Consider the following 45571-nt stretch of genomic DNA (forward strand, 5'->3'; position numbering starts at 1 on the left):
AATAACGAGCCCGGGTTATACCCCGGGCTCAAGGTTGTTCCGGAAGGTTGCCCAACCGGATTAACATTCAGTTTTTTGTTGTGTAGAATATTTTCCGCTTAGCGGACGAATATGTGCTTAGGGGATTGAAAAAATTTGCCCCAGGCCGTGGGTTACACGAACTGGGGCTAGATGCAATAAGCCTGCGGATTTTCACCTTTTGGGTGTCACCTTATTTTGGGTGCGGGCAGGCTCCAGTCAGTTACGCGACAAAAATAGTCCGAATGTTATCCGGAATCAAGAGGGTTCAACCAAATGGAAGATTACAACTTCAAAACCACCTTGGGTTTCGATATCGGAACGAACTCTGTCGGAAGCGCATGGGTAGACGTTTCAGGACGCGACATCACCTTTGGAGTCAGTATATTCCCCAAAGGCGTAGAGGAAAGTGAAAGCAAACGAGGAGCGCCAAAAAACCTGGCTCGCCGATCCAAACGATCTCAACGGCGAATGTTTGATAGGCGAGCAAAAAGGTTACGCCGCTTACGGTCGGTCCTCACAGCGCACGGCCTGCTACCTTCAGACCCCGAAGAATTCCGGCGCCTGTTCTATCCGACGAGAAAAGAAATAAAACAAACCGGAAAAAAGCAAGACAATCCATGGCTGCTCCGCCGAAAAGCATTGTCCGAACCGCTTGAACCATACGAACTTGGTAGAGTGCTTCTGCACCTTTCCCAGCAGCGTGGAGCGTTTGGCGTAGATTTTGAAGAAGGTGATACCGAATCAGAGAACAGGAAAGAACAGCCCCAGAAGAAGGAAGCTTTGGCACGGACCCAATGCGAACTGAACGGCCGCACTTACGGTCAAATGATGGCCGACCTGTTCGATACGGAAAAAGTTCCTCTGAAAGAACAACCACCCGATGGCAAATTCTACCGGAAGCCCATACGCAACAGACGGGGCGCTTACCTGTTTCATGCCGACAGAGAGATGATTCGGGATGAATTCCGGCGGATTTGGACAAAACAGAAGTCATTACCTGGGAAACTCACTGGGCTGCTCACCGACGATTTCAGAACCATACTTGATAACCCCCAAGGCGATGCGACCTGGCGTCACAAAGGCGAGATATTTGGTCAGCGGCGCACTTACTGGGACACCGGTACGCTCAGCCGGTGCATACTGGAACCGACCGATTTATGCTGCCCGCTTGGCGACCGCTATGCACAGGAATTTAGGGTGCTTGAAACCGTCAACAGCATCCGTATTGACGACCGTGCGCCAGGATCACGGCCGTTGACAGACGAAGAACGCGCCGCTCTTATTACCGCATTACGGAAAGAGAGGAATGGCACCGTTGAGCGGGTGAAGAAAGCTCTCGAAATCGACAAGAAAACCCTCAGAAAGAAGGGGGGCGCTGACGTCTATCGCCTTAACCTGGAAAACGATCCCGACCGAGAGATCAATACCGACTGGTTTTACCGGGAAATCGTACACGGGGTATTCGGCCATGATTCGATTGAGAATTTGTCCGATGCCGACCGCGTTCGCCGTCTCGATTCCGTCAATAGCGCACTGCTCAAATACGATCCTGCGTCTGCAGCAGATAGTCATCGCTTATCGGACAAAGCGGAAGCATGGTGGAAGCTGGATTCAAGTCAGATAGAACGGCTGCTCACTGCGTGGAAAGAACGCCCGAATCCACAACAACGAATGAGGCTTTCCCGGCGGGCGATTATCAATCTGTTGCCTTATTTGAGGCAAGGCTATTCAGTCACAGAGGCCAGGCAACATTTTGCGGAAGACGAACAAAGTGGAGCTTCTCCAGAACAACGCATACGATATGCACATACCGTTACTGAAGCAGTAAAAACGATTCTTAAAAACTCCGTACCTCCTCAAGACCTTCCCAGGCTTTTCCAGCTACGAACATCCAATAAAGCAACCCGTCGGTATATTGAGAGACGAAATGGAGTTTTGCCGCCACCACCATTTATCGCCAATCGCGTGGCCCGGAAAGCTGTCTACGAGGTCCGAAGACATCTGATTCATTACTTACGAAAGTTCGGCCAAAAACCCGATAGAGTGATCGTTGAACTAGCCAGGGATGCTACCCAGCCAGCCAAGCGCCGAGACAAACAGCTCGCAGAAAACCGGCAGAGAGAAAAAGACCGAAAAACCATCCTTGAATCATATGGATTATCCGGGAAACAAAAAAATCAGCAAGATAAAGCTGTTGAACGTATTCGCTTGTGGCAGGAACAAAAGGGTATCTGCCCCTATTCCGGAGAGTGCATTCCACCTCAGATTCTGACCGATAGCAATGCCATGCCTGGTAAACGGATAGAAGTCGACCACATCATTCCTCGAAGCCGTTCCGGCGTAGACAACAGCTTCAACAATAAGTTGCTATGTTTTGCGGATTCCAACAGGACCAAGGGAGACCGCACTCCGAAAGAGTGGTTAACGGCGGAGCAGTTCGAACAACTGGAGCAACGACTCCAGCATCTTCCCGGGAAAAATGGTGTTAATCCGGTCAAATGGAAAATCCTGCATAAAGACGCACCAAAATCCGATGAGGATGGATTTACCAACTCTCAGCTATCCGATACCGCTTATGCCTCTGTGCAAATCTGCGACTATTTACGCAACGCCCTTTACGACGGAGAGATGGATGGCAGACGCCGCGTGTTTACAACGAAAGGCCGATTTACCGCCATACTTCGTAAGGAGTGGGGCCTGTTTGAAAGTGCTCTTGATGCCGAATGGCATCCGGAGTTAGCCCAGCCTGCCGCTGAAATAGAGCCCGGAAATGACCGGCCTGTCAGCCGTAAGGATGGAAAGCGCCGATGGGATCACCGCCATCATGCAATAGACGCCGTCGTAATTGCCATGACCGGCCCTGAGCGAATCCAGGAGCTATCCCGGCGTGCTCAGCAACAAGAATTGCAGAAAAAAGAAAGTGGACTCACACCGAAACAGGCGAAACTTGACCCGCCATGGAATAGTTTTAAAGATCAAGTACTTACAAAATTGAAAGGCCACGTAGTTGCGCACCGGCCCACAAAGCGAAAAGTGGTCGGAGCTCTACATGAAGACAACCCTTTCGGACGGGCGAAATCACCGGTGAACCGCGATACATACCTAAAAGGTCTCTACCAGCAGCGCGTCGGGGTATCGAAGATCACGGACAGCAGCTTTGGAGAGATTAGACCGCCTTCCAAGGCAAATGGCGAATGGAGTACAGGAGGCAAACCCGTAATCTTGAATCCCACACTCCGAAAACAACTTAAATTACACGGCGCTATAGACAAAAATACAAGGGTGATTTTACAAACTACCGGAATCCCGGTATTCAAATGGACGAGCGCACGGGCGATCGGAGACCCTGTCGAGATAAAGTCCCGGAAAGATGGCGTTCAGAGATTTTATCGCCCCGATAATAACCATCATATCGAGATATTAGCGCATAAAGAATCCAATGAATGGACTGGAATTTGCTGGAGCATGTTCCATGCTGCGCGCAGAGCAAAACCCCCAAAAATACTTAAACAGTATCGCCTACCATTGGTCATAGGTCGAAGCCTTGGACAATTAATTGAAAATCGAGATCATCTCTCAGCTTCTCTAGCAACATTGTATGGAGATGAATTAGGTCTGAAATTATTTAGAATATATGAATCGCATAATTTTATTTTTTCGGTCAGTTTAGGAGAGATTTTCCGGATGAGGCATAAAAAGACCAATATGCCAGGATTTTTCAAAGTCGTAAAAATCGAGGACAGAAGCATCACTTTCACCGGCCACTGGGATGCTCGAGGAGCCCCCAGCAAAAAACCTAATGATGGCAAGAAAAACAAACAAAAGACTGGGACAGCAGGCACTATCGGCACGTCAGAAATGGTAGCGAACCCGCCTCGAGATGAATTCAGCTGCAGTCCTGCACAAATGAAAGATTTAGGTTCTGAACCCGGTATCGCACCCTACAAGGTAAGAATTAGCCCCCTAGGAGTAATAGAGAAAATCGAACTGGATTGACCTTCCCCCTGAAAACCGATCCAGTTTTTGGGGTGAGGTCACCCATGATTAAACGCTGTATCGAAATCTCGGAGAAGCCCGCCTACCTGTCGCTGCGCGACGGGCAGATGATCATCAAACACGGAGACGAAATCCTCTCAACCGTTCCCATCGAGGATCTGGGCGTCCTCATCGTGGACAACCCCGGCGTCACCTATTCCCACGGCCTGCTCGGTGCCCTGCTGGAGGCGAACGTGGCCGTCGTCGTCTGCGGCCGGAACCGCCACCCGGCGGGGCTGCTGCTGCCGGTGGAGGGCCATACGCTCCAGAACCGGGCGGCAGCAGCGCAGGCGGCGGCCAGCGACAGCCTGCGGAAACGGCTCTGGAGGCAGATCGTGCGGGCCAAGGTGCAGCACCAGGGGCAGGTGGTGGCCGAACAGGGAGCCGAGGCCGGCGCGTTCACGGAACTGGCCCGGCAGGTGAAGAATGGCGACCCAGACAACATCGAGGCGCAGGCGGCGCAGCGGTACTGGCCGCTGCTGTTCACTCCCGCCTTCCGGCGGAGCGACGAATCGCAGTTCATCAACTCGTTTCTCGACTACGGCTACACGGTGCTGCGGGCGGCGGTGGCGCGGGCCATCGCCGGGGCCGGACTGCACCCCTCGCTGGGGCTCCACCACCGGAACCAGTACAACGCCTTCGCGCTGGCCGATGACCTCATCGAGCCGTTCCGCCCGTTCACCGACCGGGCGGTGATCCGGCTGGTGAACGGGCAGGCGGACACCCTGGACAAGCGGGCCAAGGCCGAACTCCTCAGCGTGCTGTCGGTTCCGGCTGCCATCCAGAACCGGCGGGTTCCGCTCATGGTGGCCCTGCATACGACGGCGGCGTCGCTCCGCGAGTGCTACACGGGCGAGCGGGACACCCTGGAGTTTCCGGCGCCATGAGCGTCACGTTCGGGGGGTTCCGGTCCATGTGGCTCGTGTCAATGTTCGATCTGCCCGTGGACACGGCTGAGGCCCGCAAGCAGTACACCCGGTTCCGCAAGGGGCTTCTCAAGGACGGCTTTACGATGATGCAGTTCTCGGTGTACATTCGCCACTGCGCGTCGGACGAAAACGCGCAGGTCCACGCCAGGCGGGTGCAGGCGATGCTCCCCCCGGACGGCGAGGTGAGGCTGCTTCTCATCACCGACAAGCAGTTCGGACGAATGCAGGTTTACTGGGGAAAACGGCGCAGGCCGCCGGAAAACGCCCCGGCCCAGGTGGAGATGTTCTGATGGCTGGCCCGTATCCCGTAAGCCCCCGAAACCGCTTTCACCGGCGATTTCAGGGGCTTACGGGAGGGGTAGTGTAACTGACTGGAGCCTGCCCGCAACTCAAAACCGTATATCCTGTCGATGGTCTGTTCGACCAGTGTAACTGACTGGAGCCTGCCCGCAACTCAAAACCATAGAGCTGGCGGAAAGCGCATTCTACAGAGTGTAACTGACTGGAGCCTGCCCGCAACTCAAAACTCGCGGTTATAGACGTTGAACCGTTCGCCAGTGTAACTGACTGGAGCCTGCCCGCAACTCAAAACTCACCGGAGCCCCCGGAGGCATCGGGGCTTAGTGTAACTGACTGGAGCCTGCCCGCAACTCAAAACATCTCAGGGCACGGTGGCAGCGCCTCGATAAGTGTAACTGACTGGAGCCTGCCCGCAACTCAAAACGGAAACAGAGGCTTCGCCCCCGTTTCCGTTTCGAGTGAGGCAGGAAACACTTTAAAAGGCTCGCCTCCCGACACGCCGTTTCTTTGCGGCCGGAGCTCCGCTTGCCGAACCGGCGTTCAGCCGGTTAGGGACCACCTCCGGCCCGAAGCACCCGCCCCGGCCGGGCGGACGGCGGGACCGGAAAAACACCCTCTTAAAGGAAGCATTATGGAAATCCAGCAGGTCGGAGTCGTGGGTCTCGGAGCGATGGGGAGCGGCATCGTCAATGTCGTCTCCAAGGCGGGTATCAGGGTCGTGGCGGTGAAGGCCACTGGCGGCGATACGAGCAAGGCCCGGAAAGATTTCGAGGCCGGGATCGACAAGGAGGTGAGCCGGGGGAAGCTCGCCATTTACAAGGCCAATGCCGCCAAGAACGGCGTCACCTGGGCGGCCGGGCTGGATGAGCTGAAGGACTGCGACCTGATCATCGAGTCGATCGTCGAGGAACTGGACAAGAAGAACGACCTGTTCAGCAAGCTGGACAGGATCGTCAAGCCCGAGGGCATCTTCACGACCAACACGTCCACCATCGGGATCGACCAGATGGCCTCGGCGGTAAAGCGCGCCGACAAGTTCGCCGGGCTCCACTTCTTCAACCCCGCCCCGGTGATGGGCCTCGTGGAGGTCATCACGGGATCCAGGACGTCCGGCGACACGAAGAACTCCCTCGTCTCCTTCTGCAAGGACGTGAACAAGTCGCCTGTTCCGCTCGCCTCGGCGCCGGGTTTCATCGTCAACCGGCTGCTGGTTCCCTACCTCGTGGATTCGATCCGGCTCATGGAGCAGGGCGTGTCGAACCCCGCCGACATCGACACGGCGATGAAGCTGGGCTGCAACCACCCGATGGGGCCCTTCGAACTGAGCGACTACATCGGCCTGGATATCGTCAAGCACATGGCCGACATCCTCCATTCCGAGCTGAAGGAAGAACGCCTGAAGAGCCCGCCGAGCCTGGTGAAGCTGGTGGCAAAGGGCGACCTCGGCCGCAAGAGCGGCAAGGGCTACTACGACTATTCGGGCGGCGGCCAGAAGGTGAATCCCGACGCCAAGGCGTAAGGGGCCTTTCGCTGACTCCCGCGTCAACCGGAACGGCCGGCCGGTTTATCTGCCGGTTGCCTGACTGCGCCAGACGGATTAACTAGCGCCCGCCCGCGGCCTTCCGGTTTCACGCGGAGCCCTCACACCCCAAGGACACAGCCAAGAGACATGGCCGGATTTCTGAACGAAGAGCACGAATCACTCCGGGACAGCGTACGCAAGTTCGTCGAGAAGGAGATCGTCCCGATCGCCGACGAACTGGACAACCGGGCAGCCGAGATCCCGATGGAGGTCATCCGGAAGATGGCCGAACAGGGCTACTTCGGCCTGATCCTGCCCGACAGCTACGGCGGTGCCGGGATGGACCACCTGTCAATGGCCATCGTGACCGAGGAACTGTCACGCGGCTGGCTGTCGGTGGGTTCGGTAATGACCCGCAATGTGATCGCCGGAACCCTGATCCTGAACGGCGGCACCGAGGAACAGAAAAAGCGCTGGCTCCCGGGGCTTGCCGACGGATCGCTGCTCAGCGCGGCGGCGTTCACCGAGCCCAATCACGGTTCCGACACGGCGAGCTTCGAGCTCAAGGCCGAAAAGAAGGGCGATCACTACGTCCTGAACGGCCCCAAGACCTGGTGCACCTTCGCCAACCGGGCGAATGTCATGACCATCCTCGCCCGGACGAATCCGGACAAGTCGCTCCGGCACAAGGGACTGTCGATGCTCGTGCTCGAAAAGAAGCCGGGCGATGATTTCATGCCGCCCAAGCTCACCGGATCGTACATCCCGGCCATCGGCTACCACGGCCTCAAGTCCTGGTCGCTGAACTTCGAGGATCTGGAGCTTCCGGTCACGAACCTCATAGGCGGCGAGGAAGGCAAGGGCTTCTACCAGCTCATGACGACCTACGAGTCGGCCCGCATCCAGACGGCGGCCCGCGGCCTTGGCGTCGCGCAGGCGGCCTATGACCACGCCCTGCAGTACGCCAGGGAACGCAAGCAGTTCGGAAAATACCTAGCCGAGCACCAGCTCATCCGGCACAAGCTGGCCCACATGGCCACTGATATCGAGGCCCTGCGCCAGCTCCTCTATTACGCCTGCGCCATGAAGGACCAGGGCAAGCGCTGCGACCTCGAAGCCGGCATGGCGAAGGTCAAGGCCGGGGAAGTGGCCGAGCACGTGACGAGCGAGGCGATGCAGATTCACGGCGGGTATGGCTACTCGAAGGAGTACCGGGCCCAGCGGTTCTGGCGCGACGGCCGGATCATCAAGATTTTCGAGGGCACATCGGAAATCCAGGCAGAAGTGATCGCCAAGCGGATCATCGACGGGAAATAGGTACCGTCCCCCCGCGGGACGGTTCATTCACATTACGAGAGAAGGAAACAGGGAAACATGTCTTACCATCTGGACAAGATCAGCGAGAAGAAGGTCCGCCGCTCCGAGCAGACCACGCCGGGCCACTCCGAGAAACTCTGCGCGAAGGCCGCCTCCGGCAATGCCGACATGGTGATGCTGGACCTTGAGGACGCCTGCGCCGTCTCGCAGAAGGTTGATGCCCGCAAGGTGGTCGGAAAGGCGCTGGCCGAGAACGACTGGGGCCAGAAGATCCGGGGCTTCCGTGCCAACAACATCCGCACCATCTGGTGCCTTGACGACATCATCGAGGTGCTCACCATCGCCCGCGATGCCGTGGACGTGATCGTGATTCCCAAGGTGTACGGCCCCGAGGAGATCCACTACTACGACTTCCTGTTCAACCAGCTCGAATACAAGCTCAACATGAAGAAGCAGGTGAAGTTCGAGGTGCTGATCGAAAGCGCGGCGGCGGCCCTCAAGGCCTATGACATCGCCAAGGCATCGCCCCGCATGGACGCCCTCATCTTCGGTATCGCCGACTACGCCGGCGACGTGAATGCCCGCGTCATGAAGGGCGACGAGCAGTTCCAGGTATTCCACTGGGCCAAGAGCCAGGTGGTGACCGCCGCCCGCGCCGCGCTGATCGATTCAATCGACAACGTGACACTGGACTACAAGGATCTGGACCAGGTCCGCAAGGATGCCATCAACGCCCGCAACATGGGGTTTGACGGCAAGTGGTGCATCCACCCGACACACGTCGAGGTGGTGAACGAGGTGTTCACTCCCTCCGACGAGGAGATCAAGCGGGCCACCGAGATCATCGGTGCCTACGACAAGGCCGACAAGGAACAGGGCCTCGGCGCGATCACCTTCGGGACCGAGATGGTGGATGCGGCCACCCTGCGCGTGGAACGCTGGAAGCTTTCCATCGCCAAGCGCGTCGGCAAGATCAGGGCCTGATCCGGTAAAGCGCAAAAACCGCCAAGGCGAGCCAGGCTGCCAGGCTGATGGCGAGCCCTGCCGTCACTGATGCCGGTTCGAAGCTGAACTCCACCCGGCTTTCGCCGGCCGGAACCCACGCCCCGAGCTGGTAGCCGTTCACCGCCAGCACGGGCTGGCGGACGTTGTTTACGTAGGCAACCCACCCCGGATAGTAGTTCTGGCGCAGGACCACCGGCCCCGGTTCCGGCCGTCTTGTGGAAACGACCTTCAGTTCCGGCCTCCAGGCGAGAATGGTCACCTCGCCGCCTACGGTATCACCCGACACGGCGGGCGGCGGTGCCGGACTGGAGCCGGTGAAACGTCCGATGTATCCGGTGAGTTCCGGATTCCATTCCGGAGCCGAAACCGCGGCAACAAGGGATGCGGGATCGCCCGGGGTCTGCCATTGTCTCAACGCACGCGCGGCCGGGAGCGTGTTCTCCAGATAGCACGCACGCGCCGGGAACCGGCTGAACGGCGCCGAGCATACCCATTCTTCGCCCTCCCCGGCCGCAACCGACCGGTCTACAGGCACGATGACCGCCCGCAGGTTCTCGATCCGGTGACGCCTGCCGGGCGAGATGGTCCGGTTGGCCCGTTCGTGATCGGCCAGCCATGACGAATTGATACCGTCCACAACGCTGAACGGCGCCAGCATGACTATGTTTCCGCGCAGGGTGTCCCAGCGGTACCGGGTCTCGGCACGCACCGGGTCCGTATCCAGCGAACCCAGTGGCAGATTGATATAGAGGAGAGGCGGCTCGACGGAAGGATCGGGGAATGCTTCCTGGAGGGCCGGAAGCAGGGCCGGCGCATGGGACACCGATTCGGCGGGAGCCGACGGCAGGCTGGATGGCGAAAGCCACAACAGTTCGGCGGACAACACGGCAAGCAGGCACCACATTCCTGCTTTCGGTGCCCAGCGAAGCATCCACAGGGAAATCAGCGATACCGCCAGCAGCAGCGCCCCCAGCCGGAAACTGCCCATGACATGCAAGTTAAATGCAGGATTGCCGGGAACACCGGTCAGCTTCGCCAGGGATGTGGCCCATCCACCGGAAAGTGCCCCGACTACCGCAAGAACCAGCAGCGCGCCGCTCCAGAGAGCGAAAGCCGTCCGGCCGGGCCGGATATCCGCCCCCGGTTTCAGCTGCTCCAGCGCCAGCGCGCCTGCCAGCCCCCAGGCAACAAACGCATGGAGCAGCAGCCGCTCCGGGAACCGGAACTGCCCCCATCCGGGAAGCAATTGCGCCAGCAGGCTGTAAAGGCCCCCATACGAGCCCAGTGAAAGCCAGATAGCGGTTCCCGCCAGTCCCATCAGCCAGGCGATACGCCTGTCCCGCCGGGCGGCCACCAGTATCCACGGCAGGGCAGCCAGCAATAGCAGCGAGGGGTGGGCCCGGATGAAGTAAACGACGCCCTCATTCGCCGGTGAGCGTGCGATGGCCGAAAAATCGGCCTGTACACCAGCTGAAGATGTATCGAAAAGTCCCGGGGCCAGCCATTCCACAAACCTTACCGGGTGCAGTGACCAGGCATCGGACAGTCCCGACAGGTTCTGTTCGTGCCGGGACGAGTTCCGGGAGTATTCGAACCCGGGGACGATAACCGCCGCAGAGAGGATCGCTCCGGCAGCCATCGCGCTGCCGCCTGCCAGAACAGCTTTTCGTTTCGGCCCCGGCGCGACCGCGCACGAAGCCAGGGTCAGCAGCCCCAGCAGGTAGACAAGCTGAATATCCCCTGTAAAAACGAGGAGCGCAGTCCAGCCCGCCAGTGACGCCGCACGGGACAGCGAAGGAGAACGGCGCAGGGCTATCAGCGATGCGAGCGCCCAGCCCAGCAGGCTGAACCCGTAGAGAAACTGAAGGGCATAGTGGAGGGACAGCGCCACGGGCGAATAGGCGATGAGCGCCGACCCGGCGGCTGCGACCCCGGGACGGCATTCCATCGTCCGAAGAAGCCGGTAGAACCCTGCCTGGGCAAACAGGAAATGCAGGCCAGCGACAAGCCCGTAAATCCAGAACGGATTCAGGTACCCATAGAACAGATAGAACGGGAACTGGCCCGCATGGAGGATCGAGTTGACCGGATCGGCCCAGAACGGAAGGCCGCCATAAATGTGGTCCACCCACAGGGGCAGTTCGCCGTTCCGGATGCGGGAGGCCAGCAACATCCGGTACGGCACGTAGTTTTCCAGAACATCGCGGTAGTAAAACACCCGCGTGCCCAGATAGACATCCCGGAACAGGAACAGGTTCAGCAGGAGCGAAGGAACTGCCGGAATGAGCATCCTCTGCCAGATCCCGCCGCTGGGGGCGTCTTCACCGGAGCAATTCGAGCTGGCTTGCAAAATGGTCGCGCCCGCCTATTTCCCCTTCACTTCCACCCAGAAAAATCCGCGAAAATCCCCTTCGGCAAACCCGGTCGCCCGGTCGTCGGGATAGCGGGCCGCAATCGCCTCCCTCACCGAAACATCCACACTCGCACCATGACAGGTTAGGCAGAATCCCTGCACGCCGATCGGCTTCAGAAGCCCTGCGCCCTTCTCCAGCCGGATGGCAACGGGTTTCACCTGAGCGGCCTTCCTGCCGGCCGCCGCATCCAGATGGGGCTTCACCCAGTCCCGCGGAGCGTTCTTCGGATTGCGGATCTTGTGGCTGGTCCGGCCGATCTCAACGCCGAACTCCAGTGCAACAGTCGAAGCCAGTTCGCCTGCCTCGCGGCTGCACACATCCACCGCCGCCGGGGCCCCGCCCTCCCCGAAGGCCGCCGTCAGGCGCGCCATGAGCCGCTGGGCAAGTGCCTGCGAGGCCTTGTCAGCCTGGGTAACCAGGGGTTTCAGATCGTCCGGCGCATCGGTAGGAAGCCATGCTTCTCCGGCGCTCAACCGGACGGCCGCAGCGGCCAGCAGGCAGACCGACCCCGTCAGCATGAAGCGCAACCGTATTTTCCCGGTCATAGGGAAATCCTCCTCATATCCACGAGATCGCCCTGTTTACTGCCAATCATAACCACACAGGCTGTACCAGGACTACGGCATCATTTTAGACTGGAAAAAATATCTCCTGATTTTCCAAGTAATTTTAAATAGTTATAGATAGATTTTAGACTCAAGTATAAAATTATATTGCAATACATCAATGGTTTCATAATATGGGCCCCGGCAGATCCACATTGTGCTGCCAGAAATACCACAGGGGTTATCATGAAAAACACCTTCAAAGCGCTCCCGAAAGCCGAACGTGAAAAGGTCAGAACGGTTTACATCCAGTACCTGAAGGAACGGAACGGCAAGCCGGATTTCGAGGCCCACACCTCCGCGCTGCGTGACGAGTTTTTCCGGGTTCTGGATTCCAATCCGACCCTGGTTTCCGCCAGGGGCCGGCTCAATCAGGAAGTGTTCACGCGCAACCAGCGGCGCGGAAGCCCGGAACCGGGCCTCGATCGCCGCACCCTGTGGGCCGTATGCGCGGCCAATGCAAACCTGACCGAAGACTACGGCGTCAAATACGGTTTTGAAGTGAAGCCGATGAAGGATCCCGAATACCCCTATTCCTGGGTCCAGATCGAGGAAAACTATCACACGCGGTTGCTCGCCGACTGCGTAAGGACGCTCGGCGTCCAGATGGAAATCATTCCACCCAAGCTCGGAACCCGGATGCTCCTGAACGTACTTGTGCAGCTTCCCTACTATTTCTCCAACATCCTGATTCTTTGCGCCGAGGCCATTGGGCTCGTCGTGTTCAAGGGGCTCCAGCTCAAGGCCAGAGAACTGTTCGCCGACGAACCGGAAGCCCTCAAGCGGATCGACTCCCTTTTCGACCAGATCATCATTGATGAAATCGGTCACGTGCGCTGGGTCCACAGCCAGATGGGGCAGTTCCGCCTGAGCTTCACCAGGGCCATCATTCCCTGGATCGCCCGCGCTTTCCTCCGTGACCTTCCCGACGTGGTGGAACTGCTCGGCAAGGACTGGATCATGAGCGAGGTCAGGAAAACCGCCGAAACCGGCATTATCGTCATGGACGACGGCCGGGTGCATCCGCTGGACGTGATGCTCGGAAACGCCAAGGGCGAATCCCGGCAGCTCCAGTCGTTAATGACACTCGCACCGGCCGCCTGATCGCAGAAAGATAACGGACGGAATACCCCGCGCTTTTTCTGTTCCCATCCTGCCGGGCCTGATAGAATGCTGGCCGTATGCAGGCTCCCTCCCACCGGCGCCTTCGGCTTCCCGTGACGGTCCTTGCCTTCATGACGGCCGTCTCGGTGGCTCCCCCGGCGATGACCAGCGAGCGCGCCGCGCCGGACCGTCCGTGGGAAGAACTTGAGCCGGGCCTCCACTACCGGCAGGACCGGCTGCCACCGGCTGCGGAAGGGCTGCCGATTACCCTGTACATGATCCGGGCCGATCTGGGCCGGTTTGCTGCCGCGGTGCGGGCCGCGCCCCCCTCCCGGCTGCGGGTTCCCCTGAAATCCCTCGAACAGGACGGCGACATCGCGATTATCAACGGCGGGTACTTCGAGGCCGATGGCCGCCCATCCGGCCTCGTGCGAAGCGCCGGGCAGACCCACGCAAAGATCTGGGGCGGCGGGAGCGGCGCCCTGCTTCTGTGGGGGCCCAAGGCGTCGATCATCTTCAAACGCGATTACCCGAAGGAAAATGAGCCCCCGCATGCACTTCAGGCCGGACCCGTCATGGTGGAACCGGACGGACTGCCGGGCATCAGGTCAAGATCGGGAAAAAGAGAGCGGCGGACGTTCGTTGCCCTTCTCAATGAAAAGACTGCCGTTTTAGGGGCCTCATCCGGTCCGATTGACCTGTACGATCTCGCCGAGCACCTGAGAACTGCTGTTGGAGTCCGGAGCGCACTTAATCTGGACGGCGGACCGTCTGCGGGTTTTTACCTGCGGCATCCGGTTAAATCAGTAGTTATAGAACCCGATTCCGCCATCCCCAATGCCATCGTCATCACCCGGCAGGATTCGGCTGCACAATCGCAACTGTACGAGCCCGAATCGCTCCGGCCTTGACCGTCCCCGGCACAGGCCATATCATTGCCTTTGATGATGCGTTCTTCCGACATGCTGCTTGCCGGGCTTCTTGGCCTCCTCCTTAGCGGGGCCGGGAACCTGCGCGCATGAAGGGCAAGATCACCAGAACCTAAAGCCCGGAACGCACCAGCAGGAACCCCGGCCTCCCCCAAGGAGACCGGGGATTTTCATTTTCGGGAGCCGTAAACTATCCCCCGCCGCAGACCGGCCGGGGGCGGAAACAGAGAGACAGGAAACACATGAGCGATCCGGCATCCAAAAACCGCGTCTACATTTTCGATACCACCCTGCGGGATGGCGAGCAGTCGCCTGGCTGTTCCATGAACACCCAGGAAAAACTGCTCATGGCGCAGCAGCTCGCGAGACTGAATGTGGACATCATCGAGGCCGGGTTCGCCATCGCCAGCCAGGGAGATTTCGAGGCCGTGCGCGAAGTGGCCCGCACGGTGAAGGGTCCCCGGATCATGAGCCTGGCGAGGACCGACTTCGCCGACATTGACCGGGCGGCCGAGGCGGTCAAGCATTCCGACCGGTGTGGCATCCATACGTTCATCGCCACAAGCGACATCCATCTCAAATACAAGCTCCGCAAGACCCGCGAGGAAGTCATCACCGCCGCCGCCCGGGCGGTAGAACGCGCCCGTTCTCACGTGGAATGGGTGGAGTTTTCCGCCGAGGACTCGACGCGGTCGGACCCCGAGTTCATGTGCAAGGTACTTCAGGCTGCCGTGGAGGCCGGGGCCACCGTCCTGAACATTCCCGACACGGTCGGTTACACGATGCCCCATGAGTATTTCGATCTCATCACCACGATCCGCAAGGAAGTCCGCGGCGTCGACAACTGCATCATCAGCGTCCACTGCCACAACGATCTCGGGCTGGCGGTGGCCAATTCGCTGGCGGCGGTACGCGCCGGCGCCAGGCAGGTGGAATGCACGGTGAATGGCATCGGCGAGCGGGCCGGGAATGCCGCAATGGAGGAGGTCGTCATGGGCCTCCGGGTCCGGCATGACATCATGCCCTATGAAACCGGCATCGTGACCGAGCAGATCTACCCCTCGTCCCGGCTGCTTTCGACCCTGACCGGAACCTACGTCCAGCCGAACAAGGCCGTAGTGGGCGCCAATGCCTTCGCCCATGAGGCCGGCATCCATCAGGATGGCGTCCTCAAGCAGAAGATCACCTACGAGATCATGACCCCAGAGTCGGTGGGCATCCCCACCAACAAGCTGGTGCTCGGCAAGCACTCGGGCCGCCATGCCTTCCGTGACCGGCTGGAGCACCTGGGCTTCCACCTGTCGGATGAGGAGGTCCAGAAAGCCTTCACCCGGTTCAAAAACCTCGCCGACCTGAAGAAGGTCGTCTATGACGAGGACATCGAGGCGATCGTGACCGGCGAACTGATCGGGGCTGACGACCGCATACGGCTCAGGGCCCTGAACGTCTCGTCCGGAACCGAACTCCGGCCGAATGCCACCGTCACGGTGGAGATCGAGGGTCAGGCCCAGACTGCCGCCGCCTTCGGCGACGGACCCGTGGACGCGGCGCTGAATGCCATCCGGCAGATCACCGGAACGACCGCCACGGTAAAATCATACGTCGTGCAGGCCATTACCGGCGGCACTGACGCACAGGGCGACGTGTCGGTTACGCTTGAGGGCGACGGGAAAGTGGTGCGCGGTTCGGGGACCGACCCCGATATCGTCGTCGCCAGCGCCAAGGCCTATATACAGGCGCTGAACCACCTCGCCGTCCGGAGCCAGCGCCGGATTCACGCCCAGGGATAGAGTGGCGGGACAGCAGCCACTATCCCGAACTTCTTTCCGGATTCCGCTGTTGTATCACCGCGATACACCAGCGTTTGCCGCTATTTGCAACTCCGGAGATTCGTTATAAATAGAAGCCGGACAGGGCGCATCGTCCTGCGCACGTCCGGGGTTCAGCAGGCATTGAGAATCATTGACATCTATTCGATCAAGGGCGGAGTCGGAAAGACCGCCTCCTCGATGAATCTGGCGGGAGAACTGGCTGCCCTGGGGAAACGCGTCCTGCTTGCCGACCTCGACCCGCTGGGGGCCTCCATCCTTGGCCTGATGCCAGCCAAGACCCGGGCCTCAAAACCCGAGACGGCGAAGCCAGGAGCCCTTGCCGCCAGTGTGCAGGTTTCCTCGGTCCCCAACCTCTCCACCATCTACCTGGGCGGTATCGCTGCCGAGAAGTTTCCGGACGAATCGACACTGGCTGGCTTGGGACCGGAGTTCCGTGAACTGGCAGGTCATTACGACGTGACGGTTTTGGACTCGCCCCCCGCCGGCGGTCCCTGGGTCAGATGGGGAATGAAGGTATCCCATTCCGTCGCCGCCATCGTGCAGAGTGAGCCGCTCGCCTTCCGCATCCTGCCGCAACTGCTGGAGCAGATCCGCGAAGCCCGTGGCGACAGTGTCACCCCGTATGTCGAAGGACTGCTGCTGACCATGGTCGGGACCAGCAATGATCTCACGGCCCGGATCGCCGCGTACGCACAGAAACGCTATCCCAAGGCAGTATTCCGGACGACCATCCCCCGCGATCCGGTCATTCCGGAAGCCAACTACTACGGCCAGACCGCCTCGGGCCAGAACCCCGACAGCCCGGCCGCCCTCGCCTACAAGGCCTGGGCTGCGGAGGTGATGGAACGCTGGGCCCGCACCGACAAGCTGGTTCTGGAAAACGGCTGATCGTTTCGTTTCTTTACATTCCAGCCCACTTTTCACCTGACAGAAATTGCAGTTGACGCTGGACTCGCTCCCCGGCAGCATCGACAATTGGCCATTCGGGTTCGGGGCGTCGGGAAGGAGAGGACTGTGTCCTTCAAAGAACCGCTGGCATGGCCATTCAGGCAGGAGCAACTCGAGGCCCTGGCCAGCCGTATTTCCACATGGAACCGGTCGATGGTCGCGCCGTCCGCCGCGCAGGTGACGTGGAACACCCAGACCGGCAGCCCGCTACTCCTGCACAGCCACGATGCCCGCCATGAGGAACCGGAACCTGCCCCACAGGCACCAGTGAATACAGAACCGGTGGCATTCGAATCGGCAACATCTTCTGACTTCTGGACCAGCGAGGCAAGCATCTCCGACGATGGCGAACCGCCAGTCGAGGCGGCCAGCATATCGGCGCCTGATACCGCCGGAGAAGAAACGTCTGCCGCCCGTTTTGTGCCCTCATTTGAACTCGACGTGGAAGATGACTCGGAACTGGATATCCAGCGGTCCGGTCCGGGAGAACCTCCATCAGGAGAAGGTGGTGAGAGCGCGTGAAAATCACCGCGATCATGCCCATCTCTCCACGTGCCGGCGCATCCACCCTGGGCGCCAATATCGCCGCCTACTGGGCGCTCGAACACCGGAATGCCGGCTTCCTCGATCTGTCCGATACGGCGGTCAACTGGCAGGGAATTCCCGAGGGGATGGATGTTCTGTCCGCCTACAGCCTGAAGAGCTATATCGATCGTGGCGACGCCGAGGGGCTTGCCGACCAGTTCGCCGGCCAGTTCCATCTGAAGAACGTCATCGTCACCCTGCCCTACGCCAAGCCCGCCTATCTATGGCCGCTGCTGCAACTGGATGCCGATCTCGTTCTGCTGGCACGGCTGGAAACCTCTTTCGCCCATTCGATGGAGGAGTTCCTCGGCATGCTCGAAATCGCCCGGGAGGAACTGGGAGCATGTGGGCGAATCGCGGGACTGCTCCTGAAGCTGGCGACCCAGGGACCCCGGACAGACGAACTGCTGGCCGACTGCGCGAGGATATTCGGCCAGACACTGGTCTACTCACCGGTCCCGCATGTGCCCGAACTGGGCGAATCGGATCCCACGCTTCTTGCCACACGGCCACGGATTGATCCGGTCGCACCCCTGATCCGGGATATCGCACTGAGAATCCTGGCTGTTTCAAGGGAAACCACACCCAGGCCGGACTTTCCTTCCCTCATCCGTCTTGCCAACCGGCTCGGCGGACATCTCCCCGGCTGGATCGGGCGAGCCGATGCCGAAGGACTGGAGGTTACAGAAACCCGCCGCAGCGAAGGCACCCCGAATGAAATCATCGACGAACTGGCCGGGGAGATCGAACTGCTCCAGAAGGAACTGGCCGAGGCCCGGCTGGTCCAGAAATCGCTTCAGGACCAAGTCGATGCGTTCGAGGCATCCCAGAAAACACAACCTGCGTCCGGTCCGGATTCCAGCACCCTTGATTCATTGAAGGCAGAGATCGCCCGGCTTCAGGAAAAGCTGGCCTCTGCGGCCGATGATGCCGAACGGGTAGCCCAGGACCGGAATCTATTGCAGACCGAACTGGAGAGCCTTCAGTCCCGTTCCCTCCAGATCGACGACCTGCGAAGTGCGCTTCAGGCCCAGATCGATGCCCGTGAAGCCCGTGAGGCCGAGCTGGGCGCTCAACTGGAAGCCGCCCGCCAGGATGCCGAAAACCTGCGCGATGTGAATGACCGACTGGCCAGTGAACTCAGGGACACGCAAAACCATCTGCATGGTTTCCAGGCCGAACGGGATCATACCGAACAGCAGATCCAGAAACTCCGCCATGAAATGGGCGAGATGCAGCAGGCAGCAGCCAGTTCACCCCCTTCCGGTGATCTGGAACGCCTCAGCGGAGAGGTGGAAGACCTCCGCACAAAACTGGCGGCCACCGAAAACCACCTGCATGGTTTCCAGGCTGAACGGGATTCCCTGGAAAACCAGCTTGTGGCTGCCCGCCGTCGTGTCAGTGAGCTTGAAAGGCCGCCGGCAATAGAAATGCCCGTCGAAATCGAGATAGAAACGGAAACCACGCCCGCCATTGAACCTGAAGCCATCGAGACCAGAGACCGGCAGATTGAACGTCTTCAGAGGCAGATCGGCGAGCTGGAAGCCCGTCTCGAAAAGGCCGAAAAGGCCCGGTCCGTGTTTGCACGGGAGCGTGCGGAACTTGTCGAGAAGCTGGAACTGTTCCGCGAGCAAAGCGCCGAGGCAGCCGCCAGCATGGACTCCATCGTCGCCAGCCAGTCGGAACTGATCGAAACGATCCAGAGCGACCGCAGCCGGGTGCAGACCGAACTGGACATCCGGGGCCACCTGTATGACAGCCTCCGGATGCAGTTGCTGCCACTTCGGCAGGCACTGGAGGCGGGAATCGCCGAACTACCTGCCGTGCGCCGCCGGGCCGAAGCTGCCGAGCAGCGTGTAACCGATCTGGATGAGCAGTGCAGGGCGCTCCGGGCCGAGCTTGAACAAGCCAGGGGGCAGGCTGACGATTCACAGATCAATGCCCTGCGCCGTGAAATTGATGCCGCCCGGACACAGCTCGGAGAAGCCGAAAGCCGGGCGGCGGAACTCGAAGCCCGGCTTCGAGACGAGTTTGGCCGCCGCGAATCGGACCTGAAGGAGAGCCGCGCCGCCCTGGAGCGTGAGATCGACCGGGTGCGCTCAGAAGGCGAACTCGCGGCAATCCGGGCCAACACGGCGGAGAAGGCGCTGGAAACCAAGTCGAGAGAACTGGCCCATCAGCAGGCACAGGCCTCGGCCGTGCGGGAACAGCTCCAACGGCTGGAACCGGAACTGGCCTCGGCACGGGCCGAACTCGACCGGCTTCAGGTCCAGAGCCGCGAGATGGAAACCGTTCGTAACGATCTCGAACAGGCGAGAATCCAGTTATCCGCAGCGCGGACGATGACCGAGGAAGCAACAACGGCCCGGCACTCGCTCGAAAACCGTATCCGGGAGCTAGAGCGGCAGCTTGGCGACGCGCAGGGTCCGGACGGCCAGCGCACCAGCCGCTATGAGTCCCTGCTCCGGGAACTGGCCGACGCCCGGGAGGAGCTTGCCACGCTGAAATCCCGTCTCTCCCGTGCTTCCATGGCAGAAAAGTTTGCCACTGAACGGGCCGCCCGGATCATCGAACTGGAAGCCGAACTCGAAACGCTCCGGCAGAAACTCGAACCACCGGCCAGTTGATTCCGAAATAACCCTATTCCGCCGCAGCGGCCTGCTCGTATTCGACCATGAATGCCGTGTCGTCGTCGCTCAGCTTGGCGTTCTGGGCCTTGCGGACCTCAAGGTATTTGTACTTGAGGTCGCGGTTATCAGTCTCCATCGTCAATGCCAGCTTGAAGTTCAGCTCCGCCGAAGTGAGGTTTTTCTGCGACAGGGCGGTAAAGGCCAGTTTCGCGTAGCGCTTGGCATTGGGATTCTTGCAGATGTCCTCATCCTTGACGGCCCGCTGCTTCGCCTGTTCCTCCTCATAGGAATAGCGCAGGTATTTCATCCGGTCCGGGCCCTGGATGCGCTTGTCATAAACGGGCTTGACGGCGGGATCGGTCAGCACCTGATGGGCCTCGACCATCCGCTTGTACACCTGCGTGACCATGCGGTAGATGTCATCGGGAACCTGCCGGAAATACCGGTCCGGGTGCCAGTTTTTCGACTCCCGGCGGAATGCCTCCTTTACCTGTGCCGGTTCCGCGCCGAGCGGCAACCGGAGCAACTGGTAGTAGTCTCCCTTGTTGATTCCATTGAAATAGCGCTGAATCAGCTTGATCTGGTTATCATCGACCGGCATAGGCGGACGATCCTGCCTCCCTGCAACATCGTGAACGTGGCGGAACGAAAACTACTGGACGGCCTGACTCGACTGGCGGGCGGCCTCGACCGCTTCCTGTCCCATGGCACCATAGGCCGTAATCGAGATCGACTGTGACTGCCCGGTATCCTTGTCAATGGCCGTCACGTGGACGATTCCGTCAGTATCGATCTCGAAATTCACCGCGATCCTGGGCTCTCCTCGTGGAGCGGCCCGGATGCCCGTCAGGGTGAACTCGCCCAGTATCTCGTTCTCACCCTGCTTCTTGGACTCGCCCTGGAATACCGATATCTTCACCTGCGACTGGTTGTCGGAAGTCGTCGTGAACTCCTTGTTGATCTCAATAGGCAGGGGTGAGTTTTTCTCGATCAGGTGCTGGACCATCCCGCCAATGACTCCGATGCCCAGCGTCATCGGGGTCACATCGATGAGCAGCGCCTTCTGCGTGCCTTCGGCGAGTGCTGCACCCTGAATGGCCGCTCCGAGCGCCACGATTTCGTCGGGATCAATGCTCATCTGCGGCGTCTTGAAGAAGTATTTCTCCACGGACGAACGGATAATCGGCATCCGCGTCGATCCGCCGACCAGGATCACGCTGTCCACGTCATGTATGGTCATCCGGGCGTTCTGGAGCGCCTCGTCACAGACCTTGAATGTCCGTTGCACCAGGTCCATGCACATCTGCTGGAAATGGTTCCGGGTCAGCACCGCATTCAGGTCAAGCGGCCCTTTCGGACCCTGGACGAAGTTGGGGACCGATATCTTCACTTCGGTCTTCTCGGTAAGGGCCCATTTCACCCGCTCGGAGAGGGTCTTCAGCTTCTGAAGAGCGTCGAGATTCTGCTTGCAGTCGTAGCCGGTGGCTTTGAGGAACTCGTCCGAGAGGAAGCTCATGATCCGGTCGTCGAAGTCGTCGCCGCCCAGATAGGTATCTCCGGCCGTAGAAATCACCTCATAGACGTCATTACCGATATCAAGGATCGAGATATCGAATGTGCCGCCACCGAGGTCGTAAATGGCCACCCGCTGGTTGAGCCCCTTGCCGAAACCGTAAGCGAGCGCGGCGGCCGTTGGCTCATTGATGACCCGAAGGACATCGAGACCGGCAACCCGGCCTGCGTCGATGGTTGCCTGCCGCTGGCCGTCGTTGAAAAAGGCCGGGCAGGTGATGACCACCTTGTCAACCTCCTCGCCCAGCGCCTGCTCGGCGATCTGCTTCATCTTCTTGAGCACCAGCGCGCTGATTTCCGGCAGGGCGTAATCCTTGCCGTAGATCTGGATGCGGACCTCGGCGTTGGGGCCTTCGACGATCTTGTAGGCGACGTGATGCTTTGCCTTCTTCACCTCTTCGGAGAAGAACTTCCGGCCGATAAGCCTCTTGGCCGAATAGACCGTGTGACCGGGATCGGTGATGATCCGCTTCTTGGCGTCAGCCCCCACCAGGACCCTGCCATCCGGCAGAAAGGAAACGACCGATGGCTGGGTGTTTGCGCCCTCGCTGTCCCTGAGCACCTCGACGCTGCCGTCGGTAACCGTCGCCACGCAGCTGTATGAGGTTCCGAGATCAATTCCGACAACGCGGCCCATGTTCAGCAACTCCCGTCAGTGGGCGACAGTGTAGCTCGCCAAAAACGAAAATAAACAACCCGGAATTCCGGCTTGAGCCGAACGTGACGCCGGTCACTGGCTCGTGCCGGTTCAATCCTGCTCGAGAATCACGAATTCGACGCGCCGGTTGGTCTCCCGGCCCTCAGGAGTCGAATTGTCCGCGATGGGTATCGCCTCACCGAACCCGACTGCAACCAGACGGGAAGCTTCAACACCAGCCTGGACCAGGAACTTGACAACTTCGTTCGCCCTGCGCTCGGAAATCCGCTGGTTTTCGATCGCCCCGCCCACATCGTCCGTGTGGCCTTCAACCTGGACCTTCCGAATCCTCGGACTGGCCTTTATCGTCTGGGCGACCTGGGTCAGAACGGGGTATGAGGACTGCTCAATCGTCGTCTGGCCCATCCGGAAACGTATCTTTTCATCAATGACAATCTGGTCGTCTTCTATGCGGACAGCCGGTTTATCCACTGCGAGTGGCTGGAGAACGATTTCCACCTGGGATGTCTGGCCTTCGGCCAGCCGGACCGGCAGTTCATGCCGCTGGTAACCTTCCGCCGTGCCGATAACCACGTATGAGCCGGGCGCGAGCTTCCGTTCAAAGCTGCCCGTATTCCGGTCTGCCACGATCGCCCCGGCCGGGTCGGGCGGATCGAATACGATAATGGCGCCGCCGATCGGCCCCCCGTCCGGATTGCGGACCCGTCCACGCAGAACCGTCGGCAGCACCGGCGGCGCATCCTTTTTCAGCGGGTTGAGCCGGATCTCAATCTGCTGCACCCGGTTTGACATGATCTCGATCGTTTCCGACCTGGCCTCATACCCCTCGGCGGAGGCGACCCACTGGGCCTGGCCTGGATCGAGTTCGGGCGAGGCAAAGGTATTCTCGACCGGATCGAACTCGAAGGCCTGATCAACCGGCTTGCGGAGACGGACTTTTGCATCCGCCACCGGCTGGCCGGATTTGGCATCCAGCACCCGGGCAGTGAACGAGCCCCGAAGCGGAGCGATGTGCTGGCCGCAAACGGCATTCGGATTGACCTGCCGCGCCGATATCTTCGCGGCCATCGGTTCGATCATTTCCCGCACCGCCAGTTGTGCCACCCGCGAGAGGGGATCCCGCTGGCTGGTGAAAATGGCAAACGACGTCCGGCTCATGGAGTTCGACCAGACAATCTCCCCGCTGGTCACGTCGAGCATCCGGACGTTCAGCCCGACTGTCGGTTCGTCACCCTGCAGCAGGTGGCCCGAGAAGTCCGTGCCTGTTGTATTCGGATACCAGTATTCCGACACCGAACCGTAGATGACTCCATCCACATTCAGGCGTTCGCCCAGCATCCGGGCGAACTCGGCATTCATCCGTGATGGCAGAGGGAGATTCACCGCATTCGCCTGCCGGATGACTTCCGTCCGCTCCATCACCCTGAACAGCCCCGTCGAATACAGGTCAGTCGCGATGAAATCCGCCACCACCAGACCGGCATTGGGATAAGTCGTCAGGTTGTCCAGCGGGAAAACGGCCACGCACTGCACCGGTTCCAGAGCCGCCGGCGACCGGACCCATTCACGCATGAACCGGTTTCCGCAGGCCGGCAGCAGGATCGCGGCGGCAAGAACGATCGCGACAGGCTGCCAGCGGACAGGAAGAGCGCTCATTGGTGCCCTCCTATCCCCGCAACCAGGCGCCGTGCCATCTGGCTGGCGATCTTCTGCGCGATCCGGTTCACCGGATCGCGCTCGGTCGAGAACATGTCATAGCTCGACATGGACATCGTGGTCGCCCAGATCACCGCCCCCGAGCGGACGTTGACCATCCGGACCGAGACAGCCACCGCAGGCTCTCGCGGCGCCTGCCGGCTCTTGTCCAGGCGGTAGTTGAACTCGTTGATAGACCCGATCACCAGCGCGTCGGCCTGGATTTTCCTGCCCAGTTCGGCCGCAAAACTGCGATCCAGCAGCGGCGGCCACGGGAGCTGAGCCTCAGCCCCCAGCCTTACCGTCGTTTCGCGCTCGATCACCTTGTAACGTCCGAGCGCGATCAGTTCCGCGCCAACGATGTCGGCGACAACCTCGCCCGCGTTGGGGAAGTCCGTCAGGTTCTCAAATGGCGCGATGGCGATGACCGCTATGGGCTCGAACTGGTCGGGACTGGCCACATAGTGGCGGGCAAACTGGTTCCCGCACCCGGCGCAGAGAACGGCCAGCACAAACGCAACCATATTCCGTTTTGAAATTGTCCTGAAAAATACTGGCATCAACGGCGATTCAACTCCCTGAAATCCCCAGCCCCCTGCATCAAAACGAGTCTGTCCACCTCAACATTGCTGCGCTTTTGCACAATTCCTGCCATTACCGCATCTTCCATGGCCCCGGGTCCGCCCCTTACGGACCCCGGCCATCAGTTCTTCTGACTTGGCAGGACGACAATGGCCGAACCCTTTACCGTCACATTCCCCCGCTGAGTCGCGGTTTCAAACTCGCACTCAACCTCGCGGGTCTGTGCATTGACATTTTTCACGGTACCCTTGCAGGTGACCGTATCGCCCAGATCGGTCGGCGAGGTAAACCGCACGTCGATCACCTTGACGTGCGCCCTGGGGCCGGCCCAGTTCCTCACGTAGCGGCCCAGAAAACCCATCGACAGCATGCCGTGCGCGATACACCCTTTCAGGCCCGCCTTATGCGCGAAATCCTCATCGTAGTGAAGAGGATTGAAGTCCAGACTGGACCCGGCGTACTTGACCAGCTGAACACGTGTAATCGGATCGGTTGTGAGCGGCGGCATCGAATCACCAGCCTTGATGTTCTCGATGAAAACCTGTCCCATGAATTTCTACCTGCTTCACGCCAGAGTTTGCTGCAGCAAGACCCCAAGAATGGGTCGCTGCGGCATCAAGCCCATTATTGCCTAATTTCACTCCAACATGGCAAGCGGTTTCTGGATGAATTCTTAAATGATTACCATGTGTTACCCGTGACCCCTCGCACAGTTCTGAACGACACGGCTTATTAAGCGGCCAATCTGTATCCAACTGGCACATATGCGCCAGAAAATCCCGATCCGGCGCACTGGCTAACTCTTCAAAAGATCGGCCACGCGATTAAGCCCGTGCAGGTCGGAGATGTCGGAATCAAGCTCCTCGACCCAGTGAAGGAACCGACCGGAAGGCAGCCGGCGGCGGACCAGATCGACATTGCGGCGGTCGTTGGCAAGCTGAATCTGGTGGAGCGCAAGATTCCGGGCAAGATGCGACATCACCGGGCGCAGGTCGCTCCCCGCCCCCAGCTGTCTCATAAGTTCCGGAACGAGCGTTTCGTCCACCCGGTCCAGTTCAGCCACCCGGCCGGGCAGATATCCTTCGGGAAGTTCTCCAACGAAATCCTTGCGGGTACGGTTGACAATAACACCGCTGGTATCGATTCCCATGCGGCGGAGCGTATCGACAAGGAAAAGAGCCTCCTCCACCGTGATCAGGTTCGTGCTCGTCACCACGAAAAACCCGCACTCGGAGGACCGGAACGCCCGTGACACCTGGTCTGAACGCTCGCCGAAGCCGCCCATCAGGTTGCTGAATGCGAGAAAGAACTCCGCCGCATCGCGGATGGCATGTTCACCTGTGACAAGCGCAGCCGTTCGAAAAAACAACCCCTTGCCCAGCTTGGCAAGCGAGAACCCGCTCCGGCCCGACGCCCGCATGGCTTCCACCATCAGCTTGATCATCGGATTGTCTTCCAGGATGCCGTGCCAGCGTTCCGGAGCGGTCACGAAATCAATGGCGTGCTTGGCCGGCGGCGTGTCAATGATCACGAGATCGTAGTCGCGCTCGTGGTACAGTTCATGGAACTTTTCCATCGCCATGTAGTCTGGCGATCCCGACAGGGCGCTCGAACCGTGCACGTAGGCCGAGTTGGCAAAAATGGTCCGTGCGACGTCCTCGCTAGGAGACCGGCGCCGGATGAGATCGTCAAAGGTTTTCTTCGGGTTCAGCATCATGGCGTAGAGTTCGCCACGCACCTCGCAGCCCAGTATTCCTGCCGCGTCCACACGGCACTCGGCATTGTCATCAAGCACGACACCCAGTGCACTCGCCAGCCGCCGGGCCGGATCGACCGTCATGACAATGACCTTGCGCCCCTCGCGGGCCGCGAGCAGCGCCAGCGCGGCGCTCGTCGTCGTCTTTCCGACGCCGCCGGAACCGCAGACAATAATGGCCTTCTTCGAGCGGACCGCCTCCAGTACCGAACCACTCATGCGATCTGCGTCTCCAGGCAGCGGGCGACTTCGTGAATCGTCGTCTTGTCGAACCTTTCGGCATAAATGAACGGCACCCGCACCACCGGAACTCCCTGTGGCCTGAGCTTTTCCACATGGGACGCCTCAACGGCGTGACGCTGGTTCCAGAGCCGCTCACATTCGGTAAGCGCACGGAGAATCCGGTGTTCGGGCGCATCGCTTTTCGCCGTCCTGAGGGCCAGTTCCCGCACCTGGGCGGCAGCGGCTTCCTGCTCGGCCGGCACAGCCCGGTCGTGGAGCGCATTCAGAAACGTGCAACCGATACTGATCTCCATCGTATCCCGTATCGACTGGATGAACTCCATCGTCTCCACCACCGGCATTTCCTGGGCGATGGTGACGAGATTCAGCTGGGTCCGGCGGGAATCCATCAGGAAACTGTTTACCCCCCGCGCAACCTGGATGAGCGGCCCCACCTTCACGATATCAATCAGCGTTTGGGGCATCTGGAGGAAGAAAAGCCCGTGTCCGGTGGGCGGGGCATCGTAAACAATCAGGTCGAACCGCTTGTGTCCGCGCCGGTCCTTTTCCTCGGAAAACCCATGGATCGCGAGAATGATGAGCAGTTCCTTCACGCCGGGTGCCGCCGCGTAGGCCATCTTCACGAAGTCGGCATTGAATATGGCCCGCACCACGGTTCTGACCCGCACGATCCCGGTGATGTAATCCTCAAGGGCCTGGTCGGCGTTCAGCGAAGCGCCCCAGAGATTAGGAAAGATCTCCCGCGGGGTATGCCCCATCGGCGGCACCTGGAAGATTTCGTGCAGACGGCCGAACGAGTCGGCCTTGGTGTCGCTCTCGACGAGCAGAACCCGCTTGCCCTTCCGGGCGGCAAGCACGGCCAAGGCAGCCGACAATGTGGACTTCCCCACGCCGCCTTTGCCTGAATTGATCAGCAGGGACTTGTCGAGCAGCGGTACCATTCACACCCGGCGCAGAAGAAGGAATGCCGGGAGGCTAACACCAAATCACCCCGCCGCAAAACCGGCAGGGCTTCCATAAATGCCCGCGGGCAGGCGTATCAGCTACTTCTTGAAGAAGTTGATAATGCCCTTCATCACGTTCTTGTCCGAACCGGCGACCAATTCCAGTTCGCCGTTGTCGAACCCGATGTAGCCGCAATCGTCGCACTTGTCGGCGACAACAACCTTGAAGTTGAACTCGCTCATGTGGCCGCCGCACTTGGGGCAGCGCATCCAGTGGGTTTCCTTGCGCTTTTGCAGTTCAAGCTGGGCCTTCTCCCTGTCAAGCTTCTCGCGGAGCTTCGACAACCGTTCGGCGTCCTGCTGCTTGAAATACTCTTCCTCAAGTGAAACGGCTTCCTGGGCGGTCAGTTTTTTCAGGTTGTCAGACATGGCGTTTTGGAGGTGAACCTTTCTTCATCGCGCCCGCCCCGGTGATGCGGACGGTTTGCATTGGCCAATGTGCGCGTCCCGTGGTTTCTTGTCAACGGCTGGACCACGAACCCCGAAACCGGATGACTGTAACTGACTCAGCAGTCAGCGGGCAGACGGTGACTGTTTTTTCTCCTCTGGACGCCCATGCTAGTTTGTCATGGCTGTATGGGGCCCCGGTCAACAGGGCTCCTGGGCTGCAGGTACAGGATCAGATGGCAGAGAAAACCGCTTCCCCGAGCCGCAAGCGTGAAAACCCCTGGGTCATGCGGACCTATTCGGGACATTCATCGGCAAAGGCATCCAACGAACTTTACCGGACCAACCTCGCCAAGGGGCAAACGGGGCTGTCTATCGCCTTCGATCTTCCCACCCAGACGGGATACGACTCGGACGACCCGATGGCGCGGGGCGAGGTGGGCAAGGTCGGCGTTCCTGTGTCGCACCTGGGTGACATGGAGACGCTGCTGGACCAGATACCGCTGGACCGGATGAACACCTCGATGACGATCAACGCAACGGCGGCCTGGCTGCTTGCGCTCTATGCCGCCACGGCAAAAAAACAGGGCGTGGGCCTGAACCTTCTTCAAGGCACCACGCAGAACGACATCATCAAGGAATACCTGTCCCGCGGCACACACATCTATCCGCCGGGCCCATCCATGCGGCTCATCACCGACATGGTTGCCTATACGGTGACCGAGATCCCCAAGTGGAACCCCATCAACATCTGCAGCTACCATCTTCAGGAAGCCGGGGCCACGCCGGTCCAGGAACTTGCCTACGCCCTCTGTACCGCCATCGCCGTACTCGACGCGACCAGGGCATCCAGAAAAGTCCCCGCCAGCCAGTTTCCCGAAGTGGTGGGCCGCATCAGCTTCTTCTGCAACGCCGGTATCCGGTTTGTCGAGGAGTGCTGCAAGATGCGGGCTTTCGTGGAACTGTGGGACCGGATTACCTGGGACCGCTACGGCGTGCAGGACCCGAAGCTCCGCCGGTTCCGCTACGGAGTCCAGGTGAACTCGCTGGGACTCACCGAAAGCCAGCCCGAGAACAACATCCAGCGTATCGTTCTCCAGATGCTCGCTGTGACGCTCTCCAAGGATGCCCGTGCGCGTGCAATCCAGCTTCCGGCGTGGAACGAGGCGCTCGGCCTTCCCCGCAGGTGGGACCAGCAGTGGTCGCTCCGCATCCAGCAGGTACTGGCCCTGGAAACCGATCTCCTCGAGTACGACGACATCCTGAATGGCTCGCATGTGATCGGCGAGAAGGTGACCGGTCTTGTGGCCGAAGCCGAAGCCGAGATCGCCAAGGTGGAAGCCATGGGCGGAACGCTCAAGGCGGTCGAGAACGGCTACATCAAGGAGCAGCTTGTCGCATCCAACGCCCGGCGGGTCCGGGCCATTGAGAGCGGCGAAATCACGGTTGTGGGCGTCAACAAGTTCCGGGAAACGGAACCCTCTCCCCTGCAGACCGGCTCCAGCGACGACATTCTGGTAGTGGACGCATCTGCCGAACGCGAACAGATCGAGCGTCTCAACCGCTGGCGCAGCCAGCGGGATGCCGCGAAGGTCCGTTCCGCCATCGACAAGCTGAAGAGCGCCGCCGCCGGCGACACCAACATCATGCCCGCCTCCATCGAGGCTGCCCTCGCCGGCGTCACCACCGGGGAGTGGGCACAGGCCCTCAGGGATGTTTTCGGGGAGTGGCGGGCCCCGACCGGAGTCTCCGGCGCCCTGCGGGCCATTTCCGGCCAGAAGCGCTCCGACAAGGAGACAGCAGTGCTGGAGCGGCAGCAGGCGGTTGCCAAGCAGATCGGCCACCCGGTCCGGTTCCTGGTGGGCAAGCCGGGACTCGACGGCCACTCCAACGGTGCCGAGCAGGTCGCCGTCGCGGCCCGGAACGCCGGCATGGAGGTGATCTACGAGGGTATCCGCCTGACGCCGGAACAGATTGCCAAGACGGCCGTCGAGGAGAACGTGGACGTGGTGGGCCTTTCGATCCTGTCCGGCTCGCACGCCGAACTGGTCCCGGAAGTGATTTCCCGCCTGAGGGAGCGTGGCGCGGCCGACATACCGGTCATCGTCGGCGGCATCCTGCCGGAGCCCGATCAGAAGCGGCTTCTGGAGGCGGGAGCTGCCCGCTGCTACAGCCCCAAGGATTACGAACTGACGGCCATCATGGGCGATATCATTGAACTGGTGGCCTCACGGAACCGGAAGGCCAGCTAGGCCGCACTCCTATGGCACGTAAACTTGGCGTCATCGTCCTCGCCGCCGGTGAGGGCAAGCGGATGCACTCACCAGTGGCCAAGGTTCTGCATCCCGTCTGCGGACGGCCGATGCTGGACCGCGTGCTGGACGCCGCCGCCGGTCTGACACCGGGAGAAACCGTGGTTGTGGTCTCTCCGCTCCGGCCGGAAGTGAAAACCCATGCCGAAGGCCGGGGATTCCGGACTGAGATCCAGAAAAGGCCTTTGGGTACTGGGGATGCCGTCAGGGCCGGGCTCGCAGGGCTCCGCACGGCGGATGACATCCTTGTGGTCTGCGGAGATACACCACTGCTCGATACCGGTACGCTGAGGGAGTTCGTGAGGTTTCACCACAGCTCGGAAGCCGCCATATCGGTCCTTACTGCCAACGTGGAAAGCCCTACCGGGTATGGACGCGTCATCAGGGGCCCCGGCGGAGACGTCGAACGGATTGCCGAGGAAAAAGATGCCACGCGGGACGAAAAAGCCGTCCGCGAGATCAACTCCGGCGTGTACGTCTTCGGGAGAAAGGATCTCGCCCGCTGGATTGCCGGCCTGCGGCCGGCCAACAGCCAGAACGAATACTATCTCACCGACACCGTGGGCCTTGCCCGCGGCGAGCATTCCAGGATCGCCGCCTGGAAGATCGAGACCGCCGCCCGCGTGAAAGGCGTCAACACCCAGGCCGAGCGCCGCGAGGCGGAAGCCTGGCTCTATGAATGGACGATCGGAAAACTCATGGCTGCCGGAGTCGTGGTGGATGCAGGAGTTTCTCCCCGTGTCGATCCGGAAGCGGCGGTGGCGCCCGGCGCGGAGCTGGGTTCGGGCGTGGAAATCCGTTCCGGTTCAGTCGTCGGAAAAGGCACACGGATAGATACCGGCTCGATCATCGAAAGCAGCTCGGTTGGTGCGGGCACCCACATCAAGCCCTACTCGGTCCTGTCCGGTTCAGAGGTCGGCAAGGAGTGCGAGATCGGCCCCTTCGCCCGGCTCCGGCCCGGCAGCCGGATCGGCGACGGCTGCAAGATCGGCAACTTCGTTGAAACCAAGAAGTCGGTCTTCGGCAAGGGGTCAAAGGCGTCGCATCTGGCCTATATCGGCGACGCGAAGATCGGGAAAAACGTCAACCTGGGCTGCGGTACGATCACCTGCAATTATGACGGCTACCAGAAGCACGAAACGGTCATCGGCGATGACGTGTTCATTGGCTCCGATTCGCAGCTCGTCGCGCCGGTCACGGTGGGCCGTGGGGCATATGTCGCCAGCGGATCAACCATAACGGAAAATGTCCCGGCCGATGCCCTCGCCATCGCCCGGAGCCGCCAGGCGGTAAAGCCTGGCCGCGCAAAAGCCCTTCGCAAGCGGCTCTCCGCCGGAACCCGGCCACGGAAGGCGAAGAAGTAGCATGTGCGGAATCGTCGGATACATGGGGCCGCGCCCCGCCGTGCCGGTCGTGATCGAGGGACTCCGCCGCCTCCAGTACCGCGGCTACGATTCAGCGGGTGTGGCCGTCCATACGGATGGCGGACTCTGCATTGTGCGCGCCACGGGCAAGCTGATCGAACTGGAAAAAAAGCTCGACGCCGAACCTCTGTCGGGACATCTTGCACTGGGTCACACGCGATGGGCCACTCACGGCCGCCCCAGCGAAACCAATGCCCATCCGCACCGGACCGGCGGCGTGGCCGTCATCCACAACGGCATCTTCGAGAATGCCGAGCAGATCAAGGCGCGCCTCACGGGCAACGGCAGCCGGTTTCACAGCGAAACCGACACGGAAGTCCTCGCGCATCTGGTCCATAGCTCCCTGCGCACCGCGAAAAATCTCGCCGAGGCGGTTCGCAAATCGCTCCAGAAGCTCAAGGGAAGCTATGCCGTGGCCGTGATGTCGGAATCCACTCCCGGCACGCTGGTGGGAGCGCGAAGCGGCGCGCCGCTCATCGTCGGGATCGGTGAGGTTCCCGGCGAGTACATTCTCGCCAGCGACCTCCCCGCCCTGCTCCCCTTTACCCGCCGGGTGATCTTCCTGGACGATGGCGACATTGCTGAAATCACACCAAAGGGAATCACCGTCACGACAATGGACGGGAAAAAGGTCCGCCGGGCAGTGACGCAGGTCGAAATGGATCCCGTCTCGGCCGAAAAGGGCGGCTACAAGCATTTCATGCTCAAGGAGATCCATGAGCAGCCGGTGGCCGTGTCCGATGCCCTCACCGGACGGCTCACGGCCAGGGGACTGTCGTTCCCGGCCGGGAAACTCGACCTCCAGAAAATCGACCGGGTCATCATCCTGGGGTGCGGCACATCCTGGCACGCGGCCCAGATTGGCCGCCAGTGGATCGAGCAGCTTGCCCGCCTTCCCGCGAGCGCCGAGGTAGCCAGCGAGTTCCGCTACCGGGATCCCGTGGTCTCGAAGTCCACGCTGGCCATCGCCGTGAGCCAGTCCGGCGAAACCGCCGACACCCTCCAGGCACTCCGGCTCGCCAGCGAGCGCGGAGCGCAAACGCTGGCCATCGTGAATGCGCTCGGCTCCACCATGACCCGCGAGGCGGATGAAACCCTGCTGATGCACGCCGGTCCGGAGATCGGCGTCGCCAGCACCAAGTGCTTTACGAATGCGCTGGTATGCCTGCTGCTGGCCGCCATGGAACTGGCCCGGATCCGCCGCAAGCTGGCGCCTGTCGGCCAGCAGCGTATCTTGCGCGAACTGAAACATCTCCCCGTCTGGCTGGAAAAGGTTCTCCGGCTGGAGTCCGAGATCGAAAAACTCGCCATCCGGCACCGGGAAGCGCGCAACTTCCTGTTTCTGGGCAGAGGCGATCTTGCTCCCGTCGCGCTGGAAGGCGCACTCAAGCTGAAGGAAGTAAGCTACATCCACGCCGAGGGTTACCCTGCCGGCGAAATGAAGCACGGTCCCATCGCCATGCTGGACCGCTCCTTCCCGGTAGTGAGTATCATGCGGAAGGGCGCCCAGCTCGACAAAACCGCTTCCAATCTTGCAGAGGTCCGTGCCAGGGAGGCTCCGGTCATCGTCATTGCAGACCGTGCCGGCGCGAAGCTTGCCGCCAGCGGAGACGACCTCATCACCGTTCCCGACACCGGCGATCTCGTCGCCCCCATCATCCTGTCGGTGCCGCTCCAGCTCTTTGCCTATCATGTGGCGGTCCATAACGGCTGCGATGTGGACCAGCCGAGAAATCTGGCCAAATCGGTCACAGTTGAATGAACCCCGGCCCGTTTGCGGCTACAACACCTCCGGCATGTGGAGTCCCGACGATCTCAACCCCCCGCAGCGGGAAGCAGTCCTTCAGACCGAGGGGCCGATGCTCATTCTGGCGGGTGCCGGGAGTGGCAAGACCCGCGTTATCACCTACCGGATCGCCCACCTGATCCACGAACTGGGAGTGGATCCCTGGGCCATCCTCGCCGTCACGTTCACCAACAAGGCGGCCCGCGAGATGGGCGGCCGTGTGGAAAAGCTGATCGGCCGTCCGCTTCCCGGCCTGTGGATCGGAACCTTTCACGGTGTGGCCGCCCGGATGCTCCGGCATGAAGCGCCGAATATCGGCTTCAAGGTGCCTTTCAGCATCTATGACGATTCGGAAACCCTCTCCCTGCTCAAGCGGGTGATTGCGGACCTCGATTTCGATCCGCGCATCTTCGAGCCCAAGCGGATGGCCTGGGGCATTGACCAGCTCAAGAACCGCGGCCTGCTGCCTGATGACGACTGGGGCGCCGATGAAGATCTTCCCGGCGACAGCCGGTTCCGCCGCATCTATGCCGCCTACCAGGACCGGCTCAGGCAGTCGAACTCGATGGATTTCGGCGACCTGCTGCTCCACGTCACCCGGCTTCTCCAGACCGATCCCGTGGCGCGGGAACGATGGCAGCGGGCATTCAGCTATGTGCTGGTGGATGAATACCAGGACACGAACCTCGTGCAGTACCGGTTCATCCGCCACCTGGCCGAAACACACCGGAACCTTGCCGTCGTGGGCGACGACGACCAGTCCATCTACAGCTGGCGGGGTGCCGACACGCGAAACCTGAGGAGTTTCGAGGATGACTTCGGGCCACTCCGGGTGGTGAAGCTGGAGCAGAACTACCGCTCGACGGCCCCGATTCTCCGGGCCGCCTCGACCCTCATCGCCCGCAACCGCGACCGGAAAGGGAAAACCCTCTGGACCGACCGCAAGGGAGGCGAAAAGGTCAGATTGTTTCTCGCCGAGGACGAGGCGGCCGAGGCCGATTTCGTCATTTCGGAACTGGTCCGGATGCACCGGGAAAGCGACCGGGAGTATCACGAGTTCGCCATCTTCTACCGGACCAACGCCCAAAGCCGCGTGTTCGAAGAACAGCTCCTCAGGCGGCACATTCCCTATGTGATCGTGGGTGGAATGCGGTTCTACGAGCGGGCCGAGATCAAGGACGCCCTCGCCTACGCCCGGCTCGCCGTGAACCCGGCCGACGACGAGGCGTTCCTCCGGGTCATCAACACCCCTGCCCGCGGCATCGGCAAGACATCGGTCGAACATCTCATGGAGCTCGCCCGGAAGCACAGCCTTCCCCTCAGCAATGCGATTGGCCGGGCCAGTGAGGCCCTCAAGCCTGCCGCCGTGAAGAAGTTTGCCGGGTTTGAACGGATCATCGGGCAACTTCAGGCCGAAGTCCCCAGGACCGGCGTGAGGGATTTCATCGAACTGATCTTCCGGACCAGCGGGCTCTGGGAAGCCCTCGAAAGCGAGGACACGCCCGAGGCCGAGGCCCGCCTGCAGAACCTCACCGAACTTCTCAACGCCGCCGAGGAGTTCGAGAAACGCACAGAGGAGCCGTCGCTCTCCCTTTTCCTGGAACGGGTTGGCTTGCTGTCACAGGCCGACACCCTGCCCGAACAGAACGACCGGGTGACGCTGATGACGGTCCACATGGCCAAGGGACTTGAGTTCCCCGTCGTGTTCGTTACCGGGCTTGAAGAAGGCCTCTTCCCGCTGGAACGCGCCGCCATGACGAGGGAAGGACTCGAAGAGGAGCGGCGGCTTGCCTACGTGGGCATGACCCGCGCCGAGAACCTGCTGTATCTTACCTGCGCCGAACTGCGCCGCACCTACGGCCAGATGTTCGTGCGCGATCCTTCACGGTTCCTCAGCGAAATCCCCGAAGACGTGATGGATCTCCTGTCCGAAAGCGGGCGGTCAGTCCGCAAGATGCCGCCACGAAGGGCTGTCGCACTGGCCGAACACGAGGAACCACAACTCCCTGCGACACCACCCATCAAGACAAAAACCATCCGGCGCTCACGCCACGAGACCGGTGAGGACATATCTGCCGGAGCAGCGCCAGGCGGCCCCTCACCCTTCCGGGTCCAGGCGCGGGTGGAACACCCGGTCTTCGGGCAGGGCGTCATCATCGAGCGCGCTCGCGTCAACGGGCAGGAACAGGTGACAGTGAAGTTCGCCCATGCGGGCGAAAAGAAGATGATGGTCCGGTTCGCCAACCTGACCGTGCTGCCGTCCTGACGCCCCTCAGTATTCAAACCCGACGTCGTGCGTGTGGCCGCCGCTTGAGGTCGTCGTCTTTTCCACCGCCCCGCCAGCCAGGATTGCTTCCCGGTCGGCCGCGGACAGCGTGACCCGGTGGGTGTGGCCGGAATTGTTGCTGGAAACATAGTCCACATTGCCGAGATCGGACGTGAAGTGCGATCCCGGAATCGTGAACGTGTGCGTATGGGCAGTGGAGACTGTCGTGGTTTCCTCCAGATCATCGGCGACTTCCAGTTCCACATCATGCGTATGGCTGCCGGATTCGGTGCTTTCGACAAGAACCGCCGTGCCCTCCGCTATGTCCGCCCGCTGTTCGGCCGTCAGCGATATCTGGTGCATATGACCGTCACTGGATGCAGAGGTGTAGGTCTTGCCCCCCGTGGGCTCGATGAAATCCTCCACGGGGAAATCGAACCGATGGGTATGACCGTCTGACGTGCTGGACGTATACCGGAGGTTGAACGCCGTACCGGCGGTGTTGTTGCCGCACCCCTCGGCCTCGGGATCCTGTTCGCATACATTTCCACCCGTTTCCGCCAGCGAACTGCTCCCGCAACCGGCAATCGCGACGATGATTCCGCCCGTGGCCGACCGGCCAATGACTTTCAGAACAGACCTGCGTTCCATGACGAATGCCCCCTGATCCGCTGGCACCTGATACCGGTTGCGGGATATATGCCATCCTATCCAGCAAACCGGCAGCGGCGTCAAAGCCTGCGGGAGCAAAGACCCTTAACACATGGAGCATTTCCGCCATGCCTGAGTTCATCGAACTGAAAAAGGACGGCCGCCTCTTCACGGTAACGTTCAGCCGCCCGGAGGTGATGAACGCCTTACACCCCAAAGCACACGACGAGTGCCAGGCAGCCTTCGACGAGTTCGAAGCCGACCCCGATCTCTGGGTGGCCATCGTCACCGGGGCTGGGGACAGGGCGTTTTGCGCCGGGAACGATCTGAAGGCGGTTGCCAGCGGCGGAAGGCTCCCCTTCCCCCAAAGCGGCTTTGCGGGGCTCACCGCCCGGTTTCGATGCGTGAAACCCGTCATAGCTGCCGTGAACGGCCTTGCCGCCGGGGGCGGTTTCGAGGTGGTGCTCGCCTGCGACATCGCCGTCGCGTCCGATACAGCCTGGTTTGCCCTGCCGGAGGCCCGGCGTGGTGTGGCTGCGGTTTGCGGCGGGCCACACCGGCTTATCCGGCACATCCCCTACAAGACGGCCATGGGAGCGATTCTTACCGGCCGGAGGATCCCGGCCGATGAGGCCCTCCGCTGGGGGCTTGTGAACGAGGTCGTCCCGCAGGGGGAAGTGATGACCGCCGCCCGCCGGTGGGCGGAGCAAATACTGGAGTGCGCGCCCGTATCGGCCCGCGCCATGAAACAGATGGCCGTTGAAGGCCTGGACGAACCCACGATGGAAAAGGCCTACCACAAGGCCTATGACCAGGTGATGCAGATGTTCCGGACCAGGGATTTCATCGAGGGGCCGATGGCTTTCGCCCAGAAGCGAAAGCCCAACTGGACCGGCAAATAGTCAGCTTCCCCAGAGGCGGCTCAGCCACGCGCCGATCTTCGCAACGGCCTCCCGCGATTCGGGCACCAGCGGAACAGCCACCTGCCAGACGTGGATCATCTCGTCCCACACATCGAGTTCGCTTCTCACGCCCGCCTTCTCTGCCTTTTCATGAAGCCGGATGGCGTCATCCAGCAGGATTTCATCACTTCCCACCTGAATATAGAGCGGCGGCAGGCCGGTCAGATCTGCATAAAGGGGCGATGCCAGCGGATTTCTGGGGTCTGCGCCGCCCAGGTAGCACGACGCGAAATGGCTGAGGTCATTTGCCGTCAGCATCGGATCGGCCTTCGCCTTCGACGCGATGGAACCGCCGGTCATGGCGAGGTCGGTCCAGGGTGAGAGACACACGCCACCTGCCGGGAGCGGCCCGCCGGACTGCTTCAATTCCAGCATGGCGGCCAATGTAAGCCCGCCGCCGGCCGAGTCGCCCGCAAACACTGCCTGGTCCGGCTTCAGCCCTTCGGCCAGGAGCGCCTTCCAGACGGCGACGGCATCTTCAACCGCCGCCGGGAAGGGACACTCAGGACCCATCCGGTAGTCGAGCAGCACCACCTCCGCTCCGGTTTCCTTCGACAGCGCCGCCCCGAGCCCCCGGTGCGTGAGCGGCGAGAGATACACATACCCGCCGCCGTGGAAGTAGAGAATCGCCCGGCCCGCCTTTGCCGAGTTGTGCCGCAACCGGAGCGCCGGGACGCCGCCCACCGTGGTGCTGGTGATAGTGGCATCCTTTGGCGCCGGAAGGCGCGCAAAGCGCATGCGATCTTCCTTCTTCCGTTTCTCCGGCGGCTGGAACGGTTCTGCCGCTGACGTCCGGCCCAGCAACCGGTCAATCACGGTCGGCCGGGGCGTGTAGGCCCAGGCCCGGGCCGGAGCCCACCGGAAGAATCCCCGCAGAAGGCGGAACTGGTACGACGGCATGAGTGTGCTGCCTCGGCCTGCTAGCGGAGCCGCTTCAGGCCCCGGCGGATCGTCTGCTCCAGCCCCGTCCGGATCACCGGCCCGACGAGCGGGATCTTCGACTCGAACTGGATGGTGTAGTGAAGCCGGGAACCGCCATTCGCCGTGGATGAAAACTCCATGACCCCCTTGTGGTTCTTGAGCGGGCTTCCGCGGGTGATCCTGTATTCAATCCGCCGGTCCTGCTCGAAGGCGGTCACGGTCTCGTCGAAACCGGGGAGCGGCCCCAGGTTGAGGGTCCGCACCGACCCCAGGCCATTTACTCCGCCCTGCCCGTCCTTCGTCCGCCGGATCTTCGCGCCGAGAATCGGCCCCAGCTTCTCGTGATCGCTCAGGAGCGCGAACAGTTCGCTGACCGGGCGACGAAACTCCATACTGATATCAATGTGTTCCATGGTTTCCTTCCTAAAACCTCCGGCCCAACCGATATCCGGTCCGCAAAGGAAAAGGCAAAGCCGACAGGCCCCATCGAAACGCCCATATCCCCGCACAAAAAAGCTGCGCCCGGGTAACCGGGCGCAGTTTCCGAACTCATTTCCGGCCAGATCCATCCGATCTGGCATGTTTCACTGGATCACGGTTCCATGAACTCCCCGAAACAGGATTCGGTATCTCCGCCGAAGAAGATGAGAATGTCGTCGCCCTCATCCGCGCTTCCACCGTCAATATCCATGTACGTGCCGCCGGGTGTTTCAGAGGCGTAAAGACCCATATCCACGTCCAGCGTGGCAGTGGCCGGAAAGTCTGTTTCGTCAATTTTCGCTTCGATCACCCCTTCGGCCTCGCCGCAACCCGAGACGTCACAGACTTCCACCAGCGAGCCCACATCAGCCGTCAGCAGCCCCTGGAAATTCGTGCCGCCAAACACGCCGAACAGGGTGTCACCATTGAGAAGGTAAATGGCGGAGCCGACGCCACGAGGATCGTCCTGGTCACCCCACATGAACCCGCCGCACGCCACAGCCAGTTCACCCTGCTGGATCACTCCGCCGGTCATGCCGTTGAGTGGGCTTCCCACCGATGCCGAAGGTTCAAAGTCACCGGACAGAGCCCCTTCCGCTGTGATGGTTCCAGTGCTGGTATACTCCCCACCATCAATATCTATCGTCATCTCATATGCGGTGCCGGTTACGGTGCCGGTGATCTCCGCCGGGAACCCTTCTCCATCGGGCAGGGAAACCGGGTCGGGGTCCCCTCCCGCAACGGTAAACTCCGCTGTGCCGGTGATCTCGCCATCCTCGGCAACCGTAATCTCTCCGTATCCAAATCCATACAGATAGTCGCCGATCTCGCTCGGACCTACTGGTTCATCCGACGTGACCACCACGCCAATCACATAGTCGCCCGGCAGGAACACCTCGCCGGGAGCGCCGTCGCTGCCGCAAGCGGCGACAGCGGCTACCAGGATGGCAGCAGCGAAAAGCGGGCGGCTCAGCTTCTGGACGAAGGTCAGGAGATTCATGGGTTATTCACCTTTACTTATTAATGCGGGTTGGGGATCTGGAAATCTGGAGCGGGCTACGGGGCTCGAACCCGTGACCTCGACCTTGGCAAGGTCGCGCTCTACCAACTGAGCTAAGCCCGCCTATATGGAGGCGCGGCGCAATTTCTACTCACGGACCGGGATGTTGTCAACATCTTCGCCGGAAACCCGCACCACCGCACCGGGGCCCGGAAAACCGGCACAAAAAGCGGCCTCCGCGCCCGGACTCAACCCGGTAACGCGGAGGCCATGAAAACGGTAAGCTGTGAAGATTGGCCAAGGGCTGGTGTCGCCCCTGCGATGGCCGGCTTTCAGGCCGGCCCGGTCGAGTCCAGAGGGAGCAGCCTCTAGGCCTCAGCCACCTCACTGTTCAAATGATGTTTAGCCAAGTCGGACCACCTCCTTTCTCAGTGTGCGGGAAGCATAACACACGGGAACGGGGGCCGCCGTTATTTTTCGTTAAGTCTCAGAACCGCTGGACGCGGGTGCCCTCGGCCGGAACGACCGTGAAGATAGCGTCGGGAATGTCGGCATTTTCCCGGATGTCGCTGAACCTGATCGTCGTGCGCGATCCCTGGGCGTCCGACTGGTACAACCCCCGGAGCTTGTACGTCACCGGATCGATGATGAGCGTCAGCGAGAAGTTCTCAAGCTTCGGGTCTTTCGACTCCAGAAGCAGGCGGTAGTTCCCCTCGCCGTCCACGAGCCCCAGGTCCGGCTCGCGCACGTTGAACGCTTCTTTCAGCTCGCCGAGCCCCTTGAGGAAGTTGGACGGCGTGGGGGAATCGAACGCCTCCTCCAGCTTCTTCACCGCGAGGTATTTCTCCTCCTCGTTGTAGTAGAAGAACACCTGCCCGTTGCTCACGTACTGCATCGCGCTTGGGCGCTGGTAGTCCCAGTTCATCTTCCCCGGAAGCTTGAACGACACCATTCCCTCGGCCGTGCGCGGGCGGCGCGCACCGGGGAGCCGTGTCTCCTGGACGAACTTCGCCTGGATGGTTTTTGTCTGGCGATAGTTAGCCTGCACCTTCGCGGCGATCTCGTCCACCGACGGACGTGCGGGAGAGGCCGTTGCTGCCGCAGGCGGCTGCGCCGGAGCCGACTGGCCAAACACCGGGACGGCAGAAACAGCGATCAGGAAAGACATAATGCTTTTGAACTGCATGGAACGGGAGATCATTTTCTTTCCATACGCCGGAAAGGCTCGGCGGGCAAACGGAGATTATTCCGCCTTCACGAGCGCGGCGACCAGTTCGGCCACGTCGCGGCCGTTGGCCTGAACGAATCCCTGCGCGTCGAAATCCTCCATCGCATACTTGATGTAGCTCCGCTGCTCGACGGGCGATATCCGTTCGAGCGCCCGCTGGGCCCGCTGACGCACCGGCTGCGACACGGCCATGAGCACCTCGGTGGCGAGTGCCTTTGCCAGCCAGGTTTTCTCCTCCCCGGTTCCGGCCTTGTCGCGCCGGGCCCGGAATACGAAACGGAATGCTGGATGCAGGAACATTTTCTGCCCCTGAAGACTGGCGGCTGCCCTGCCGGTCGAGCCCCAGAAGAACTCCAGCGTATCCATGATCTCCAGCGCGGCCGGCACGAGGAGTCTCGTCATCTGGTGCGCCATGAGCACCTTGAGCGCCTTCGGCCACAGGGGACTCACCGGCTCCGGCTCAATGGGAGGAAGTTCCCGGTCATTCACGGCATATTCAAGGCCGTTCACCGCCACCATGTAGTGATGCTCGACCGGTTCCCCCAGGATGACGAGCGACGCGCGGAGCCAGCCGTCCGACCCGTCGTGCAGGACACGCGCCCCCTGCCGGACAAATCCCCCCACGACCGGCGTCGTGTAGCTCACGCCGTCGCAGACGAACCGCTCCACCTGGCCGCTGCGGATATGCACGGCGGCACTGTCGCCGAGAAGCCTGCGCTCATGGGGATGGGGGCGGAATGCGACTGGCGAGGTCACCAGTTCCCCCTTGAGCGCCTGCTCCTCGACCCCGCGGGTGAACTGGGCCGCGAACACGGCGAGCCCCGTCCCGCGTTCAAGGCCGGAGCCTTCGGCGGGAAGCGGCTCGAACGATTCGAGGAGGGATTCCAGCAAGGCCTCGGTGGGGTACGGCCCCCGGTAGCGGGCCGCCTCGACTCCCTGATCCTGCATCAGCTCGGCAAAGACGTTCATCAGCGCCGCCCCCGCACCCGGTGGCAGCGCGCCCGGTTCATCCAGCGGAGGGATATGGGTGAGGCGCGCAAAGTCGCTCCGGGCGGCCCGGCACAGCGTCCGGGTCGGCGCGTTGTTCTGGCCGAGCAGCGCCACCGCGTCCGAGACGCCCCACTGCCCGTGCTCCTCCACCCCAGCCACCAGGCCGATCGAGAGCTTGCCCGGCAGTTCGAGACCAAACCGCTTGAGTTCCCCCGCCTCGTTCCACCGGAACCAGCTCAGGAGCCGGCCACCGGCATCGAACGTGGCGAGGCGCCTCGGCCTGCCGCCTCCCCACAACGGGAACCGGGGATCGGCCAGGACCAGCGTGCCGTGGGGTTCAAAACGGGCGATCTCGCGCAGGCTCCCGGCACCGGGAACCAGAAAGCGGCTTTCTTCGCGGACGACGGCTTCGAGCGGCAGTTCCCGCCAGGCCGCCACGGCATCCCGCACGCCGGGGCCGAGCTGCTCCAGAAAAGGCATGAAATCCGGGGATTCGGCGCTCTGGTCGCTCACCCCGCCCGTGTAGCCACTCCGCCCGCACCAATTCCAGAGGCGGGCCCAAACCCTGTTCACTCCGAACGCCGTATGCTACCAGTGGCGGCCTTGCAGAGAGCCGCCCGATCGGCTTATCTGCGGTTTCCCTCCGCCGGACTCCCTCCGGCCGGAAACGGGCGCGTAGCTCAGATGGATAGAGTGACGGTCTCCGAAGCCGTAGGTCGTGGGTTCGAATCCCGCCGCGCCCGCCAAATGAGACGACTGCCGTTTTCAACCCACATCGAGAACGGTTTTCTATAATCCCCACGCAGAGTTATGCCGTCGAGCATCGGGTTCGATAAGACGATGCGGGCAAGTTTTGCCCGCCGCCGTGGTTCCGCCGTTTCATAGAGTGATTTCGCACGCTTGGAGAGTTCTAACGCGGTCCCAAAGGCCTTATAGCCGCTTGCGACCGATGCAGACCCGTGCGCGGCAGCCTGTTCGGCCCCCGTGAGTTCCGCCCGCCAGGCACTCCATTTCTTCTGGAAGAATTCGTCGTCGATCCGGCCTTCGACGTGATCGGTATAAAGCCGGTCCAGTTTCACTTTAAGGTCCGATACACGCTTCCTGGCGTCGTTCTGACGCTGACGGACCACCACTGTCTCCGAACTCGCCAGATGGTCCGCAGTCGCTTTTAGCCACTGGGCAAACTCTTCCCCGATCTCGACCGCCCCGATCTTCTCGAAGAGCTGCCGGGAAAGTTCCTCTTCGCGGACATATTCTAAGCGGCACTTTTGCTGGTTGGCGCACCGGTAGTAGACGTACCGGCCCTTCTTGATCTCGCCCGTGATCGTCGCCCCGCACCGGGCGCAGGTGAGGAGCCCGGAGAAGGCAAAGGAGTGCTTGCGGTGTTGCTCAGGGTGATTCTTCCTGCGGAGCTGCCTGTTCGCCCGGTCCCAGAGTTCCTTGGTGACGATGGGCTCGAATCTCCCCTTATACAGGCGGCCCTTCCATGCGAAATCGCCGTAGTAGATCGGGTTCTTGAGGGCCACTTCCACGCACCTGCGGGAGGCTACTTTCCCTTCCCGGCTCGTGAGTCCCTCCCTTGTCATCAGTTCCGAGAGCGTCGTGATGGAATAAAGGCCGGTCGCGTACCGCTCGAACATCACCCTCACGAGCGGCGCTTTCGCCGGGTCGTGGACGATCGAGCGTTTTTCCCGGTTCCAGAGGTAGCCCACCGGCGGACTGGACGGGTACTGGCCGATTTCGAGTTTCTGGTTGATGCCCTTGCGGACTTCCTCGGAGAGATTATCGACGTAGTTCTTGGCCATCAGCACCTTGATGCCGTGAATGAATTTCGTGTGGCTCGTCGCGTTGCGGCCGATGATCTCGTTTTCCTTGACGAGGTGGATCCGGGCGTCCTTCTCACGGATAAGGTCGTCGAGCGTCGTGTAGTCCTTGAGATTACGATAGGCCCGGTCGGTCTTCTCGACGAGGATAATTACTGGGTGCTTCGCTGACCGGATGAACCCGAGCATTTGGCCGAAATTCGTTCGGCCGGCATTACCGGCCGACTCGACGTCGATGAATTCCGACAGCACTTTCAGGCCGCTACGCTGGGCGTAACCACGAAGCAGCCCAAGCTGCGAATCAATCGAGAATCCCTCCTCCTGATCCTTGGAAGAGACTCGGGCGTAAATCACGGCATAAGGGGTTTCGGGCGACGGCTCGTTCGCCGAGCGGCTTAAAGGGATTCGCATGGTACTGTTACGACCTCCGGTCCGGCTAAAGGCTAACCTTACAAAGTAGCCGAACTTCCGGCCGACGTCACTTCTTCGTCAGCTATCCACTCCATCCAGACCAGCGTGTTTTCCGCGATCTCCCTGGCTTCGTCCATGGTGACGGTACGCCCCATATGGCGCTCAAAGGTCAGAACCGTGAGCCGCAGGTATTCCTCGCGGAGCACGATCCGGCTCCTTGTGGTTCGGCAGACGACGTCACTCATTCGCCTTCCCCATCGAGGGACCGCGAGAAGTGATAATGCTTGGCTCCCGAAACCATCCGGGTTTCGACCTTCCAGCCGGCCCGGTCCAGCACTTCGCGGGAATCCTTCACGCGGGAGCCCATCTGCTGGGCAGTCGAGAAGGGGTTATGGAAGCCTCGCTGCTTGGCGAGATAGGTGAATGCGCCGTGAAAGCTTAAGGCTGTTCCGCGGAATTTCACGAGACGGGGTTTGCCCCTGCCGTCGAGATCCAGATCGAACTTAAGTTTGTAGTTACGTCGGAATTCATCCGGAGACTCTGCATAAAGCAGTTCGCTCTTGAGCTGGTCCAGAAGGAACAGAATCGTGTTCGTGTGGACTTCCGTCTCGCGGGCCTTGCTCTCCTGTGTAGCGAACATCTCCTCGATCAGTTCGCGGGCCATCTTGTCCACCGGGAGCTTGCGGCGGCGCTCGTCGGGGACATACCGCAGGATGGTTTCCAGAATCACAAACAGACCGGCCAGGTATTCGTCCAGCCGGTGCTTGGAGTGGGCGGGGAAAAGCTGGCGGATGTAGCTGAGGTAAAACCGCTTGCGCCCCACCCAGCACGGCAGGATTTCACGTGCGATGACGAGAAAAAAAGCCGACAGGATGGCCGAGCGGCTCTCTTTAAGCTTCTCCATCGCCAGCGACTTCTGAAACCCCGGACTCTTGTGCTTGCCGTCGAAGTCGATGTTCCAGGTCCGGTTGTTGAGTTCAGGAAGTTCAAAGGGTTCGATGGCGGTGATGAGGACCTGGTTGTAGAGGCGCTCGTATACGTTTCCGCTGTCGGTTCCGCGTTCGCGCTTCTGGTTCACCGTCCCGGTGGCGGCCGAGAGCAGGAACTGCTGGACACTTCTGTCCATGTCCCGGTGTTCGAGGTTGTCCTTGATGAGCAGCGGGTTGACCATGCCGTCGGCATAGTCCGACGCCGTCTTGGACTTTCCCACCCAGTCCTCGCCGTAGATCAGCATCGAGCAGAGA

At 60.9% G+C, this 45571-nt stretch carries 36 protein-coding genes, 2 tRNA genes, 2 pseudogenes and 1 CRISPR repeat array; of the genes and pseudogenes, 19 read left to right on the forward strand and 21 right to left on the reverse strand.

What is annotated here, in order from left to right; genetic code table 11:
- Window positions 1-294 precede the first annotated feature (294 nt).
- From cas9 to KIT79_13320, 6 genes are all read left to right on the forward strand, one after another.
- On the forward strand, window positions 295-4017 hold the full coding sequence (cas9, locus tag KIT79_13295; GenBank protein MCW5830279.1) for a type II CRISPR RNA-guided endonuclease Cas9: 3723 nt from the start codon (window positions 295-297) through the stop codon (window positions 4015-4017).
- 44 nt (window positions 4018-4061) lie between these two features.
- On the forward strand, window positions 4062-4943 hold the full coding sequence (gene cas1 / locus KIT79_13300) for a type II CRISPR-associated endonuclease Cas1 (protein MCW5830280.1): 882 nt from the start codon (window positions 4062-4064) through the stop codon (window positions 4941-4943).
- Window positions 4944-4969: 26 nt separating this feature from the next.
- On the forward strand, window positions 4970-5275 hold the full coding sequence (gene cas2, locus KIT79_13305; protein MCW5830281.1) for a CRISPR-associated endonuclease Cas2: 306 nt from the start codon (window positions 4970-4972) through the stop codon (window positions 5273-5275).
- 70 nt (window positions 5276-5345) lie between these two features.
- A CRISPR array of direct repeats spans window positions 5346-5709; the repeat unit is 36 nt; unit sequence AGTGTAACTGACTGGAGCCTGCCCGCAACTCAAAAC.
- Window positions 5710-5916: 207 nt separating this feature from the next.
- A complete protein-coding gene (locus tag KIT79_13310; GenBank protein MCW5830282.1) occupies window positions 5917-6804 on the forward strand; it encodes a 3-hydroxyacyl-CoA dehydrogenase family protein in 888 nt (295 codons plus the stop codon).
- 150 nt (window positions 6805-6954) lie between these two features.
- Entirely contained in the window at window positions 6955-8124 is a 1170-nt protein-coding gene (locus KIT79_13315) for an acyl-CoA dehydrogenase family protein (GenBank protein MCW5830283.1), read from the forward strand.
- Window positions 8125-8181: 57 nt separating this feature from the next.
- Window positions 8182-9108: a CoA ester lyase gene (locus KIT79_13320; GenBank protein ID MCW5830284.1), complete on the forward strand. Its 927-nt coding sequence runs from the start codon at window positions 8182-8184 to the stop codon at window positions 9106-9108.
- Here KIT79_13320 and KIT79_13325 read toward each other — a convergent pair.
- Both KIT79_13325 and KIT79_13330 read right to left on the reverse strand, forming a co-directional pair.
- Window positions 9098-11419, reverse strand: a complete 2322-nt coding sequence (locus KIT79_13325; GenBank protein MCW5830285.1) for a hypothetical protein — start codon at window positions 11417-11419, stop codon at window positions 9098-9100. The genes KIT79_13320 and KIT79_13325 overlap by 11 nt on opposite strands.
- A 75-nt stretch (window positions 11420-11494) precedes the next feature.
- Window positions 11495-12088, reverse strand: coding sequence for a DUF3365 domain-containing protein (locus KIT79_13330; GenBank protein ID MCW5830286.1), 594 nt, complete (start codon window positions 12086-12088; stop codon window positions 11495-11497).
- Between the two features lie 246 nt (window positions 12089-12334).
- On the opposite strand from KIT79_13330, the gene KIT79_13335 reads away from it, so the two are divergent.
- From KIT79_13335 to KIT79_13360, 6 genes are all read left to right on the forward strand, one after another.
- The gene (locus tag KIT79_13335) at window positions 12335-13252 is read left to right on the forward strand and encodes a hypothetical protein (GenBank protein MCW5830287.1); all 918 of its coding nucleotides are present in this window, start codon (window positions 12335-12337) and stop codon (window positions 13250-13252) included.
- Between the two features lie 77 nt (window positions 13253-13329).
- The gene (locus tag KIT79_13340) at window positions 13330-14163 is read left to right on the forward strand and encodes a phosphodiester glycosidase family protein (protein ID MCW5830288.1); all 834 of its coding nucleotides are present in this window, start codon (window positions 13330-13332) and stop codon (window positions 14161-14163) included.
- A 260-nt stretch (window positions 14164-14423) separates the two neighbouring features.
- Complete coding sequence (locus KIT79_13345) at window positions 14424-15971, forward strand: 2-isopropylmalate synthase (GenBank protein ID MCW5830289.1); 1548 nt, start codon at window positions 14424-14426, stop codon at window positions 15969-15971.
- 162 nt (window positions 15972-16133) lie between these two features.
- Window positions 16134-16901: a ParA family protein gene (locus KIT79_13350; protein MCW5830290.1), complete on the forward strand. Its 768-nt coding sequence runs from the start codon at window positions 16134-16136 to the stop codon at window positions 16899-16901.
- A gap of 126 nt (window positions 16902-17027) precedes the next feature.
- The gene (locus tag KIT79_13355; GenBank protein ID MCW5830291.1) at window positions 17028-17483 is read left to right on the forward strand and encodes a hypothetical protein; all 456 of its coding nucleotides are present in this window, start codon (window positions 17028-17030) and stop codon (window positions 17481-17483) included.
- Entirely contained in the window at window positions 17480-20173 is a 2694-nt protein-coding gene (locus KIT79_13360; protein MCW5830292.1) for a hypothetical protein, read from the forward strand. Before KIT79_13355 ends, KIT79_13360 begins: the two co-directional genes overlap by 4 nt.
- Before the next feature lie 13 nt (window positions 20174-20186).
- On the opposite strand, the gene KIT79_13365 is transcribed toward KIT79_13360, so the two are convergent.
- From KIT79_13365 to KIT79_13400, 8 genes are all read right to left on the reverse strand, one after another.
- Window positions 20187-20777, reverse strand: a complete 591-nt coding sequence (locus KIT79_13365) for a DnaJ domain-containing protein (protein MCW5830293.1) — start codon at window positions 20775-20777, stop codon at window positions 20187-20189.
- 51 nt (window positions 20778-20828) lie between these two features.
- On the reverse strand, window positions 20829-22385 hold the full coding sequence (dnaK, locus tag KIT79_13370; protein MCW5830294.1) for a molecular chaperone DnaK: 1557 nt from the start codon (window positions 22383-22385) through the stop codon (window positions 20829-20831).
- A 111-nt stretch (window positions 22386-22496) separates the two neighbouring features.
- On the reverse strand, window positions 22497-24062 hold the full coding sequence (locus tag KIT79_13375; protein MCW5830295.1) for an OmpA family protein: 1566 nt from the start codon (window positions 24060-24062) through the stop codon (window positions 22497-22499).
- Complete coding sequence (locus tag KIT79_13380) at window positions 24059-24661, reverse strand: hypothetical protein (GenBank protein ID MCW5830296.1); 603 nt, start codon at window positions 24659-24661, stop codon at window positions 24059-24061. Before KIT79_13380 ends, KIT79_13375 begins: the two co-directional genes overlap by 4 nt.
- Window positions 24662-24804: 143 nt before the next feature.
- Window positions 24805-25233, reverse strand: a complete 429-nt coding sequence (locus tag KIT79_13385) for a dehydratase (GenBank protein ID MCW5830297.1) — start codon at window positions 25231-25233, stop codon at window positions 24805-24807.
- Between the two features lie 246 nt (window positions 25234-25479).
- The gene (locus KIT79_13390; GenBank protein MCW5830298.1) at window positions 25480-26658 is read right to left on the reverse strand and encodes an ArsA family ATPase; all 1179 of its coding nucleotides are present in this window, start codon (window positions 26656-26658) and stop codon (window positions 25480-25482) included.
- Window positions 26655-27623 (reverse strand): ArsA family ATPase, encoded by a 969-nt coding sequence (locus KIT79_13395; GenBank protein MCW5830299.1) that lies wholly within the window; start codon window positions 27621-27623, stop codon window positions 26655-26657. The genes KIT79_13390 and KIT79_13395 overlap by 4 nt, the downstream gene beginning before the upstream one ends.
- 102 nt (window positions 27624-27725) lie before the next feature.
- Window positions 27726-28055 (reverse strand): zf-TFIIB domain-containing protein, encoded by a 330-nt coding sequence (locus tag KIT79_13400; GenBank protein ID MCW5830300.1) that lies wholly within the window; start codon window positions 28053-28055, stop codon window positions 27726-27728.
- Between the two features lie 254 nt (window positions 28056-28309).
- Between KIT79_13400 and KIT79_13405 the strand changes: the two genes are divergently transcribed.
- Genes KIT79_13405 through KIT79_13420 form a run of 4 tightly spaced genes read left to right on the forward strand, consistent with a single transcriptional unit; the run spans window position 28310 to window position 35861 of the window.
- On the forward strand, window positions 28310-30325 hold the full coding sequence (locus tag KIT79_13405; protein ID MCW5830301.1) for a protein meaA: 2016 nt from the start codon (window positions 28310-28312) through the stop codon (window positions 30323-30325).
- A gap of 11 nt (window positions 30326-30336) precedes the next feature.
- Window positions 30337-31749: a bifunctional UDP-N-acetylglucosamine diphosphorylase/glucosamine-1-phosphate N-acetyltransferase GlmU gene (glmU, locus tag KIT79_13410; protein ID MCW5830302.1), complete on the forward strand. Its 1413-nt coding sequence runs from the start codon at window positions 30337-30339 to the stop codon at window positions 31747-31749.
- 1 nt (window position 31750) lies between these two features.
- The gene (gene glmS / locus KIT79_13415) at window positions 31751-33571 is read left to right on the forward strand and encodes a glutamine--fructose-6-phosphate transaminase (isomerizing) (GenBank protein ID MCW5830303.1); all 1821 of its coding nucleotides are present in this window, start codon (window positions 31751-31753) and stop codon (window positions 33569-33571) included.
- A complete protein-coding gene (locus tag KIT79_13420) occupies window positions 33564-35861 on the forward strand; it encodes a UvrD-helicase domain-containing protein (GenBank protein ID MCW5830304.1) in 2298 nt (765 codons plus the stop codon). Before glmS ends, KIT79_13420 begins: the two co-directional genes overlap by 8 nt.
- A gap of 6 nt (window positions 35862-35867) precedes the next feature.
- Here the strand turns inward: KIT79_13420 and KIT79_13425 are convergent, their stop codons facing one another.
- Window positions 35868-36512 (reverse strand): hypothetical protein, encoded by a 645-nt coding sequence (locus KIT79_13425; GenBank protein MCW5830305.1) that lies wholly within the window; start codon window positions 36510-36512, stop codon window positions 35868-35870.
- Between the two features lie 128 nt (window positions 36513-36640).
- Between KIT79_13425 and KIT79_13430 the strand changes: the two genes are divergently transcribed.
- Window positions 36641-37414 carry an enoyl-CoA hydratase/isomerase family protein gene (locus KIT79_13430; protein MCW5830306.1) on the forward strand — a complete coding sequence of 258 codons (774 nt, stop codon included), beginning with the start codon at window positions 36641-36643 and terminating at the stop codon, window positions 37412-37414.
- Here the strand turns inward: KIT79_13430 and KIT79_13435 are convergent, their stop codons facing one another.
- The 6 genes from KIT79_13435 to KIT79_13460 all read right to left on the reverse strand — a co-directional run bounded on the left by KIT79_13435 (window position 37415) and on the right by KIT79_13460 (window position 42606).
- On the reverse strand, window positions 37415-38374 hold the full coding sequence (locus KIT79_13435; GenBank protein ID MCW5830307.1) for an alpha/beta hydrolase: 960 nt from the start codon (window positions 38372-38374) through the stop codon (window positions 37415-37417).
- A gap of 20 nt (window positions 38375-38394) precedes the next feature.
- Entirely contained in the window at window positions 38395-38808 is a 414-nt protein-coding gene (locus tag KIT79_13440) for an SRPBCC family protein (GenBank protein ID MCW5830308.1), read from the reverse strand.
- Between the two features lie 179 nt (window positions 38809-38987).
- Complete coding sequence (locus KIT79_13445) at window positions 38988-39875, reverse strand: hypothetical protein (GenBank protein ID MCW5830309.1); 888 nt, start codon at window positions 39873-39875, stop codon at window positions 38988-38990.
- A gap of 47 nt (window positions 39876-39922) precedes the next feature.
- A tRNA-Gly gene (locus KIT79_13450) sits at window positions 39923-39998 on the reverse strand.
- A 364-nt stretch (window positions 39999-40362) separates the two neighbouring features.
- Window positions 40363-41076, reverse strand: a complete 714-nt coding sequence (locus KIT79_13455) for an outer membrane lipoprotein carrier protein LolA (protein MCW5830310.1) — start codon at window positions 41074-41076, stop codon at window positions 40363-40365.
- Window positions 41077-41118: 42 nt separating this feature from the next.
- A complete protein-coding gene (locus KIT79_13460; protein ID MCW5830311.1) occupies window positions 41119-42606 on the reverse strand; it encodes a hypothetical protein in 1488 nt (495 codons plus the stop codon).
- A gap of 156 nt (window positions 42607-42762) precedes the next feature.
- Here KIT79_13460 and KIT79_13465 point away from each other — a divergent pair.
- Both KIT79_13465 and KIT79_13470 read left to right on the forward strand, forming a co-directional pair.
- Window positions 42763-42839: transfer RNA gene (locus KIT79_13465), tRNA-Arg, on the forward strand.
- A 213-nt stretch (window positions 42840-43052) separates the two neighbouring features.
- Window positions 43053-43265 carry a hypothetical protein gene (locus KIT79_13470; GenBank protein ID MCW5830312.1) on the forward strand — a complete coding sequence of 71 codons (213 nt, stop codon included), beginning with the start codon at window positions 43053-43055 and terminating at the stop codon, window positions 43263-43265.
- A 39-nt stretch (window positions 43266-43304) separates the two neighbouring features.
- Here KIT79_13470 and KIT79_13475 read toward each other — a convergent pair.
- The 4 genes and pseudogenes from KIT79_13475 to KIT79_13490 form a co-directional block, all read right to left on the reverse strand.
- Window positions 43305-43601 (reverse strand): annotated as a pseudogene (locus tag KIT79_13475) (recombinase zinc beta ribbon domain-containing protein).
- A 222-nt stretch (window positions 43602-43823) separates the two neighbouring features.
- Window positions 43824-44327 (reverse strand): annotated as a pseudogene (locus KIT79_13480) (recombinase family protein).
- A gap of 38 nt (window positions 44328-44365) precedes the next feature.
- Window positions 44366-44572, reverse strand: a complete 207-nt coding sequence (locus tag KIT79_13485) for a hypothetical protein (protein MCW5830313.1) — start codon at window positions 44570-44572, stop codon at window positions 44366-44368.
- Window positions 44569-45571: hypothetical protein (locus tag KIT79_13490; GenBank protein MCW5830314.1), on the reverse strand; the 1003-nt coding region annotated here is incomplete at its 5' end. The genes KIT79_13490 and KIT79_13485, both read right to left, overlap by 4 nt.

The organism is Deltaproteobacteria bacterium, from assembly GCA_026129095.1.
GTDB lineage: Bacteria > JAGRBM01 > JAGRBM01 > JAGRBM01 > JAHCIT01 > JAHCIT01.

Excerpts from the sequence above, each read along its gene's own strand:
- KIT79_13380 (MCW5830296.1), bottom strand. The coding sequence starts at position 24,661 with ATGCCAGTATTTTTCAGGACAATTTCAAAACGGAATATGGTTGCGTTT.
- cas2 (MCW5830281.1), top strand. The coding sequence starts at position 4,970 with ATGTGGCTCGTGTCAATGTTCGATCTGCCCGTGGACACGGCTGAGGCC.
- KIT79_13335 (MCW5830287.1), top strand. The coding sequence starts at position 12,335 with ATGAAAAACACCTTCAAAGCGCTCCCGAAAGCCGAACGTGAAAAGGTC.
- KIT79_13455 (MCW5830310.1), bottom strand. The coding sequence starts at position 41,076 with ATGATCTCCCGTTCCATGCAGTTCAAAAGCATTATGTCTTTCCTGATC.
- KIT79_13430 (MCW5830306.1), top strand. The coding sequence starts at position 36,641 with ATGCCTGAGTTCATCGAACTGAAAAAGGACGGCCGCCTCTTCACGGTA.
- KIT79_13345 (MCW5830289.1), top strand. The coding sequence starts at position 14,424 with ATGAGCGATCCGGCATCCAAAAACCGCGTCTACATTTTCGATACCACC.
- KIT79_13435 (MCW5830307.1), bottom strand. The coding sequence starts at position 38,374 with ATGCCGTCGTACCAGTTCCGCCTTCTGCGGGGATTCTTCCGGTGGGCT.
- KIT79_13445 (MCW5830309.1), bottom strand. The coding sequence starts at position 39,875 with ATGAATCTCCTGACCTTCGTCCAGAAGCTGAGCCGCCCGCTTTTCGCT.
- KIT79_13405 (MCW5830301.1), top strand. The coding sequence starts at position 28,310 with ATGGCAGAGAAAACCGCTTCCCCGAGCCGCAAGCGTGAAAACCCCTGG.
- glmS (MCW5830303.1), top strand. The coding sequence starts at position 31,751 with ATGTGCGGAATCGTCGGATACATGGGGCCGCGCCCCGCCGTGCCGGTC.
- cas9 (MCW5830279.1), top strand. The coding sequence starts at position 295 with ATGGAAGATTACAACTTCAAAACCACCTTGGGTTTCGATATCGGAACG.
- KIT79_13340 (MCW5830288.1), top strand. The coding sequence starts at position 13,330 with ATGCAGGCTCCCTCCCACCGGCGCCTTCGGCTTCCCGTGACGGTCCTT.
- KIT79_13485 (MCW5830313.1), bottom strand. The coding sequence starts at position 44,572 with ATGAGTGACGTCGTCTGCCGAACCACAAGGAGCCGGATCGTGCTCCGC.
- KIT79_13310 (MCW5830282.1), top strand. The coding sequence starts at position 5,917 with ATGGAAATCCAGCAGGTCGGAGTCGTGGGTCTCGGAGCGATGGGGAGC.
- KIT79_13330 (MCW5830286.1), bottom strand. The coding sequence starts at position 12,088 with ATGACCGGGAAAATACGGTTGCGCTTCATGCTGACGGGGTCGGTCTGC.
- KIT79_13425 (MCW5830305.1), bottom strand. The coding sequence starts at position 36,512 with ATGGAACGCAGGTCTGTTCTGAAAGTCATTGGCCGGTCGGCCACGGGC.
- KIT79_13320 (MCW5830284.1), top strand. The coding sequence starts at position 8,182 with ATGTCTTACCATCTGGACAAGATCAGCGAGAAGAAGGTCCGCCGCTCC.
- KIT79_13375 (MCW5830295.1), bottom strand. The coding sequence starts at position 24,062 with ATGAGCGCTCTTCCTGTCCGCTGGCAGCCTGTCGCGATCGTTCTTGCC.
- KIT79_13440 (MCW5830308.1), bottom strand. The coding sequence starts at position 38,808 with ATGGAACACATTGATATCAGTATGGAGTTTCGTCGCCCGGTCAGCGAA.
- KIT79_13365 (MCW5830293.1), bottom strand. The coding sequence starts at position 20,777 with ATGCCGGTCGATGATAACCAGATCAAGCTGATTCAGCGCTATTTCAAT.
- KIT79_13325 (MCW5830285.1), bottom strand. The coding sequence starts at position 11,419 with ATGCTCATTCCGGCAGTTCCTTCGCTCCTGCTGAACCTGTTCCTGTTC.
- cas1 (MCW5830280.1), top strand. The coding sequence starts at position 4,062 with ATGATTAAACGCTGTATCGAAATCTCGGAGAAGCCCGCCTACCTGTCG.
- KIT79_13315 (MCW5830283.1), top strand. The coding sequence starts at position 6,955 with ATGGCCGGATTTCTGAACGAAGAGCACGAATCACTCCGGGACAGCGTA.
- glmU (MCW5830302.1), top strand. The coding sequence starts at position 30,337 with ATGGCACGTAAACTTGGCGTCATCGTCCTCGCCGCCGGTGAGGGCAAG.
- KIT79_13400 (MCW5830300.1), bottom strand. The coding sequence starts at position 28,055 with ATGTCTGACAACCTGAAAAAACTGACCGCCCAGGAAGCCGTTTCACTT.
- KIT79_13390 (MCW5830298.1), bottom strand. The coding sequence starts at position 26,658 with ATGAGTGGTTCGGTACTGGAGGCGGTCCGCTCGAAGAAGGCCATTATT.
- KIT79_13395 (MCW5830299.1), bottom strand. The coding sequence starts at position 27,623 with ATGGTACCGCTGCTCGACAAGTCCCTGCTGATCAATTCAGGCAAAGGC.
- dnaK (MCW5830294.1), bottom strand. The coding sequence starts at position 22,385 with ATGGGCCGCGTTGTCGGAATTGATCTCGGAACCTCATACAGCTGCGTG.
- KIT79_13385 (MCW5830297.1), bottom strand. The coding sequence starts at position 25,233 with ATGGGACAGGTTTTCATCGAGAACATCAAGGCTGGTGATTCGATGCCG.